At 55.7% G+C, this 57,252-nt stretch carries 54 protein-coding genes, 1 tRNA gene and 1 riboswitch (2 of these 56 cut by a window edge); of the genes, 27 read left to right on the forward strand and 28 right to left on the reverse strand.

Translation table 11 applies throughout. From position 1 onward, the window contains the following. The 3 genes from ACR0L3_RS08810 to ACR0L3_RS08820 all read right to left on the reverse strand — a co-directional run. Positions 1–226, reverse strand: partial view of a MarR family winged helix-turn-helix transcriptional regulator gene (locus ACR0L3_RS08810; RefSeq protein ID WP_480745329.1) — the 5' portion only. Its footprint begins 272 nt before the window's first position; only the first 226 of its 498 coding nucleotides appear in the window; its start codon is at positions 224–226; its stop codon lies beyond the left edge, outside the window. Between the two features lie 78 nt (positions 227–304). Further along, a complete protein-coding gene (locus tag ACR0L3_RS08815) occupies positions 305–562 on the reverse strand; it encodes a succinate dehydrogenase assembly factor 2 (RefSeq protein ID WP_480745330.1) in 258 nt (85 codons plus the stop codon). Continuing rightward, positions 559–951 carry a helix-turn-helix domain-containing protein gene (locus ACR0L3_RS08820; RefSeq protein ID WP_480745331.1) on the reverse strand — a complete coding sequence of 131 codons (393 nt, stop codon included), beginning with the start codon at positions 949–951 and terminating at the stop codon, positions 559–561. Before ACR0L3_RS08820 ends, ACR0L3_RS08815 begins: the two co-directional genes overlap by 4 nt. 91 nt (positions 952–1,042) lie before the next feature. Between ACR0L3_RS08820 and ACR0L3_RS08825 the strand changes: the two genes are divergently transcribed. Both ACR0L3_RS08825 and ACR0L3_RS08830 read left to right on the forward strand, forming a co-directional pair. Continuing rightward, entirely contained in the window at positions 1,043–2,245 is a 1,203-nt protein-coding gene (locus tag ACR0L3_RS08825) for a pyridoxal phosphate-dependent aminotransferase (protein ID WP_480745332.1), read from the forward strand. A gap of 13 nt (positions 2,246–2,258) precedes the next feature. Beyond that, positions 2,259–2,660, forward strand: a complete 402-nt coding sequence (locus ACR0L3_RS08830) for a hypothetical protein (RefSeq protein WP_480745333.1) — start codon at positions 2,259–2,261, stop codon at positions 2,658–2,660. A 7-nt stretch (positions 2,661–2,667) separates the two neighbouring features. On the opposite strand, the gene ACR0L3_RS08835 is transcribed toward ACR0L3_RS08830, so the two are convergent. The 3 genes from ACR0L3_RS08835 to ACR0L3_RS08845 form a co-directional block, all read right to left on the reverse strand. Continuing rightward, positions 2,668–4,032, reverse strand: a complete 1,365-nt coding sequence (locus tag ACR0L3_RS08835; RefSeq protein ID WP_480745452.1) for an MATE family efflux transporter — start codon at positions 4,030–4,032, stop codon at positions 2,668–2,670. Between the two features lie 94 nt (positions 4,033–4,126). Beyond that, entirely contained in the window at positions 4,127–5,050 is a 924-nt protein-coding gene (ppk2, locus tag ACR0L3_RS08840) for a polyphosphate kinase 2 (protein WP_480745334.1), read from the reverse strand. Between the two features lie 291 nt (positions 5,051–5,341). Beyond that, entirely contained in the window at positions 5,342–5,950 is a 609-nt protein-coding gene (locus tag ACR0L3_RS08845; RefSeq protein ID WP_480745335.1) for a carboxymuconolactone decarboxylase family protein, read from the reverse strand. A gap of 124 nt (positions 5,951–6,074) precedes the next feature. On the opposite strand from ACR0L3_RS08845, the gene ACR0L3_RS08850 reads away from it, so the two are divergent. From ACR0L3_RS08850 to ACR0L3_RS08865, 4 genes are all read left to right on the forward strand, one after another. Continuing rightward, a complete protein-coding gene (locus ACR0L3_RS08850; protein ID WP_480745336.1) occupies positions 6,075–6,908 on the forward strand; it encodes a class I SAM-dependent methyltransferase in 834 nt (277 codons plus the stop codon). A 136-nt stretch (positions 6,909–7,044) separates the two neighbouring features. Further along, positions 7,045–9,003: a DNA topoisomerase IV subunit B gene (gene parE, locus ACR0L3_RS08855; RefSeq protein WP_480745337.1), complete on the forward strand. Its 1,959-nt coding sequence runs from the start codon at positions 7,045–7,047 to the stop codon at positions 9,001–9,003. After that, on the forward strand, positions 9,000–9,875 hold the full coding sequence (locus tag ACR0L3_RS08860; RefSeq protein WP_480745338.1) for a hypothetical protein: 876 nt from the start codon (positions 9,000–9,002) through the stop codon (positions 9,873–9,875). Before parE ends, ACR0L3_RS08860 begins: the two co-directional genes overlap by 4 nt. Positions 9,876–10,178: 303 nt before the next feature. Then, positions 10,179–10,460 (forward strand): DUF1496 domain-containing protein, encoded by a 282-nt coding sequence (locus tag ACR0L3_RS08865; RefSeq protein WP_480745339.1) that lies wholly within the window; start codon positions 10,179–10,181, stop codon positions 10,458–10,460. An 18-nt stretch (positions 10,461–10,478) separates the two neighbouring features. Here ACR0L3_RS08865 and ACR0L3_RS08870 read toward each other — a convergent pair whose 3' ends face one another. From ACR0L3_RS08870 to ACR0L3_RS08915, 10 genes are all read right to left on the reverse strand, one after another. Next, positions 10,479–11,249: an alpha/beta hydrolase gene (locus tag ACR0L3_RS08870; RefSeq protein WP_480745340.1), complete on the reverse strand. Its 771-nt coding sequence runs from the start codon at positions 11,247–11,249 to the stop codon at positions 10,479–10,481. Between the two features lie 65 nt (positions 11,250–11,314). Continuing rightward, positions 11,315–12,154, reverse strand: coding sequence for an EamA family transporter (locus tag ACR0L3_RS08875; RefSeq protein WP_480745341.1), 840 nt, complete (start codon positions 12,152–12,154; stop codon positions 11,315–11,317). 75 nt (positions 12,155–12,229) lie between these two features. Then, positions 12,230–13,375, reverse strand: coding sequence for an iron-containing alcohol dehydrogenase (locus tag ACR0L3_RS08880; RefSeq protein ID WP_480745342.1), 1,146 nt, complete (start codon positions 13,373–13,375; stop codon positions 12,230–12,232). After that, on the reverse strand, positions 13,372–14,754 hold the full coding sequence (locus ACR0L3_RS08885; RefSeq protein WP_480745343.1) for an aldehyde dehydrogenase family protein: 1,383 nt from the start codon (positions 14,752–14,754) through the stop codon (positions 13,372–13,374). The genes ACR0L3_RS08880 and ACR0L3_RS08885 overlap by 4 nt, the downstream gene beginning before the upstream one ends. A 93-nt stretch (positions 14,755–14,847) precedes the next feature. Continuing rightward, the gene (locus ACR0L3_RS08890) at positions 14,848–16,209 is read right to left on the reverse strand and encodes a glutamine synthetase family protein (protein ID WP_480745344.1); all 1,362 of its coding nucleotides are present in this window, start codon (positions 16,207–16,209) and stop codon (positions 14,848–14,850) included. Positions 16,210–16,265: 56 nt separating this feature from the next. Further along, positions 16,266–17,951: a Na/Pi cotransporter family protein gene (locus tag ACR0L3_RS08895; RefSeq protein WP_480745345.1), complete on the reverse strand. Its 1,686-nt coding sequence runs from the start codon at positions 17,949–17,951 to the stop codon at positions 16,266–16,268. 146 nt (positions 17,952–18,097) lie between these two features. After that, positions 18,098–19,132 (reverse strand): TRAP transporter substrate-binding protein, encoded by a 1,035-nt coding sequence (locus tag ACR0L3_RS08900; RefSeq protein ID WP_480745346.1) that lies wholly within the window; start codon positions 19,130–19,132, stop codon positions 18,098–18,100. Between the two features lie 52 nt (positions 19,133–19,184). After that, positions 19,185–20,504: a TRAP transporter large permease gene (locus ACR0L3_RS08905; protein WP_480745347.1), complete on the reverse strand. Its 1,320-nt coding sequence runs from the start codon at positions 20,502–20,504 to the stop codon at positions 19,185–19,187. Beyond that, positions 20,501–21,085 carry a TRAP transporter small permease subunit gene (locus tag ACR0L3_RS08910; RefSeq protein ID WP_480745348.1) on the reverse strand — a complete coding sequence of 195 codons (585 nt, stop codon included), beginning with the start codon at positions 21,083–21,085 and terminating at the stop codon, positions 20,501–20,503. The genes ACR0L3_RS08905 and ACR0L3_RS08910 overlap by 4 nt, the downstream gene beginning before the upstream one ends. Next, complete coding sequence (locus tag ACR0L3_RS08915; protein WP_480745349.1) at positions 21,082–21,885, reverse strand: N-formylglutamate amidohydrolase; 804 nt, start codon at positions 21,883–21,885, stop codon at positions 21,082–21,084. Before ACR0L3_RS08915 ends, ACR0L3_RS08910 begins: the two co-directional genes overlap by 4 nt. Positions 21,886–22,014: 129 nt before the next feature. Here ACR0L3_RS08915 and ACR0L3_RS08920 point away from each other — a divergent pair, with 129 nt between their 5' ends. Next, complete coding sequence (locus tag ACR0L3_RS08920; protein WP_480745350.1) at positions 22,015–22,863, forward strand: MurR/RpiR family transcriptional regulator; 849 nt, start codon at positions 22,015–22,017, stop codon at positions 22,861–22,863. A gap of 830 nt (positions 22,864–23,693) precedes the next feature. Here the strand turns inward: ACR0L3_RS08920 and ACR0L3_RS08925 are convergent. Continuing rightward, positions 23,694–24,368, reverse strand: coding sequence for a TIGR04283 family arsenosugar biosynthesis glycosyltransferase (locus ACR0L3_RS08925; RefSeq protein WP_480745351.1), 675 nt, complete (start codon positions 24,366–24,368; stop codon positions 23,694–23,696). A 73-nt stretch (positions 24,369–24,441) separates the two neighbouring features. Here ACR0L3_RS08925 and ygfZ point away from each other — a divergent pair, with 73 nt between their 5' ends. Both ygfZ and ACR0L3_RS08935 read left to right on the forward strand, forming a co-directional pair. Further along, the gene (gene ygfZ, locus ACR0L3_RS08930) at positions 24,442–25,179 is read left to right on the forward strand and encodes a CAF17-like 4Fe-4S cluster assembly/insertion protein YgfZ (RefSeq protein WP_480745352.1); all 738 of its coding nucleotides are present in this window, start codon (positions 24,442–24,444) and stop codon (positions 25,177–25,179) included. 105 nt (positions 25,180–25,284) lie between these two features. Continuing rightward, complete coding sequence (locus tag ACR0L3_RS08935) at positions 25,285–26,229, forward strand: ABC transporter transmembrane domain-containing protein (RefSeq protein ID WP_480745353.1); 945 nt, start codon at positions 25,285–25,287, stop codon at positions 26,227–26,229. Positions 26,230–26,287: 58 nt separating this feature from the next. Here the strand turns inward: ACR0L3_RS08935 and efp are convergent, their stop codons facing one another. Further along, a complete protein-coding gene (gene efp, locus ACR0L3_RS08940) occupies positions 26,288–26,851 on the reverse strand; it encodes an elongation factor P (RefSeq protein ID WP_480745354.1) in 564 nt (187 codons plus the stop codon). 218 nt (positions 26,852–27,069) lie between these two features. On the opposite strand from efp, the gene ACR0L3_RS08945 reads away from it, so the two are divergent. Continuing rightward, a complete protein-coding gene (locus tag ACR0L3_RS08945; RefSeq protein WP_008757056.1) occupies positions 27,070–27,390 on the forward strand; it encodes a DUF6280 family protein in 321 nt (106 codons plus the stop codon). A gap of 66 nt (positions 27,391–27,456) precedes the next feature. Here the strand turns inward: ACR0L3_RS08945 and ACR0L3_RS08950 are convergent, their stop codons facing one another. Then, positions 27,457–28,026 (reverse strand): cobalamin biosynthesis protein CobQ, encoded by a 570-nt coding sequence (locus tag ACR0L3_RS08950; protein ID WP_480745355.1) that lies wholly within the window; start codon positions 28,024–28,026, stop codon positions 27,457–27,459. A gap of 61 nt (positions 28,027–28,087) precedes the next feature. Here ACR0L3_RS08950 and ACR0L3_RS08955 point away from each other — a divergent pair, with 61 nt between their 5' ends. After that, positions 28,088–29,551, forward strand: a complete 1,464-nt coding sequence (locus tag ACR0L3_RS08955; RefSeq protein ID WP_480745356.1) for a cobyric acid synthase — start codon at positions 28,088–28,090, stop codon at positions 29,549–29,551. On the opposite strand, the gene ACR0L3_RS08960 is transcribed toward ACR0L3_RS08955, so the two are convergent. From ACR0L3_RS08960 to ACR0L3_RS08970, 3 genes are all read right to left on the reverse strand, one after another. Further along, entirely contained in the window at positions 29,548–30,330 is a 783-nt protein-coding gene (locus ACR0L3_RS08960; RefSeq protein WP_480745357.1) for a hypothetical protein, read from the reverse strand. The genes ACR0L3_RS08955 and ACR0L3_RS08960 overlap by 4 nt on opposite strands. A 74-nt stretch (positions 30,331–30,404) precedes the next feature. Further along, positions 30,405–31,823 carry a TolC family outer membrane protein gene (locus ACR0L3_RS08965; protein ID WP_480745358.1) on the reverse strand — a complete coding sequence of 473 codons (1,419 nt, stop codon included), beginning with the start codon at positions 31,821–31,823 and terminating at the stop codon, positions 30,405–30,407. Positions 31,824–31,919: 96 nt separating this feature from the next. Then, positions 31,920–32,573, reverse strand: a complete 654-nt coding sequence (locus ACR0L3_RS08970) for a protein-L-isoaspartate O-methyltransferase family protein (RefSeq protein ID WP_480745359.1) — start codon at positions 32,571–32,573, stop codon at positions 31,920–31,922. Between the two features lie 229 nt (positions 32,574–32,802). Between ACR0L3_RS08970 and ACR0L3_RS08975 the strand changes: the two genes are divergently transcribed. From ACR0L3_RS08975 to ACR0L3_RS09020, 10 genes are all read left to right on the forward strand, one after another. Further along, positions 32,803–32,876: transfer RNA gene (locus ACR0L3_RS08975), tRNA-Cys, on the forward strand. Positions 32,877–33,214: 338 nt separating this feature from the next. After that, a complete protein-coding gene (locus ACR0L3_RS08980; RefSeq protein ID WP_480745360.1) occupies positions 33,215–35,131 on the forward strand; it encodes a DUF7380 domain-containing protein in 1,917 nt (638 codons plus the stop codon). A 147-nt stretch (positions 35,132–35,278) separates the two neighbouring features. After that, a complete protein-coding gene (locus ACR0L3_RS08985; RefSeq protein ID WP_480745361.1) occupies positions 35,279–36,778 on the forward strand; it encodes a type I restriction-modification system subunit M in 1,500 nt (499 codons plus the stop codon). Next, positions 36,779–37,267: a hypothetical protein gene (locus ACR0L3_RS08990; protein WP_480745362.1), complete on the forward strand. Its 489-nt coding sequence runs from the start codon at positions 36,779–36,781 to the stop codon at positions 37,265–37,267. After that, the gene (locus ACR0L3_RS08995) at positions 37,264–38,772 is read left to right on the forward strand and encodes a type I restriction-modification system subunit M (protein ID WP_480745363.1); all 1,509 of its coding nucleotides are present in this window, start codon (positions 37,264–37,266) and stop codon (positions 38,770–38,772) included. Before ACR0L3_RS08990 ends, ACR0L3_RS08995 begins: the two co-directional genes overlap by 4 nt. Continuing rightward, positions 38,765–39,943, forward strand: coding sequence for a restriction endonuclease subunit S (locus ACR0L3_RS09000; RefSeq protein WP_480745364.1), 1,179 nt, complete (start codon positions 38,765–38,767; stop codon positions 39,941–39,943). The genes ACR0L3_RS08995 and ACR0L3_RS09000 overlap by 8 nt, the downstream gene beginning before the upstream one ends. After that, a complete protein-coding gene (locus ACR0L3_RS09005; RefSeq protein WP_480745365.1) occupies positions 39,933–42,893 on the forward strand; it encodes a type I restriction endonuclease subunit R in 2,961 nt (986 codons plus the stop codon). The genes ACR0L3_RS09000 and ACR0L3_RS09005 overlap by 11 nt, the downstream gene beginning before the upstream one ends. A gap of 457 nt (positions 42,894–43,350) precedes the next feature. Further along, complete coding sequence (locus ACR0L3_RS09010) at positions 43,351–43,701, forward strand: hypothetical protein (RefSeq protein WP_480745366.1); 351 nt, start codon at positions 43,351–43,353, stop codon at positions 43,699–43,701. Position 43,702: 1 nt separating this feature from the next. Then, positions 43,703–44,227, forward strand: coding sequence for a type II TA system antitoxin MqsA family protein (locus ACR0L3_RS09015; protein WP_480745367.1), 525 nt, complete (start codon positions 43,703–43,705; stop codon positions 44,225–44,227). Then, positions 44,227–46,083, forward strand: coding sequence for a KGGVGR-motif variant AAA ATPase (locus tag ACR0L3_RS09020; RefSeq protein WP_480745368.1), 1,857 nt, complete (start codon positions 44,227–44,229; stop codon positions 46,081–46,083). The genes ACR0L3_RS09015 and ACR0L3_RS09020 overlap by 1 nt, the downstream gene beginning before the upstream one ends. A gap of 299 nt (positions 46,084–46,382) precedes the next feature. Here the strand turns inward: ACR0L3_RS09020 and ACR0L3_RS09025 are convergent, their stop codons facing one another. From ACR0L3_RS09025 to ACR0L3_RS09045, 5 genes are all read right to left on the reverse strand, one after another. After that, entirely contained in the window at positions 46,383–46,850 is a 468-nt protein-coding gene (locus ACR0L3_RS09025; protein WP_480745369.1) for a hypothetical protein, read from the reverse strand. Further along, a complete protein-coding gene (locus tag ACR0L3_RS09030) occupies positions 46,843–47,313 on the reverse strand; it encodes a DUF5681 domain-containing protein (protein ID WP_480745370.1) in 471 nt (156 codons plus the stop codon). Before ACR0L3_RS09030 ends, ACR0L3_RS09025 begins: the two co-directional genes overlap by 8 nt. A gap of 313 nt (positions 47,314–47,626) precedes the next feature. Beyond that, entirely contained in the window at positions 47,627–47,911 is a 285-nt protein-coding gene (locus ACR0L3_RS09035; protein WP_480745371.1) for an HTH domain-containing protein, read from the reverse strand. Between the two features lie 201 nt (positions 47,912–48,112). Beyond that, the gene (locus tag ACR0L3_RS09040; protein ID WP_480745372.1) at positions 48,113–48,544 is read right to left on the reverse strand and encodes a hypothetical protein; all 432 of its coding nucleotides are present in this window, start codon (positions 48,542–48,544) and stop codon (positions 48,113–48,115) included. Further along, entirely contained in the window at positions 48,544–48,747 is a 204-nt protein-coding gene (locus ACR0L3_RS09045; protein ID WP_480745373.1) for a helix-turn-helix domain-containing protein, read from the reverse strand. The genes ACR0L3_RS09040 and ACR0L3_RS09045 overlap by 1 nt, the downstream gene beginning before the upstream one ends. A 144-nt stretch (positions 48,748–48,891) precedes the next feature. On the opposite strand from ACR0L3_RS09045, the gene ACR0L3_RS09050 reads away from it, so the two are divergent. Together ACR0L3_RS09050 and ACR0L3_RS09055 are read left to right on the forward strand one after the other, a co-directional pair. Continuing rightward, the gene (locus ACR0L3_RS09050) at positions 48,892–49,464 is read left to right on the forward strand and encodes a hypothetical protein (protein ID WP_480745374.1); all 573 of its coding nucleotides are present in this window, start codon (positions 48,892–48,894) and stop codon (positions 49,462–49,464) included. Next, positions 49,461–50,600 (forward strand): tyrosine-type recombinase/integrase, encoded by a 1,140-nt coding sequence (locus tag ACR0L3_RS09055; protein ID WP_480745375.1) that lies wholly within the window; start codon positions 49,461–49,463, stop codon positions 50,598–50,600. Before ACR0L3_RS09050 ends, ACR0L3_RS09055 begins: the two co-directional genes overlap by 4 nt. A gap of 230 nt (positions 50,601–50,830) precedes the next feature. Here the strand turns inward: ACR0L3_RS09055 and ACR0L3_RS09060 are convergent, their stop codons facing one another. Beyond that, a complete protein-coding gene (locus tag ACR0L3_RS09060) occupies positions 50,831–51,787 on the reverse strand; it encodes an NAD(P)-dependent oxidoreductase (protein ID WP_480745376.1) in 957 nt (318 codons plus the stop codon). 102 nt (positions 51,788–51,889) lie between these two features. Between ACR0L3_RS09060 and ACR0L3_RS09065 the strand changes: the two genes are divergently transcribed. The 4 genes from ACR0L3_RS09065 to cobN form a co-directional block, all read left to right on the forward strand. Then, entirely contained in the window at positions 51,890–52,774 is an 885-nt protein-coding gene (locus tag ACR0L3_RS09065) for a LysR substrate-binding domain-containing protein (protein WP_480745377.1), read from the forward strand. 71 nt (positions 52,775–52,845) lie between these two features. After that, a riboswitch (cobalamin riboswitch) is annotated at positions 52,846–53,054 on the forward strand. 92 nt (positions 53,055–53,146) lie between these two features. Then, entirely contained in the window at positions 53,147–53,521 is a 375-nt protein-coding gene (locus ACR0L3_RS09070) for a DUF1636 family protein (RefSeq protein WP_480745378.1), read from the forward strand. Between the two features lie 4 nt (positions 53,522–53,525). Next, entirely contained in the window at positions 53,526–54,581 is a 1,056-nt protein-coding gene (cobW, locus tag ACR0L3_RS09075) for a cobalamin biosynthesis protein CobW (RefSeq protein ID WP_480745379.1), read from the forward strand. A 3-nt stretch (positions 54,582–54,584) separates the two neighbouring features. Beyond that, positions 54,585–57,252: the 5' portion of a cobaltochelatase subunit CobN gene (cobN, locus tag ACR0L3_RS09080; RefSeq protein WP_480745380.1), read on the forward strand. It continues 626 nt past the right edge of the window; 2,668 of the gene's 3,294 nt are visible here — the first part of the coding sequence; its start codon is at positions 54,585–54,587; the stop codon falls past the right edge of the window.

A 57,252-nucleotide genomic window follows, 5' to 3' on the forward strand; every position in this document is an offset into this window, starting at 1 on the left:
AATAACCACGGCTTTTCAACTCGCCCGCCGTTACTTCATGATCGCCAATATTGAACAGCAACAATGCCTGAACCGCGTTGATTTCAAGCACGCCCACACGCTCAAACTCGTCCTTAATCACGTCCAGCAATAGACGGTGCAACCGCTCAACCAGGGCAAGCGCCTCAAGATAGCTGGTCATAAACCCCTTGGTGTCCGGCGCGGAGACCTGCATTTCCATACTCATCCGATCCTCCGATTCAGTCGCGCTGCTTCAAGCAGCATGAATCGAAATTCCGAATAATCGGTTAAGCGGGCTTTATCTTTAATTTTGAAATGTTTGCGCGATATTTTCGATTAGTTTCGCAAAAACTTCGGGCGGTTGAACCTGCCCGGTGACCCACTGATATAGGTCCTGATCGTTTTCGTGCAGCAGCGCGTCGAACAGATCAAGACCGGTCGCATCCATGCTCGACAGATTGCGCTCGGCGTAGGCGGAAAGGATCAAATCCATTTCTTTTATCCCACGGCGCATCGAACGCATCTGCATGCGTTTGATCCTGACCTCGCGTGTTTCGGTCAATTTCCCTGCTCCAACATCAATCGCAGTTTTTTCTCAAGTCGCGCGGCCCGTTCAGCGCTGGCGCGCATCTCACCGCGGATGGCACGCAGTTCTGCCACCGCATCCGCCAATTCAATATTGACCTCGCCTTCGTCGACGGGGGCCTCCATACCTTCGCCCTCACCTGTCAGCAACCACATGATTGAGACATTGATCATTCCAGCCATCATCGACAAACGGTTGGCACGCGGTTCCGAGAGATCATTTTCCCAAGCTACGACGGTTGCCTTTTTGATGCCGAGCCGCCGTGCCAGTTGGGCCTGTGTCATCCCCGCCGCTTCACGCGCGCCAGCCAATCGATCCCCGAATGTCGCTGCCTCTGGCCCAAACCAGTCTTTTTCGTCATCCATCGGGGTCTCCAATTCGTCTATTCATACTGCTTGATCGTCTTTCGGGCGCACCCTATGACAGACGAGTTGAACATACAAACCGAGGTCGACCATGAGTTTCCTGTCTGCGACACTGTCACGCGTAAAACCATCGCCTACGATCGCGATGACGGCCAAGGCAGCCGAACTCAAAGCCGCCGGGCGCGACGTGATCGGCCTAAGCGCGGGCGAGCCAGATTTTGATACGCCTCAAAACATCAAAGACGCAGCGGTTGCGGCCATCGCAGCGGGCAAGACCAAATACACCGCGCCCGACGGTATACCTGAGCTGAAACAGGCGGCGTGCGCCAAGATGAAGCGCGACCATGGGTTGGACTATACTCCCGCACAGATTTCGGTCGGAACCGGTGGAAAACAGACATTGTACAACGCCCTGATGGCGACAATGAATGACGGTGATGAGGTTATCATCCCGGCGCCGTATTGGGTCAGCTATCCGGACATGGTGCTATTGGCCGGGGGTACTCCGGTCGTGGTTGAGACGACACTAGAGAACAGCTTCAAGTTGACCGCCGACCAGCTTGAGGCCGCGATTACGCCCAAAACAAAGTGGTTCATCTTCAACTCGCCGTCGAATCCGACCGGTGCCGGGTACAGCCGCGCCGAACTAAAGGCGTTGACCGATGTATTGATGCGCCATCCGCATGTTTGGATCATGTCCGATGATATGTATGAACACCTCGCCTATGATGGGTTCGAGTTTTGCACCCCGGCCGAGGTCGAACCGGACCTGTATGACCGAACATTGACCTGCAACGGCGTCTCAAAAGCCTATGCCATGACTGGCTGGCGCATTGGGTATGCCGCCGGTCCGGTTGAGCTCATCGCGGCGATGCGCAAGATACAATCTCAGTCCACGTCGAACCCCTGCTCGGTCAGCCAATGGGCGGCAGTTGAGGCTTTGAACGGGACCCAGGCGTTTTTGGCCCCGAATGCCGAAACGTTTAAGCGCCGCCGCGATCTGGTCGTTAGAATGTTGAACGAGATCGAAGGTATCTCGTGCCCAACCCCAGAAGGCGCGTTTTACGTCTATCCCTCTATTGCCGGTCTGATCGGCAAAACCACCCCAGCAGGCACGTTGATCGACTCGGATGAGGCGTTCGCCACAGCCCTATTGGAAGAGGCGGACGTGGCTGTCGTTTTCGGTGCAGCCTTTGGCCTGTCACCGAACTTCCGCGTCAGCTACGCGACTTCAGACGAAGCTCTGACTGAAGCTTGCACTCGTATCCAGCGCTTCTGCGCGTCCTTGACCTGACCCGGAGGCCCCGATGACCGCCGAGCTGCCCAAGTATTACTTCCGTATTCGCGAAAACGGCGCGGCGGTTTTTCGGATCGACACCGAGAACCGCCAGCGGCGGATCGAGATGGATCAGATCGCCGTCATCAATATCCGCAATGGCGAGGTGAAGCCGCAAGGCCAGCGCACGCTGACCGAAGCCGATCAGGCCGAAATCGCCCGTTGGATGGCAGAACGTAAAGCCTTGCTGGCCCAGCGCGATATCGACGATATACACCGTGCGGTCGACTACATGAACCTGACAACCCAATGGGCGCAATCCAAGGCGTCCGACGAACAGCTTGAGGATGTCACCGACCGATTGCTGCTGGCGATGCACGATCTGCGCACCGTGCTGGTTCGCAAAAAGGCAGATCGTCTGACCAAGGACTGACTGCCACTTATTCCGCTGGCACTCCGATCAATCTTACCGAGCGCAGCCAGAACCGCGCCATCAGCAGGACAGCAGCGCAGGCAAGGCCCAGAACAAGGCCAAGCCAGATGCCTATTCCGTCCATGCCTTGCACGAAGCCAAAATAATACGACGCCGGTATCCCGATGACCCAATAGCTGAGACCGGCTATCACCATCGGAATCTTGGCGTCTTGCAAGCCGCGCAAAAGGCCCAGCGCGATCACCTGCGCCCCATCTACCAGCTGGAATAGCGCAGCCATGGCAAGCAAACCGGTACCGATAGCGATAATCTGCGGACGCTGCGGATCGTCTGACTCCATGAATAGGGAAATCAGCGGTTCGGCGCATGTCAGGAACAGGATGACCGTCAGCAACGACATCACTAATGACATAACAGTCACGGCAATCGCGCCTTTTTCCAAATGCGGGCGGTCCTTCCGGCCCAGTGCATTCCCTGCGCGGATCGTTGCCGCATTGGACAAACCCAGATGCACCATAAACGTGGCCGAAGCCAAGTTCAGCGCAATCCCGTGCGCCGCCAGCGGCACCTGCCCCAGCCAACCCATCATAATGGCCGACATTGCAAACAGGCTGACCTCGGCCAGTGTCGTAAGTCCGATCGGCACGCCCAAACGCAATACGCTGAAAAAGAACTCCCAATCCGGGCGCCAGAAGCGTTGGAACAAGCTATGTTCGGGCAGCACGCGCACCGCGTAGATCACCACGAAGACCAGAGACACGATTTGTGTCACGACTGACGCTATGGCAGCGCCCATCACACCCAATTCGGGCGCGCCCCAATTGCCGAAGATCAGCGCATAATTCGTAACCGCATTAACCACTGCGGCGGTGACTGTGATCCAAAGTACGATTTGAGTTCGTTCAAGCGCTGCCAGATAGGACTTCAACACCATCACGATCAGGGCCGGAAACAGCCCCCACCCTGCGACACGCAAGTATTCCGACGCAGTTTCGGCAACTTGCGGGTCTTGTTTCAACCCAATCAAAATAGGTTGCGACCACCAAAGCAGCGGCATCATCAACGCGGCATAGATCAACGACAACCACAACCCCATGCGGGTCGAACGGCGGATGCTGGTCTCATCCTCTTCTGCCGCGGCGGTAGCCACCATGGGCATCACGGCCCATCCAAACCCTGCCCCAAACAGGAACAGCACGAAGTAGTAGCTACTAGCCAAAGTTACAGCGGCCAGCGCCTCAACTCCGTACCAGCCCAGCATTATTGTATCGGTCAGGCCGATAGCAAACTGTGCCAAGTGCCCACCAATCAATGGCAGACCCAGAATAGCGATGGCCTGAAAGTGGCCGCGATATGTCATCACCTTGTTCATTGCACCAGCCATATGCCCGGCCAAAGGCCGGGACAAGAGGCGATCAATGATTTTTCAAGATGAGACCGATCACCCGGTGAAATGGCACCCTCGGCTACCGCCCATCTGGGTGCAGCGAGTTACCAATTATGTGCTCGGATCGGTGGATAACATGATGCGCCTGACCAACGATCAAAGGATCAGGTTCGCCGATGATTTCGTGGTTCTTATCTGGGTAATCCAGTGTTGAAAGGAAATGGCGCATTGTGTTCAGGCGCGCGCGCTTTTTGTCATTAGACTTTACAATAGTCCAAGGCGCATCGGCAGTGTCAGTGTAGAAGAACATTGCCTCTTTGGCCTCGGTATAATCATCCCATTTATCAAGACTTGCTTTATCGATGGGCGACAGTTTCCACTGTTTCAGCGGGTCGGTTTCGCGGCTTTTGAACCGACGCTGTTGTTCGGACTGTGTGACCGAGAACCAATACTTATAAAGCTGAATGCCCGAACGCACCAACATTCGTTCCAGCTCGGGCGTCTGCCGCATGAACTCCAGATATTCGTTGGGGGAACAAAAGCCCATGACCCGTTCAACGCCAGCTCGGTTGTACCAAGAGCGATCGTAGAAAACCATTTCGCCGACCGTTGGAAGCTCTTGAATATAGCGTTGATAATACCACTGCCCCTTCTCTTCCCAAGTAGGCTTGTTCAGTGCCACAACGCGCGCTTGGCGGGGATTCAGATGCTCCATGAACCGTTTGATCGTGCCGCCTTTACCCGCCGCATCGCGTCCTTCGAATAGCAGCACAAACCGCTGACCCGTCTCTTGCGCCCAAAGCTGTACTTTCAACAACTCAGCCTGCAACTGGGCTTTTTGCGCCTCATACGTATTGCGTGCCATTTTGCGACCGTAGGGGTATTTGCCGCTTTCAAAGGCCTGCCGAATACGCTCAGAGCTGGGCTGCGACGGCTCCGGACTTGGTGTTGGGACAATTTTGACAGAGGGTTGTTTTTGATCGATTTGCGCCAAGGCTTCCATTCACAGTTTCCTTTTTCACTATCCGCATGAACGCCTAGCAGAAGACACGTTTCCGCGCTTTGACGCGGGTCAAATTGACGGCTGTCGAAACGCGAAAAATGTTTGGGACCTGAGGTCAGACCATAAAGACGGAATTCATTGATCTGAATGGCCAATCCTTTTTCCGGCAAAGCTGGGGCGACTAAGCATCGCATGTCTTCAACTTTTTTCTTTTTTAAACGCGCAATACGCGCCGCGCCATCAACGCCCGGAGATCATCGCCAAGGTCATTCTGGACTTGATCGCGGTCGCTTAGCGGTGCCCCCAATCTGCAGGATCGTCCGAGTTATTTGGCGAAAGGCCCAGAATATCGCCTTCGGTCGAACACCCCAGTCCAAGAACCGTTCGGTTCGCATAGGCGAAGTACGCGCAGACCTGATTAATCTCAAGAATCTCCCCGTCCTCCCAGCCTGAATCTCGCAGGGCTTGGATATCTGCTTGAACCATTTCAGCAGGCGCTTCGGTCAGCTTCCTTGCGTATTGCATCGCCGCGATCTGCGCCTCATCCAACGGAGCCGCGCTAAGTGTTCCGGACTCAATAGCACTGCGGATCGTATTGCCCCGATCCGTATCGTCCAACAAGCGTTGCAGCCCACAGAAATGGTGCTCAACACAATAACCACATTGATTCAGCGAACTCACCCAGACACCCAATACCTCAAGAAACCACTTTGGGATTTTGTTGGCCGAATGATGCAGGACGTTCTTGTATAGCGCCATATGGCCTTCCATCGAATGCGGACGCAGGGAATGCGCCATCATTATGTTGTCCACATTGCCGCCCGGTCCTGTGACGCGCTCGTACAGCTTTTTCAGCTTTCCAGTGGCTTCGTTGAAGGGAACAGTCTTAATCCAGCTCATTTGGGTACCGTCCTATTTCCTTATCAGCCCCAGTTTCGCGTGCTTTTTGGTTTGGGGGAAACTGGATCAATACACCATGTCAGGCTAAGTTGGCCAAACGCAAGAGGGGGAGATGCTTATGGAAATGGCGGAAAAAACTGTCGCCGACTGGTATGCCAGCCACCCGATCTCGGCACCGCATATTTTAACAAAGTTGAAAAACATTCGGGGCTCGATTGAGGATATGAAGCCGCAGGAACTCTACCCCTACGATCAGGATCATTACGACGGCCTGAACGCGAATGCCCGGCTGGCGGACATGACTCAAATGAAGTCCGGCAACCACGTTCTGGACGTCTGCGCCGGGCTGTGTGGACCTGCGCGCTGGTTCGCAACTGAACGCGGCGTCGACGTAAGCGGCATCGATATCAGCCCAAACCGTGTCGATGGCGCTAAGGAGCTGAACACGCTGGTCGGCATGCAAGATCAAATCCACCCGGTTCTAGGCAGCGCAATGGATATGCCGTTTGACGATAACAGTTTCGATGCTGCGGTTAGTCAGGAGTCTTTCTTGCACATCCCTGACAAAGCCAAGGCCCTGTCCGAGGTGTTTCGCGTTCTGCGCCCTGGCGGCCGTTTTGCCTTTACCGACTGGGTGATGCACGCACCTTTGCCCATGGACGAGATAGAGCAATACAGGCAACGCTTCGCCTGCCAATCCCTTCTCAGCATACCTGAATACCAACACCAGCTTGAGCAGTCAGGGTTCCAAGTCGTCTTGGTTGATGATGTAACTGAATCTTGGGGCGAAATTCTGGCGCGGCGGCTGAGTATGTATCAGACCTTAGATGCCGAGGCTGAACGCGCGGGCAACCCGTCTAAAGGCGATGACTTCCTTAAGATGTACGCAAAATTTGTAAGTGACGTAAAACAACATCGGGTTGGCGGTGTGCGCTTAGCGGCTGAAAAACCTAAATAACCCGACAAAACACCGTCTGGGTCTCATTCTTCGCGAATTGGAAAACAACCAAAGGCCCACAACACCTCGGGCCCCTCTTCCCCCGGACCACATCACCTGCCATAATGGGCCAAACCCAAGAATAAGAGCAGCCCATATGCCCGACGATCTGTTGACGCCCAGCGCAACCGCCACTTACGACGCCTCTTCGATTGAGGTGCTTGAAGGTCTGGAACCCGTTCGCAAACGCCCCGGCATGTATATTGGCGGGACTGATGAACGTGCGCTGCACCATATGGTCGCTGAAATCCTCGATAACTCGATGGACGAGGCTGTCGCAGGTTATGCCAACCGGATCGAGGTTGAACTGCACGCGGATTACGCCTTGACCGTGCGCGACAACGGGCGCGGCATTCCGATCGACCCGCACCCGAAATTCCCGGACAAATCTGCGTTGGAGGTGATCCTGTGTACCCTGCACGCGGGTGGTAAGTTCTCGGGCAAGGCTTACCAGACATCGGGTGGTCTGCACGGCGTGGGTGCCTCTGTCGTCAACGCACTGTCGGATTCGATGGTCGTACAGGTGGCGCGCGACAAACAACTGTTCGAACAACGGTTCTCACGCGGCATTCCTCTGGGTCCCGTGGAAAAGGTCGGTGCGGCCCCCAACCGTCGCGGCACTACCGTCACCTTCCATGCGGATGCCGAGATTTTCGGCCACCACAAATTCAAACCTGCACGGCTGTTCAAATCGATCCGCTCCAAGGCTTACCTGTTCTCGGGCGTCGAGATTCGCTGGAAATCCGCCATCGACGACGGTGAGACTCCGACCGAGGCAACCTTTCACTTCCCCGGCGGGCTTTCGGATTACCTAAAGGAAACGATGAACGGTTCCTCCACCTATGCCGAGCAGCCCTTTGCCGGCACCGTGGACTTTAACGAGAAATTCGGCACCCCCGGCAAGGTGGAATGGGCGATCAATTGGACGCCCTCGCGCGACGGTTTCATCCAGTCCTACTGTAACACCGTCCCCACCCCCGAAGGTGGCACCCATGTGGCGGGCTTCTGGGCCGCGGTCCTCAAGGGGATCAAGGCCTATGGGGAACTGATCAACAACAAAAAGGCCGGTCAGATCACCCGTGACGACCTGATCACCGGCGGCTGCGCGCTTGTATCGTGCTTCATCTCGGAACCGGAATTCGTGGGCCAGACCAAAGACCGCCTTGCGACGGTCGAGGCGCAACGGCTGGTCGAAAACTCTGTCCGCGACCATTTCGACAACTGGCTGGCGGCGGATACGAAATCTGCTGGCGCCATCCTGGACTTCCTCATTCTGCGGGCCGAGGAACGTCTGCGCCGCCGTCAGGAAAAGGAAACCGCACGTAAGTCGGCGACCAAGAAACTGCGCCTGCCCGGTAAGCTGGTGGATTGTTCCGCCACCAACCGCGACGGTACCGAGTTATTCATCGTCGAGGGTGACTCGGCGGGCGGTTCCGCCAAGATGGGCCGTGACCGCAAGACCCAAGCCCTGCTGCCCCTGCGCGGTAAGATTCTGAACGTGCTGGGTGCGGCCAGTTCGAAACTGGGCACCAATGCCGAAATCAACGACCTGACCCAAGCTTTGGGTGTCGGTCTTGGCACCAAATTCAACGTTGATGACCTGCGCTATGACAAGATCATCATCATGACCGACGCGGATGTGGACGGGGCGCATATCGCCTCGCTGCTGATGACGTTCTTCTTTACCCAGATGCGCCCGATGATTGACGCAGGCCACCTCTACCTCGCCTGCCCGCCCCTCTACCGCCTGACCCAAGGCGCCAAGCGCGTCTATTGTCTGGACGAGGCCGAGCGCGACGAGTGGCTTGAGAAAGGTCTGGGCGGCAAGGGCAAGATCGACGTCTCGCGCTTCAAAGGTCTGGGCGAAATGGACGCCAAGGACCTGAAAGAGACCACAATGGACCCCAAATCCCGGAAATTGATCCGGGTCACCATCGACGAGGACGAACCCGGCGAGACCGGCGACTTGGTCGAGCGCCTGATGGGCAAAAAACCCGAACTGCGGTTCCAATACATTCAGGAGAACGCGCGGTTTGTGGAGGAGTTGGATGTTTGAAGGTAGGAGCGTGTTGGCTTTGTGGACAGGAGGCGAACCTTCATAGCAGCCACGTTATCCCCAAGTTTGTTTTTCGCTGGTTAATCAAGACCGGTGGAACTCCATTTTTGCGAGCCGGAGCTAACCCAAATAAAAGGGTTCAGGATGGCGATAAGCACTACCTGTATTGCTCAGCATGCGAAGTAACACTTTCAACATGGGAGCAAAAAGCGAAAGAACGCCTGTTTGACGTCGCTACTGAAAATAGAGAAATAGCGAAAATCTATGGCTCTTGGCTTTCACGCTTTGCCTGCTCTCTTGCGCTTCGAACCGTACAGTCTCAGCTATATCGAGGTATCGAAAACAAGTACGATCCATATTCTCTGAGTCTCCTAGCTAAAGCAGAGAGAAGCTGGAAACAATTTCTCATCGGCTCGTCCAAGCATCCTGGAGAATTTAGTCAGTACTTTCTTCACCTTGGCTATTTTGATGGTTTTGATGACCCAACTCTGCCTTCAAACTGGAACACTTGGGTAAAACGATCCGTTGAAAGGGATACAATTTACACACCAAGTGGTAGTTTCCTTGCCTCCTACGTTAAACTAGGACCCATCATCTTCTTTGGAAAAGTACGCGATGATAAGCAGATTTTGGGGAAAAGCTTTATTCGTTGCTCAGATGGTGAGTTTCCGCGCCCAGATTCTTTGTTAAACGCCGCGACATGGAACCTGTTCAAAGATAGAGCAACATCGGCTCAAAAGATCATGAACGCTATGTCGAAAAAACAAAAACAAGTTGTTGACGCACAAATCTTGAAAGACCCAGAAAAATTCTTGAATTCAGGCTTGGCGGAGACAATGCTTCAAGACTTTGAGCAATTCGGAGGAAATTGACAATCACCGAATTGGTGCCTGCACCATCAAACTTGTTGCAGCGAAGTGAGCTAACGCCCAACAACCTGATAGTCAAGACTCGCGCCCGCCCTGAGGGGCGGGTCGAGCGCGTGTTCGATGCCTTGCATCAAGCAGTGCCTGGACAGCGCGGAATGACCCTACAAGTTTCCTACAAACACGCCCCTTGCCTAACCCGTTGATCTCGTTCACACTTACCCTCAAACCGTCATTTAAGAACGACATTTGAGGTTCCGAGCGTCCACGACCCAATTTTAAAAACGGATATCCGAACGGGAGGACGACATGAAAACACTAACCCTTGGGCTGGCTTTTGCCCTGCTGGCCAGCCAAGCCAGCGCGCAACAAACGCTTAGCCTTGCATCCCCTATTCCGGACGGGGCTGAAACCAAGTTTTGCTACTATAACGGCATGGCCTATTCCGAAGACGCATTTGTCCTGCTGGTCGGTGACAACACCGTCACAGATACAGTCCGCACGATTCAGGAACGCCTGCTGCGGTGCCATCGCGAAGGCGACGGCTCGCTCAAATGGAAACCGCAGAGCACCTTCTCGACCAATAACTGATCCGGGCGGTGGGCGACACTAGCCCACCTTCCTTTCCAACCAGTTCGCGATCTGTCCGGCGGGTTTTTCCCAGCCGGGCTCCATGAACAGGAAATGCGCGTGGTCTTTCACGGGCATAAAGGTCGCGCGATCTCCGTACAGGTCAGCCAGCGCGCGGCAGGTGTTAGGGTTCACAGCCCGATCCTCGGTGCCCGATACGACCAGAACCGGGCAGTCGACCTTGTCGATATCCACTTTCATCGCGTGGTGATCGTCAAACATCCAAAAGAACATCTCAAACATCGCCCGGCCGCTTTCAGCACCCAAGCGGTCAAACACTTCATGCTGCTGCGCCTCGGGCATCTTGTTCAGCGCAAAGGGGGCCATCAGGTCGAACTCAACCCGCATGGGCTGCTTCCAGAACGCCCCACCCTCCATCAACGCGCGCGGAATGGCGCGTTCGTCGTCGGTTTCGGGCAAGGTGCCCCATGGTGCGTTCGGGTTGATCAGAACAATGGCGCTGGCCAAACCACGCGACGCCACCTGCTGCGCCACAACACCCGCGATGGCGTGGCCGAGCAGCACGGGCTTGCCATCCAGCCCCTGCACGAAATCGGCAATGTCATCGGCATAGTCCATCACGCTAGTATCGGTCAGCCGTGGATCGGGGTCAGCTTTTGGGTCACCACCATGATAGCGCAGCGCGGGGGTATGTACCGTCCAGCCCCGATCACGAAAGAAGCCGGCGTAATCTTCCATACACCACGGACCCGCAAACGCCCCGTGGATCAAAACAATCTCTTTGGTCATGAAAACGCTCCCTATCTCTTGCCACTATGAAAGATCGGGGGCGTTTTCAGCAAGGCTGTCTTGGCTTAGACAGCCAATCCAATCAGCGCCACGCCAAAGGCCATCAGGATCGCAGCACCCAGCCGCCGCATCCAGTTGCCCTCATGCAGAAACACAAAGCCGATCAGAGCCGCAAAGATCACCGACGTTTCCCGCAAGGCCGATACCGCGCCCAACGGGGCAAAGTTCTTGGCGTATAGCACCAAACCATAAGCTGTCATCGATACCAGACCGCCAAGAATGCCGATCATCCACACCTTCGCGGGCAGCGCCGCCAACGTGTTTCGCTTTCGCACCCCAACGAATCCGGCAATGAACAGATGCAGAAAAGCACCCCACGCCCAATAGCTGAGCGTATTGCCGGACAACCGCACGCCAATCCCATCAACCACCGAATAGACCGAGATGCAAAAGCCCGTACCAACCGCAAACCCTAACGCAGCCCGCCCCACACCTGAACGGAGTGCGCTCCAACTGCTGAGCTGAATGCCCAGCGCGATCAGTGCAATCCCTGCCCAGGCTTGCAAGGGCAGCACCTCGCCTACCAAAAGCATCGCCCAGAGCGACACCAGCGCGGGAACAATACCGCGTGCAATCGGGTAAACGACGCTGAGATCGCCGTGCTGATACGCTTTGCCCAGCATGAAGTAATAGCCAAAATGCACTACGGTCGACAGCAGGATGTAAATAAAGCTCTCAGCACTGGGCAACGGCAAGACCATCACCATAACTGACGCGGGAATGACATGCCCAAGCGCTACCAATCCAAGGGTGGTCGTCCGGTCAGCGGCGGTTTTGACAATAGCGTTCCAAACCGCGTGCAGCAAAGCCGCCGTCAGAATAATGACGATGACGAACACAGTCACTGCTGACCCTCCTGCCCGATAAAGAACCGGCCCGCCGAACGGGCCGGTATCGCTGTTGACACAGCTTATCGCTGATCACAACGCGGTTTTGAACAGCGTAGTCAGGTTGTCTTCGGTGAGTTCGATCGGGTTGCCGCCACAAGATGGATCGATAATCGCACCCTGAACCAGTTCAGGAATCGCAGCCTCGGTCACACCCAGATCCGACAACTTGCGCGGGATACCTAGCGCATCATTGAATTCTTGCACGAAGGAACGGAAGCCATCAAAGCCGCCATCAATGCTTAGATAGTCGGCTACCATCTGAAAACGATCAGCAATGGCCGGCGCATTGAACTCTAACACAGCTGGCATGCAGACGGCGTTGGTGGTTCCATGATGGGTGTTGAACACAGCGCCGATTGGGTGGCTCATGGCGTGAATGGCACCCAGACCTTTTTGAAATGAGGTCGCGCCCATCGACGCCGCGCTCATCATATGCGCGCGGGCTTCGATGTCTGTTCCGTCAGCATATGCACGAGGTAGGTATTCTTTGACCAACCGCATGCCTTCCAAGGCGATGCCCTGGCTCATTGGGTGATAGTGAGGGCTCGAGAACGCCTCGACACAATGGGCAAAAGCGTCCAGACCGGTACCGGCCGTGATGAACTTGGGCATCCCCACGGTGAGTTCCGGGTCACAGATCACAACAGTCGGCAGGACCTTGGGATGGAAGATGATCTTCTTTGCATGCGTCTCAGAGTTGGTGATGACACTGGCGCGCCCCACTTCCGAGCCCGTCCCGGCAGTCGTAGGAACCGCAATGATCGGGGCGATGGCGTCAGCATCTGCGCGGGTCCACCAGTCACCGATGTCTTCAAAATCCCAAACCGGGCGCGCTTGACCGCACATGAAGGCAACCATCTTGCCCAGATCAAGCCCCGAGCCGCCGCCAAACGCGATCACCCCGTCATGGCCGCCCGCGTTATAGGCGGCAACACCGGCTTCAAGGTTTTTCTCATTCGGGTTTGGGTCCACATCGCTGAACAAGCCGCGGCCAAGACCAGCCGCCTCCATGATGTCCAGCGTCGCCGTTGTGATTGGCAGATCGGCCAGCCCCTTATCCGTGACCAGCAGGGGCTTTTTCATCCCAGCCGCCGCGCAGGCTTCGGGCAGTTCCTTGATGCGGCCAGCGCCGAACTTGATTGCGGTCGGGTAGGACCAGTTTCCAACAAGGCTCATGATGTTACCTTCTTCAGATGGTAGGATTTTGGGCGGGTCAGATTGTGGAAGCCAATGACCGAAAGGCCACCGCCGCGCCCAGTATTCTTGCAGCCGGTCCAACACAGACCGGGGTCCAGATAATCGGCCCGGTTCATGAACACGGTGCCGGTTTCGATCTGGTCCCCAACACGCGCGGCCCGGTCTACGTCACGGGTCCAAAGGCTGGCGGTCAGGCCAAATTCGCTGTCGTTCATCAATGCGATGGCTTCTTTATCCGAAGACACCTTCATGATGCCCACCACCGGGCCAAAGCTTTCGTCCCGCATCACCCGCATGTCATGGGTGACATCCGTTAGGATCTGCGGAGTTAGATACGCACCGCCGTCATCTTCGGCGAAAGTCTCGATATGGGCCACAGCACCATCGGCCAAAGCTTCGGCGATCTGGGCGCGCACTTCGTCAGCAAAGCGAACATTGGCCATCGGGCCGATCGTCGTCTCGGCATCCAGCGGATTGCCCAGCTTATAGCCCTTCACAATCTCGACCGCCTTCGCGACGAAATCGTCGTAGAGGTTTTCGTGGACATAAATCCGCTCGATCCCACAACAGCACTGACCCGAGTTGAACATGGCGCCGTCGATCAGCGTGTCGACCGCAGCGCCCAGATCAGCATCTTCCATGACATAGCCCGGGTCCTTGCCACCCAGTTCGGTACCGACACCGGTAAAGGTGCCCGCCGCCGCGCGTTCCATCGCCTGACCAACGCCAACCGAGCCGGTGAAGTTGACAAAATCAAACGCATTGCCTGCGATCAGATCGTTTGTCACGTCGTGGCTCAGGAAAACGTTCTGGAACACATCCTCGGGCACACCCGCTGCATGGAAAGCCTGCGCCATACGTTCGCCAACCAACAGGGTTTGCGTTGCATGTTTCAAGACGACTGTATTGCCAGCGATCAACGCCGGCGCCACTGTGTTAATCGCAGTCATATAGGGGTAGTTCCAGGGCGCTACGACGAACACCACCCCGTGCGGAATGCGTTTGATGTAACGCTTAAAGGTCTCGTCTTCACCAACAGCAATATCGGCCAGAGACGTCTCTGCGATTTCCGCCATATAGCTGGCACGCTCGGTAAAGCCACCAAACTCTCCGCCATAGCGCACCGGGCGACCCATCATATGCGCCAGTTCCGGCACGATCTCGTCATTCATAGCGCCGATGGCCGCAACACCTGCCATCACAAGATCAATGCGCTCCTGCAACGGGCGGGCCGCCCATGCTACTTGCGCTGCTCGCGCACGGCTTGCAACGTCAAACGCCGCGTCCCGAGACAGAACTTCTCGCTCCGCATAAACCGATCCGTCGATCGGCGAGACACATTTCAACATCTGTCCCATAGTCACTCCATTTCCGAAAGAAACAGGATCCCTGCTTCATCTGGCCAAAATTATCCCGGGGTGCGCGAGGGGTTGGCCCCTCGCTCCTGCCCTCTATGCCCGCTCGAACCCACGAGCGACTTCCCAGTCGGTCACCACACGCTCGAACTCTTCGATCTCCACCTCAGCGGCACGCGCGTAATGGTCGATCACGTCATCCCCCATGGCTGCCCGCAACATGGCCGAGCCATGCAGCGCATCCCGCGCCGCGCGCAAGTTGCCTGGGATCATGCCCGTATCGCCTTGATAAACGTCGCCCGTTGCGGCGGGCTGTAGCTCCAGCCCTTCCTCAATACCGGCAATGCCAGCAGCCAACATCCCGGCCATCGCCAGGTACGGGTTCATGTCGGAACCCGGAATGCGGCACTCGACCCGTACCGCCTTGGTGCCATCGCCGCACAGGCGATACCCTGCGGTCCGGTTATCTACCGACCAGATAATCCGCGTCGGCGCAAAGGTGCCCTTCATGAACCGCTTGTAGCTGTTGATGTAAGGCGCCATGAAATAGGTATAATCGGCCGCATACTTCAACAAACCAGCCATGTAGCTTTTCATCAGCGCTGACATTCCCAGCTCATCCGACTTGTCAAAAAACGCAGGTTTCCCGTCGGCCCAAAGCGACTGATGCACGTGCGAGGAACTGCCCACCTTGTCGTGGTGCCACTTTGGCAGAAACGTGGCCGCGTGCCCGTGTTGCCAAGCGATCTCCTTGACCGCGTTCTTCGCGATCGAGTGATACTCGGCCGTCTCCATCGCGGGCGCATACTTGATGTTTAGCTCTTCCTGCCCAGTCTCGGCCTCACCCTTCGAATTCTCAATCGGTATACCCGCATTCCAAAGATGGTTGCGGATCGGACGCATCACATGCTCTTCCTTGGTGGTCTGGAGAATATGATAGTCTTCGTTATAGCCTGAAATGGGCTCCAGATCGCGGAAGCCTTCTTTGCGGATCTGATCAAAGCTCTTTTCGAACAGAAAGAACTCCAGCTCTGTGGCTGTCATCGCCTCATAACCCATAGCCTTCAGTCGGTTGACCTGCTTCTTCAGGATCGACCGCGGCGCATGCGACACCTCTTCATGGGTGTGATGGTCCAGCACGTCGCACATCACCATCACAGTACCCTCAAGCCACGGCACGTGGCGCAGAGTGTTCAGGTCCGGCTTCATAACATAATCGCCATAACCTCGCTCCCAACTGGTCGAGGCATAACCATCAGGAGTCGCCATCTCGAGGTCCGTAGCCAGCAGGTAGTTGCAGCAATGTGTCTCTTCCCACGCGCCAGCTACGAAATGGCCAGCGTGGAACCTCTTGCCCATCAGCCTCCCCTGCATATCAACCATACAGACCAGCACGGTATCGACCTCGCCGGTACCGACCTTGGCTTTCAGGTCGTCCAAACGTGCTTCATTGCCCATCCTGTTTTCCTTTGTCTCTCCAAGAGCCCTTGGTCTCTCGCTTGCGTTCCTAGCCGTTAATCGTCGGCTGTGCCCTTTTCCAATTCCATAACCAACCGCGTCTCAAGAACCTGTCCGCTTTTGTAGAGGATCGGATAGGCGATGGCCGCGATGTGACCATGCAGGTCCCGCATGGCCCGCAACGTCTCAAGATGCAGATCGCTGGAACGGAAACTTTCCGTTTGCCCACGTTCCAGGCGTTTAAGGTGCGCCTTTCGGCTTTGGCGGGACAATCGTTTAACCTCGGCCTTGTCCAATACCAGTCGCCGGGCACAATCTACGTCATCGACAAGCAGCACGTGGCGCGCCAACGAAAAGCTTTCCAAAATAGTCGCGTGTAGATCTATCAGCTCTTTCCAGCCCTGCGTTGAAAATTCGGTTCGTTCTGTGTGTTTGATCTGCGCCGTACGGGTCATGCGGTTCGAGACTACATCGCCTGCTGCCTCTAAACGGATGGCGTATTCCACCAGTTCCCGCGCGGCTTTTACATGCGCTTTGCTCATATTCTGGCGCGGCATCCGAGCGACAAAGCGGCGGATTTCAGTGAGTTGCGCGTTCACCCTTTCATCCTGCTGCCACAGAGCCGAGATAGCGTCGCTATCGTCCTGCTCGTATATATCCAGCACCGGGCGGAACATACGTTCGACCTGAGTGACCATCTGCAACAGTTCATGCCGGACTGAAGACATCGCCACCTTCGCCCCAGACGCACTAGGATCGCCAAGCGGGCTCAGCGCGTCCGAGAACTGGTCCATCACGCTTGTCTGGGCCTTGGGTTCGGGCAACAGAACGCTCATTGGTCGTTCCAAAGCGTTCACAAAACCGGTCGCCAGAACAAAGACGACCAGGTTGAACCCAATATGTGCCAAAATCAGCGACTGCCCTGCTCCGGCCACCATCAGCGCCTCGTGCACACCGGTAACATTGACCGCAATCAGCATCACTAACGCAGCGCTGCCCCTCAGCAGAAGATTGGCCAGCGGTATACGTCGTGCCGTGACAGTCAAATCGCGTGTCAGCCAAATCGGAATGAACGCTGACCCCAAGTTGGCACCTAACACCAGCGACAGGCCAGCAGCAAAAGGGATCGCGCCGATCTGCACCAACGTCACGCACATCAGGATTGTCGCGACCGAGCTGTGCATGACAAAGGCCAGCACCGCACCGATAATAAAGGCACTGAAATAGTCGCTTTCTAGATACCCAGCAATGGCCGGTAAAAACGCGCTTTCTCGGATCGGATCTACGGCTTCGCGCAGAAATTGAAGTGAAATCAGAATGAAAGCGATACCAAGTACAATCCGGCCGACCAGCCGCACGTTGGCCCGCTCTGACTTTAGGTAGAGCCATCCGCCAAGCGCCAACAGCACCGGCTGCAACCAGCCCAAGTCATAGGACAGTACCTGAATGACCAAAGCCGCGCCAAGGTCAGCACCCAGAACTCCGGCCAACGCGAGGCCAAAGCCCACCATCCCCGCCGCCGCAAAGCCAGTGAGTAGAACCGTCACAGCTGCTGAGCTTTGCAAAATCGTTGCCAGTACCATACCGGCACAACCCGCCACGAAAGTGTTAGAGTGGCGTGTCAGGATCGATTGAAACAGTGCGCCAAAGCGCCGTTCAATGCCGGTTCGAACAAGTCTTACGGCAAAAAGCAGCAACATGGTTGCCGCGAATATCTCAATCAAAAAGCCTGCGATTGCCATCTGATCACACCTCGCAAATCCGGATCGCGCAATCGCGCGTCCAGAGCTTCAATTTCTGTTTCAGAGGTGAGGCTAGCATTCGCAGTGTGTTTCCGTTGGTCCAATACCGGCACGCGACAAAGGCCGCGCGCCGGAATCGCGTGCAGTTAGCCGTAGCGATAAGGCCGTCCGGCCTTCAGCATCTCAGCGTTGTAGCGTTTGAAGATGTCGACAACTTTTGCCTTTGTTTCCGACTCCGCTGCGATCTCATCCCAGAATTTGACGGCAGCTTCTTCAACCGTTGCCCATTCCTCGTCTGGGATTGTGGTCAACTGCAACTTAGTGCCGTTCACACGCAGGTTGGCTTCACCACCCCAATACCACCACTGACGATAGTAATGAGATTGATCACAACAGACTTTGAACAGGGTCTGCAGGTCCTCAGGCAGTTCGTTCCAGCGATCCATATTCGCAAAGAAGTGGCCAGCCCACGCACCGGAGATGTTGTTGGTCAGGAAATAGTTGGTCACATCTGCCCAGCCGACTGTGTAGTCCTCGGTGATACCGGACCACGCGATGCCGTCCAACTCGCCGGTTTGTACCGCGACCTCGATGTCTTCCCACGGCAGAGTGACGGGCACCACGCCGAACTGGCTTAGGAAGCGGCCCGCCGTTGGGAAGGTGAAGATGCGCTTGCCCTTCATATCCTCTAGCGAATTGATCGGGTCCTTGGTCGCAAAATGGCACGGATCCCATGCCCCGGCGCTAATGTGTTTGACACCAACCTTGGAATATTCTTCGTCCCAGATTTCGTTAAGGCCCCACTGATTGAACAGCACAGGCACGTCCAACGAATAGCGCGACGCAAATGGGAAATAGCCGCCAAACACGGTGACTTCGGTCGGAGACGCCATCGAGTCATCGTCCGACTGCACAGCGTCAATGGTACCCTTCTGCATAGCGCGGAACAGCTCACCCGTCGGAACAAGCTGATCAGCGTAGAACAGCTCGATCTGCATCCGATCGCCGGCAATTTGGTTGAACATTTTGATGGCCGGATCGATCACATGCTCAGCCAGTGCAGGACCAGCATAGGTCTGCATGCGCCACGTGATCGTGCTCTGCGCCAATGCGGGCGCGGCGAGTGGTGCGGCGGCAAAGCCAACCCCGGCGGTTTGTAAGAACTTACGTCTTGTCGTCATGTTAATTTCCTCTCCGTTGAAGTTACCCGTGCCCATTGGTCGGGCATTCTTGTTAATTCCCATATACATAGCCGGGCAGCCAAAGTGCTATTTCCGGAAATGCCATTATTATGATCAAGGCCAGAACCATCACGCCAACAAAGGGAACGATCGAACGGTAAATGTCCTTCAAACCAATCTCAGGCGGTGCCATCGCCCGCATTAGGAACAAGTTATAACCGAATGGCGGGGTCATATAAGCGATCTGCGTCGTGATCGTGTACAACACCCCATACCAGATCAGATCGAACCCCAAGGCACCGACCAACGGCACGTAAAGTGGCGCTACGATGACCAGCATCGCTGTGTCGTCCAGAAAAGTACCCATGACGATAAAGCTGAGTTGCATCAGGATCAGGATCATCCAGGGCGACAGGCCCAACTGCTGGGTGAACAGGTTCTCGATCGCTTTCACAGCGCCCAAGCCATCGAACACCGCGCCGAAGCCCAGCGCCGCAAGAATAATCCACATGAACATGCACGAAATCGCCAGCGTCTGTTTGGTGCAATCCTCAAAGATTTTCCATGTCATCCGCCGTTTAACGACCGAGACAACCAAAGCAGTCAAAGCCCCAATCGCTGAGCTTTCCACCAACGAGGTCCAACCATTCACAAATGGCACCATCATCGCGGCGAAGATAATCAACGGCAGCACCCCTGCCCCAAGCAGCCGGATTTTCTCGGACCACGGAACCTCGTGCGCGTCTTCCATTGCCGGGCCGAGATGCGGCTGAATACGACAGCGAATCCAGATATAAAGGATGAAAAGTCCGGCCATCAGCAGCCCAGGAACGATGCCAGCCAGCCACAACTGCCCGACAGGTTGCCGCGCGATCATTGCGTAAAGCACCAGCACCACCGAAGGCGGCACGAGGATACCCAGACTGGACCCCGCTTGAATGACCCCGGTGACCATGGTCTTGTCATAACCACGCCGCAGAAGTTCAGGCAACGCAATCGTCGCGCCAATCGCCATTCCTGCCACGCTGAGGCCATTCATGGCTGACACCAGCACCATCAGGCCAATCGTCCCTATCGCCAGCCCGCCATTCACCGGCCCCATCCACACATGGAACATCCTGTAGAGGTCATCGGCCAGCCGACTTTCAGACAGCACATAACCCATGAAGATGAACATCGGCAGCGTCAGCAGCGGGTACCATTTCATTAACTTCATTGCGGCCGAGAACGTAATGTCTTGCCCGCCAGTGCCCCATAGCGCCAAGGCGGCAATGGTTGCCACTGCGCCGATCGCACCAAAGACGCGCTGCCCGGTGAACAGCATCAGCATCATCAATGCAAACATGAAGATGGCGATAAATTCCTGGCTCATGCCCGTGCCACCCCGATCTCCTGCCCCTTGATCCGGGCTATGTCTTTGAAAAATTCCGATATCGCCTGCAGCAGCATCAGGAAGAAGCCAAACACCATGATGGCTTTGACCGGCCAAATATAAGGGCGCCAAGCCGTGGATGAGCGCTCTAGTCGCCCGATCTCTTCACTGCCGGTGATCAGGCCAATGAAATAGGACAACGGCTCATCGCCCCAATAGCCAAGGCTGTAGGCGGTCGAGCCAAGGCCTCCGTAAAACAAGACACCCAAATAGAGGATCAGCAACATGACGGTGAACGCGTCGAACCAGGCTTTCTTGTGCGGGCTCCAATTGTGGTAGAACAGATCCATCCGAACATTTGACCCCAATTGGATCGAATACGGCCCACCCACAATGTAATAGGTCACCATTGCGAACTGCGCCATTTCCAACGTCCATAACGACGGTAGGAAGAACGTCTTTGAGATCGAAGACCAAAGCAGGATCCCCATCATCACAAACAGACCCCACATCATTACCCGGCCGATCCGGTAATTTACCGCATCGACAATCCTTACATATGCCGCCATGGCTCGGATCACGTTGCACCTCTGTCTGGAAAGTCGATCAGAGACCGGTTGATCCAGGGCACCAGATGTTCGGCCATCGCACGTTGCTGTTCGGGCGTTAGGATCAAGTCATTGCGCACTTCAATCATTACGTTCGGCAACTGGTTCGCATATCCCTGCGCGTCCAGAGTATGGGTCACCCCATCGGCAGATGAATAGGGCTCGTTCAGACGCGTCACAAACGGCAAATCCTCGGGTGCCGCTTCCAACATCGCCTTGGCAAACCGATCATCGCGCCCATGCAGAATACCCAATTCAACTTCCCTCTGATCGCCATGAAAAATCGGAGTGAAACTGTGCATTGTCACCATAAGCTTCAGCGACGGACGATGCCGGGCAATTTGTCCCGACAGAGCGTTTGCGAACGGGATATAGATATTATCTACCCGTGCTTGCCGCTCTTCCTGTGTCATCAAAGCGTTTGCGGGAATTTCATACTCCTCGCTTTTTACGGGCATGGCCCCTTTAGCTTCGGGCGGACGGTTGCAGTCATAAACCAGCCGCGACACTCCGCCATGGACCAGTGGCGCGGACATAAGAGATGCCATCTGTTGCGCCACGCCCAGCGCGCCGGGATCCCAGGCGATGTGGCTTTTCCGCGCCTCGGCTGTCAGCCCCATATCGCCGAGAAAATCAGGGATACGTTTCGAGGCGTGCTCACACACCATCAACACCGAAGGCGCGCCATCCGCATTTTCCGTATGAACAACAGTTCCGAAGTCCAATGTGCCGCCCTGCGATTCCGTGAAAATTGTCTGCGAAAAAAATCCCACACGAAGCATTCACCTGTCAATAATTTTCCTGTATAAATTTCACCAGACCGGATCGCGCTGAAAAATTTTTAACACCAGCGCCTAGATTCTATGCAGGAGGACCCATCGGTGCGGGTAACGGACAGGCTGATGGCCCATCGGGACGAAATGACCCCATCTGAAAGGCAGCTGATCAGTGTGTTGCTGGACGACTACCCAATGGCGGGCCTAGGAACTATTACCGAACTCGCCAGCGCCGCTTCGGTTTCGACGACCACTGTGGCGCGGATGTTGCAAAAGACGGGCTTCGAAGGCTACCCGCAGTTCCAAGCGGCCCTACGCGGTGAAGTGAAAGAAATGATCTCGGGGCCCATCGCCAAGCGCGATGTCTGGCAGAACGATTTGCCCGAAGAACACATCCTGAACCGCTATTCCCAGCAGGCGCTGGCAAATCAAAAACGCACGATTGATGAAGTCGATCCCGCAGAGTTCGACAGTTTCTGTGGCCTGCTCAGTAACCCTGACCGGCGTATCTTCATCACCGGGGGACGCATCACCGGCACGTTGGCGCAATACCTTTACTTGCATCTGCAGATGATCCGCCCAGATGTCCGGCTTCTCCCATTTGCGGCCTCATGGACACATGATCTGCTGGATGTGCGCAAAGGAGACGTGCTGATCGCGCTGGATGTACGGCGCTACGAGAACTCAACCATGTTGATTGGCCAATTGTGTCAGGAGCGCGAGGCCGAGGTCGTGCTGCTTACCGACCAATGGCGTTCGCCCATTCACCGGCTAGCAAAACATACGTTTGCTGCACGCATCGCTGTACCATCCGCGTGGGACTCAATGGCCGCAATTTTGATGCTCATGGAATGCGTGATCGCCGAGGTTCAAGAACGCCTGTGGGATTCGGTTAAAGAGCGCACAGACGAGCTGGAACAGGCTTTCGACCGTACCAAGCTGTTCCGGAAATTTGGACAAAGCTCAGGCTCTTAAAAGCAACACGGTACAACTGACCGTGAGGAGTGTTGCCAGCACGACGGCGCACAGTCACTTTGGGGTCATGAGTTTTGTGACCGAGAACCAACTGCCGCTACTGATCCTGTTCTTTGTGGCAGGATCAATTGGAACTGCTTTTCTGTTCCGTAAACCTGCAGGACACAGGGCTTGGAAACTTGCCGATCTGGTCTGGGTCGTTCTCGGCGGCATCGGCGCGCTGGTCGCAGTTCTGGCCGGGCTATACACGTCAGACAGTTCGCGTTTGGATCGTCAAATTGACGTAGCCTATGCCGCGACACTGGCTTTTGACCGGGACGCGGCACGGTTCAGGCTGCGTTTCTGTGACCCCGCATATGATCCGGACACAAAAGTGCTGTGCGACAAGGTGGAATTTCTGTCTGCATCAACCGCCAGCAATGCCGATTTGCCGCTGTTCATTGCCGTAACGAACGAGGTCGCCCCATTGCAAGGGTTGCACTTCCTGTTCGGACGACAGGCAAAAGAAGAACAAGACGAGTTACGCGCAATGGCCGCCAAAGCTGATGCATTCAGCATTGATCAGTTTCTGGTGTTCACCACTCTGGACGACGAAACTCAGGCTGCAATCGACAACATGCGTCGCAAGGTTCCAGCAATCGCCGGAGATTACCTGATCCTGGCCCAAAGCTATGATGATCTGGTCGAACAGGTCGGTAAGCTGAAAAACGAATGGGAATACCTGCAAGAGAACGCGCATATTCTGGTGCTGCAAATCGTTGCGCTATGTCTGGTGAGTTTTGCCGCACCGTTCCGTTTGGGTAAATCCGTTGTCGAGCTGCGCACGACCCTTAACGCCGATAAGCCTGCGCAAGCCTCTCCGGATCAGCCCCTAGAAAATACCGAGTTAGAATCCACAGGTTCCGTGCACCCCGACGCAGCCACCCCGCCTGCGCATAGCGGTCCGCACTCGTAACAGCGCGGGTGCCCAACAAGGTAATACTGGGTAAGCGACGCACCAGAGCCACGTCCTCCATCAATGATTGGTCCGGATAGCCCCCGGCTTTTTGATACACGCGGCGCGGCATCAAAAGCCCCTGATCACCATAGGGCAATCCAAATATCCGGCTACGAAGGTTGGCCCAAGCTGCGACCCAAGCTGGTCCGAAACCTTTTGAATTGAAGGCCAAATGAAAGGCGGCCGGTCGCCCTGTGGCAAGATGCTTTGCAACCTCTTTGCTCCACCCATCCTGCAAAACGGAATCTGCATGCAAGACCAACAGCCAATCTCCCTTTGCGGCTGCACATCCACGTCGCAGCTGACCACCGCGTGACGGCGCACCACAGACGATCTCAGCCCCGGCCTCATCCGCGATTTCAAGTGTCGGATCAGTAGACCCACCATCGGTGACGATAAGCTCGCGGATCATCCCCGTGTGGAGACCTTCCATAAGAGATGGCAGACACTTTGACAAAGCTTCGCCCGCGTTCAGTGTCGGTATGACGATGCTGATCGGTGCTGACAATGCGGATACCCTCTGGTCTTGGCGGCGCGAACTCCTATATCACGGAGCCAAGGGAAAAGACGAGGACCGCCCCATGCCCAATCGCCGTATTCTGCGCCTGAGTGGCTCGGACACTGACAGCTTTCTTCAAGGGCTGGTGACAAATGATATTGCCGGTCTGGATGATGGGTTGGTTTACGCGGCCTTGCTTACCCCTCAGGGAAAGTACCTGGCAGATTTCTTTCTAAAACGTGACGGCGACGCAATCTTGCTGGATGTCGCCGAGGAGATCGCTGACGGCTTCGTCAAACGGTTGAGCATGTATAAACTGCGCGCCGATGTTGCGATTGAAGACAGCGGCCTGAACCTGCAACGTGGTACTGGTCCGGCACCTGATGGCGCCCTGCCCGACCCGCGCCACCCGTATATGGGTTGGCGGGCTTATTCCACTGAGGCCGAAGCGGATGACGGCACCGACTGGGACGCCATCCGTGTGCAGCACTGCATTCCGGAAACCGGTGTCGAGTTGACACCCGACAGCTATCTCCTTGAATCCGGTTTCGAGGCCCTGAACGGCGTTGATTTCAAAAAGGGTTGCTACGTCGGGCAGGAAGTCACTGCCCGCATGAAACACAAAACCGAGCTGCGAAAAGGGCTGCGCACAGTCCTAGTCGATGGCTCCGCCCCAGTTGGAACAGAAATCACATCTGGCGGAAAACCAGCGGGTACTTTGTTCACTCAGTCGAATGGCCGAGGGATCGCATATCTGCGTTTTGACCGCGCGCGCGGAGACATGCAGGCTGCGGAAGCCAATGTGACACTGGAACCATAATATGTTGCCAATCCAGCACGGCTGCTCTTTGATTAACCACCGCACTGTTTGAACCGAACTTGCTGCGCTGCCACAGTGCGACGAGTTCAATTAACGGATGCGCCAATGCTTCAGTTATACCGCGCGATCTGGCGGGCCAGCGCCGGACGGCAGATTATCCTTATTGTTTTATCCATCGCTATCGCAGCCCTCGCCGCGGTGCCTTTGGAGTTCCAACGCGATATCATCAACCATTTGACCTCGGACGACGTAACGACCGAGCGACTGGTTTACCTTGGTACAGGCATGATGTCTGTCATTCTTCTGAGCCTCGCCCTGAAATGGCTGTTAGGCTTTCGCGCCAGTACGTTAGGAGAGGACATGATCCGCCTGATCCGCCAACGCCTGTTGGTGCGGGCGTCTGATGTAGGCGACACAGGCGAGTCGGTAAAGAAAGGGACTATGACAACCGCTGTTTCGGCCGAGGCAGAGGAATTAGGAAAATTCGCGGGCGGAGCCTTTTCAGATCCGGTCGTACAGATCGGAACGCTGATCAGCGTGATCGGCTATATCTCGTCAACTCAGCCGGGGTTGGGCATGATCGCCCTTTCGATGATTTTGCCGCAAATTATCATCGTGCTGGTATCCCAGCGCAAAGTGAACGTTTTCGTAGCTGAGCGTGTGCGCATACTGCGGAATGCGACCGATAAGCTCACGATCGAGGATATCGATGCAGTCGCGCGTGATGTCGAAGCCCAGTTTGACGACATCTACAACACGCGCCGCCGGATGTTTCTGTGGAAACTGTCTACGAAGTTCCTGTTGAGCGCAATCAACGGCGCGGGAACGGTTGGAGTGCTGATGCTTGGCGGTTACTTGGTTCTCAACGGGAAAACGGATGTCGGGACAGTCGTGGCCGCCACCAGCGGATTGGGGCGCATTCAAGGCCCCACTGCCTTTTTGATCGCGTTTTACCGGCAAGTCAGCGCCAACCGCATCAAATACGAACTGATGCTTGAATTGTTCGGCCCTAACCCGGAACGCTATCGGCACGTGAAACGTCGGCACTAAAAAAAGACCGCGCGGCCTTCACCGCCGCGGTCCCAAAACGTTGTCGGCGAACCTAGGCTTATGCGCGCTCGGAATACTCCATGGTTTCTGTGTTCACCACTATCATCTCATCCTGACCGATGAAGGGTGGCACCATGACCTTGACGCCATTATCAAGAAGGGCGGGTTTGAACGAGTTCGCTGCTGTTTGGCCTTTGACCACCGGCTCTGTCTCGACAATCTTGCATGTCACCTTCTGCGGCAGAGTCGCGTTCAACGCTTCGCTTTCGTAAAACTCGACCACGATGGTCATGCCGTCCTGCAAAAACGGCCGGCGTTCGCCCAGCAGATCTGAAGGCAGTTCAATCTGTTCGTAGGTCTCAGAATCCATGAACACCAGCATTCCGTCGGATTCGTATAAGAATTGCTGATCCTTCTGTTCCAAACGTACACGCTCAACCTTGTCCGCCGAACGGAAGCGTTCATTTAGCTTAGAGCCGTTGCGCAGGTTGCGCAGCTCGACCTGCGCAAAAGCGCCGCCTTTACCGGGCTTTACGTGGTCAACTTTAACAGCGGCCCACAGCCCGTCGTTATGCTCAAGCACATTGCCGGGGCGAATTTCGTTCCCATTTATCTTGGGCATGACATAAATCCTTCACAAACGGTTGATGCGTCAGTTCCCGTCCCTATATCTGGCGTGACCACACCTGACAAGACAACCAAACTTAGTGCTGCACTTGCAGCAAGCCATGCAAATGACGCAACGCAACTATGCATTTTAGCTGTATCCGAATCGCAACTAATAGGTCATAAGGACCGTCACGCCGAAAATGCAAGAGCAAGAACAACAAGGAAAACGAGATGAGAGATTTCGTTGACGGCACTGCCTTTAACAATGAGCAAGGCAATCGTGCACGCAAACTTTTCGCAGCCGTTGTGTTGGCTGCACTGGATGACGCTATCGCCGATGACAAAAAATACGGCAATGGCCCGGAACAAATCGCCCGTTGGGCACGCTCGCGCGATGGCCGCGAAGTGCTTTCCTGCGCGGGTATCGACCCTAATGAGCGGGTCGTTGGCGGATTGATGGAATTCGTCGGTCGCGGTGTGCGGACTTCGGTCGCATTGTCGCGCGAAGAAAGCGAACGTCGCAACGCCGCTCAGCAAGCTGAAGCCGCCTAAAGCAAGGCGACCTCTGAATGAAAAAGCGCGCTCCCGTTCACCGGGGCGCGCTTTTCTTTTGAGGCGTTAAAAGAACAGCAGCCATTGGCGGACGACCCAAAGCTCAGCCGCCAGCAACAGGGCAAAGAACAGTTTGGCAGGCACAGTCAGGCCCCTGTTCCACAGCACCACGAAAGCCCCTGCGCAAACTGCGACCGAGACAGGTGCCACCCACAGGGCATGGTGCGAACTGTCCCAATAGCTGACCGGGCTGTGAAAGACCCAATCGCTTAATGGCCAGAACTGCGGCCGCCCGTCACCCGCATGCAGTATGAAATCCATCGCCAGATGCAGCACACCTGCTGACGCCATCACTGTCAGAAACCGCCATCCGCGCCATAGCCCAATCAGCAGCGCAAGCCCCCAAAGGAAAAACGAATTGTCGATGGCAAACACTGTTTGCCAGGCGTTCGAGTAATAGAGCTCGTCGAACACTACCTGTGGCGGAATCCCTAGAAGGTAAAGCGACGCCCCGGCCAAGACGTAGAGCGAGACATCGGGCAACAGAGACCCCAGCAACGCAGCCCACAGGATCGGCCCCTGTGCAGGCCGCGCAAAAACGGCGGCACCGATTAAAAGATGCGCGGGTGTGTTCATCGGGGGCTTTTCCTTTGGCCGCAAATCAGGTCATCTGCGCGACAACGTATAGGAGACGGCCATGGTTCGCGCCATCATGATTCAAGGCACCGGCAGTAATGTTGGAAAATCGGTTTTAGTGGCTGGTTTGGCGCGCGCTTATACGCGGCGTGGGCTAAAGGTTGCGCCGTTCAAGCCGCAGAACATGTCAAACAACGCCGCCGTCACCGAAAACGGCGGTGAGATCGGCCGCGCTCAGGCCTTGCAAGCGCGCGGGGCAATGCGCCCTACTCATACAGATATGAATCCGATTCTGCTGAAGCCGGAAACTGACACCGGCGCCCAGATTATTGTCCAAGGGCAGCGCGCAGGCACTATGAAGGCGGGCGACTATCGCAAGGACAAGTCCAAGCTACTTGGCGCCGCTCTCGATAGCTTTGATCGGCTTTGCGGTGACGCAGATCTGGTATTGATCGAAGGCGCCGGAAGCCCGGCTGAAACCAACTTACGAAAAGGCGATATCGCCAATATGGGCTTTGCCTGCGCCGCAGGGGTGCCCGTTGTTTTGGTCGGTGACATCCATCGAGGCGGCGTGATCGCCCAAATCGTGGGCACGCAGGCGGTGCTGGACGCTGGTGATCTCGAGATGATCAAGGGCTTTGCCGTCAACAGATTTAAGGGCGATGTTGCCCTATTCGACGAAGGGCGCGATGATATTTCCGCGCACACCGGCTGGCCCTGCTTGGGCGTAGTGCCTTGGTTTCAGGACGCGTGGAAACTGCCTGCCGAGGATATGATGGATATCCGGTCTCACCGGGGCGGGGCGTGTAAGGTGGTCGTACCGCAACTTGAACGGATGGCCAATTTCGACGACCTCGACCCGCTGTCCGCCGAACCCGGTGTCACGGTCGAGATCATCCCCGCCGGGCGCGCCCTGCCCGGTGATGCCGATCTGGTCCTACTGCCTGGCAGCAAGTCCACTATCGGTGATTTGAAGTACTTCCGGGCGCAGGGTTGGGATATCGACTTATACGCCCATGTCCGGCGCGGTGGTCACGTACTGGGCCTGTGCGGTGGCTATCAAATGCTGGGTAAAACCATCAGCGACCCCGAAGGCGTCGATGGCACCCCAGGCACGGTCGAAGGGCTTGGGCTGCTGGATGTGACCACCGTCATGGCCGGCGACAAAAAGGTTACTCTCCGATCGGCTCGTACCGTTCCAGGCGACGATCCGGTAACAGGGTACGAAATTCATATGGGTCGGACAGAAGGCCGCGATTGCAGCCGTGCTTGGCTTGAGATTGAAGACCGCCCGGAAGGGGCCGCTGACCAAACAGGGCGAATCCTCGGAAGCTATCTTCATGGAATCTTTTCATCAGACGAGTTCCGCGCCCGCTATCTGGAAAAACTGGGTGCGGTATCGGAACTGTCATACGAGGACGGTGTCGAGGATACTCTTAACGCTCTGGCCGATCATTTAGAACAGCACCTGGATCTGGATCAGATCCTGGAACTGGCCCAAGTTCCAAAGCCAATGAAAGTTTAATCCACTTTCTGGTCAGCCAGCGCCCTGTGAATCTCGCGTCTCACCATTTTGCGGACGTTGCGGGTTATGCGCTGGCCCAGCACACCTTGCAACTCTTCCCGCACAACCTGTGCGATCAAGCTGCGCAACATGTCCTCGTCTAAAGTCAACGACGCCGTCTTCACTTGGCTCTCTTCAGCTTTAGGTTCCTCGGCAGAGGATTGCCGAGGGCTTCTGACAAATGTCGCGACAGGGGCAGATTCGAGTTCTTCCTGCACCGGTGCTTTTCTTTCAATTGCCGAATCTGTCGCTGCCGAAGATTTGGATTCGATTAGCGCAAATTCTTCCTCTGCGCCCCAGACCAGCGTCGCGTTTGGGGTTCCTGCGTATTCGTCGTCGCTGTCGCCGTCAGGCTCCCACTGGTCTTCTGTCTTGGCGATTGCAGTTTCCAACGCCTCAATTTTTGCGCTCAGGCTTTCGACCGGATCCTTTTTCGGTGCAGTGTTGGACTGCTGTTCACTGGCGGGGTCTGCGTGCTTAACAATGTCACAAGCCCTTAAAATCATCGGCTTCACCGAGTCCTCTACCCGGTACAACACCTCACCTTCGGGGGAATCTGATGTGGTCTCGACATGCCCGACATCACCAACCCGCAATGCATCGGTCAAAACCAATCTGCTAGGTTTTCGCGCCGTGGTTGTCGAATGCACGCCCTTGGACTTTCGGTCTTCTTCGTTAACCAAGCGCTTGATCGAGGACAGGACGTCCTCGATTCCGGTTCGTACGACTTTATCCGTCATTTTTCTCTACCGCTCTATCCTCAAGAGCAAGTGTAGCCAAACAAGCCGAACCTCACAACAGGTAGTGTTGAACCTTAATCTCGGCGCAACGCTTTGAGGACGCGATCCAGATCCTTGCTTTGCTTGCTGACCTGAGCCGGAGCCTTTTTGACCAAATTGTAGTATAGGGTCGGATCATAAATCTGAACGGCCAATCCCAAACGTTCTGCGGTCAACAAACCCTGCGATTGAAGCAGTTGATACGCGGACCGTGAGCGTTCGACGCGTGACCTTACCTCAGCCAGTTGAGCGTCAAGCAAGTCTTGCTGAGCGTTCAAAACATCCAACGTTGTCCGTGCGCCAAGGGTTGCTTCCTCTCGGATACCGTCAAACGCAACCTGCGAAGCACGAACACGTTCTGTCGAGGCTCTCAGGCTGGCTGAAGCGGCCTGAAACGAGGAGTAGGCGTCTACCACACCCTGAGTGATATCTTTTTGGACATTTAGCAAGTTTGCGCGTGACGCATCCCGTGTGGCCATGGCGCGACGCACACTGGCAGCCAGGCGGCCGCCGGCGTAAATCGGCTGATTGAAGCGCAACGCTATGGTTGCGTCTTCAAGGCTGTCATCATCATCGTATCTTTCACGGATACCTGCATCCGCATTCAGACTAACATTTGGACCCAGATTCGCACGCTGCTGCTGAACCTGCAGATCGAGTGCGCGCACTTCGTGCTGTGCCGACTGAATGGCTGGGTGGTTTCGCTGAGCCAACGCAACAGCCTCAGCTTCGGATCCAGGCAAGTTGGGCAAGCCGGGCAAACCCGCAGTGTTTCCGGGTGCCTTTCCCACGGCGTTCACATATTCCGCCTGAGCTTGGGCCAAAAACCCACGTTCAACCGCCAAATCCGCTTGCGAACTGGCAAGCTGAGCTTCGGAAAGTGCCACATCCGTACGGGTAACTTCACCAACGTCAAATCGATCTTGGGATGCCCGGAGTTCTTCTGCGGAGACTTCGACGTTGTTCCTTCTAATCTGAACTGCTTCTTCTTGCTCCAAAACAAGAAGATATGCGTTGGCAGCACGGAACAGTACCGATTGCTCAACATCCAGCAGAGCTTGCCGCGTCGACAAAACGATTTCCTGCGCCGACTGCTTGCCCAAAACCGAGAAGCCGCCGTCGTAAATCAGTTGGCTCAGCGTTAGGCCAGTGAAAAAATTACTAGGCTCATCTCTAACGACGCCTGCCGCTGTCGACCGACGTGTGTAGTCTTGGCTGACTTCCACTGCCCAGTTGATAATCGGGCGAAGCGCTGACACCGCAATCGCGACATCTTCATCAGCCGCACGTAGCAGTGCCCGGTTCTGTTCTAACAAACCACTTGTATTATAAGCGCCAATAAACGCGTCGGTCAGGTTGTCCGCCCATGCGGTACGACCTGGCAAAGCACTCAGCGCTATACCCGCCGTTAGTGCCATCGCCTTAACAAACTTCGCACTCGTCTTTACACGCATTACGAAATCCTTCTCAAATCAATATTACGCTGCCCTGACCGCAGTTTGCGCGTATGTTTTCAACTAATCAAGGCAGCATTGGAATATGCACAAGAACTATAGCGAAAATGCACACTCTTTGCGAAACGCCTGCAAAATCGGTGCGTTGGCGTTGAACGCGTGGCGCCATGTTACTTTGCCGCCGGATTTGTGTCCAATCCGAACTGTGCCGAGTTCCCCCTCGACGAACAGACAGGCGATGCGCCCGTGATCCTTTAATTGCGCAGTCAATACTTCAGGTACGTGCTCAACCCCACCCTGAACCATGATAACGTCATACGGGCCATGCTCTGTCGCGCCTTGCTGAAGCGGCCCAACATGCACAATCGCATTGTCGGCGTCCGCCTCCATCAGAATTGTCTGCGCCTCGGAAGCCAAATCTTCATCTTCCTCAACTGCGACCACAAGTTGCGCCATACGTGCAGTGACAGCAGTGGAGTAACCCAGCGCTGGGGCAATATCCAAAACGACCTCGTCATTCGAGACATTCAAAACATCCAGCATCTTTGCCAGCGTCCGCGGCTCGAGCAGGTAGCGGCCATTTCCTAGATCAACCACGCCCTCGGCATAGGCCGCCTCGCGCTGACTGTCCGGCACGAAGTTCTCTCTCTGAACGGTTAGCATAGCGTCAATGATAGGAAATTTCGTGACATCCGAAGGTCGAACTTGTGTGTCAACCATAGTGCGGCGTCGGGTTGCGAAATCTGTCATTGGATCGCTCACTGTAAGTCCCAAGTATGCTTGGCTTGTGCCATATCCAGACCAAACCAGCAACGGCTCTCAAGCGGAAAGTTCTACTGTATCGTAAGAACTTGGAATGTCATTGCACCGCACACTAAATACGGAGGATGGTTTTTTACGCCCTACCCACTGGACGCCCCAAAAGAAAGGTGTTAAAACGCCTGCCACACCACGGCAAGTATTTGATATTACTTGAAAAGGCGAGTTGGCGGAGTGGTGACGCAGCGGATTGCAAATCCGTGTACACCGGTTCGATTCCGGTACTCGCCTCCACTTGTTTTCAGTTGGTTAACTGATAATAGCGAGCAGTAATTTGTCCAACCATGGGGCCGCCATGGGGCCGCAAGCGGGATTTCTTATCCAAAACCAGAAGATATGTAACGCGATTGACCTGTTTGGTTTCTTGAGAGTGAGCGCAAATCGAGTTCGCCCGAGGACCACTTCAGCGCACCGAAAGCACACCAACAACGGCATGCTGTCGCCCGTTGAATCCAAAATAGGACAGCAGAAACTGACCACGGCAGGTGTCTAGGAAACTAGGGGCACTTCATCCGGCTACTACGACACTAAGCTCCATGTTGCCGAGAAAAGCAGAGGCGTAAGGCAAAGGCATGTCCGAAGAAGAAGCTAAAAAAGAGGAGCGACAACCCACACCAGGCATCGACTACGTTGTCACGCGAGAGCAGCTTGACCTTTTGGACGTAAACCAGTCACTCGCAGAGGTCGGCAGTGTGGAGTGTTTTGAAGTCAACCGTTGCGTAACTGACCTTGATGGTGAGCGCCCAGAAGAACAGTTGCCTGCGATCCGACTGCTGTCTGGTTTGACCAGCTATCATTTCGTCCCTGGACATCCGACCGAGCCGTTCAAGCCAATGTGGACAATGGGTGATCGTCGCTCGCCTGTGCCAACAGACCTCCTTCAAGAGCAGATAGACGTAATCGCGGATTTCGCACCAACTGTTACCCACTTGGGACTGCGTGCACGACTATGCGACGTTTCGTGGTTCATGCAGCGAAGGCGTCGCGAGATGGCAGAACTCGCAATTGCCGCTTACTGCGATCTGGTCGAGGCGGTGCGTGCAGATAGAGCGACATTCTCTTTTGAGAACGGTTCGGCTTGGGGCATCGGATCAAAGAATGCCTTGGTACGAGCGGCTCGCATTTCGCAAGCTACACGCTGGGAGTTACCTGTTTCGCAACGCCTCCGTGACCTAGTAGCTGAGTTGGTAGCTACTGCATATGATGACCGATGTGATGATGATTTCTGGCGCATCGCCGAAGTAGACCTAGACCATGAGATCACGCCGCCCACGGAAGTGGCCGCTATGGCAGAAGCCCTCGTTGACGATGAGCGATTGAAAAACAGCCCCGATGCCCGACTCAGTTTGTGGCAACTCGCTGCGCGTGGATACCGACGTGCCCGAGACGAGGAGAATGCCAACCGATGCATGGTAGCCTCAGCGGAATGTCACGTTCAGAAGGCTGACCTTGCAGGCTCACCGATGCTCGAAGCGGCATTTCTTCAAGATGCGATACAAGCTCTTCGCAATTACCCCAACACACGAGAACGTCGTGAGGAACTAAGTACACGACTGCGCGATGTCCAACCCGGCATCCGAGACGAGATGGGGCAGTTTTCGACTGAGATCGACTTAACCAAAATCGTCGAACACTCGGTCGCAGTCGTTCGTGGTCATTCCTGGCCTGTGGCATTGTTGTCGCTAGTGCTTTGCGACCAGCCTCCAACCCCGGAGGAAATCAGGCAAACTGCGAACGAACATGCGCAGGAGTTTCCATTGCAAGGTATTATGCCAATGCAAGTGCACGACTTTCAGGGTCGAGTCGTATTCCGCGCTCCGGGCATGGGCGGCGATGACGCGGCACAAAAAGATCAACTGCGGTACCTGATGGCTTTCCATCGCGGACATTCTCGACAAGTGACTGTGGCCGGCGCGATCAATCCGATCAGACGAACGATAGCATCTGAGCACTTGGTATCCAGCGACACAGTCTTGGAACTGCTGCGTGACAGCCCTTTCATTCCGGCGGGGCACGAATACATTTTTGCTCGCGCAATCTGCCACTTTCTCGCTGGCGAGGACGTCGAAGCGGTTTCCCTTCTTACGCCACAACTCGAAAACTCACTACGCCACCTCCTTGCACTCAATGGGTACGACACTACGACCGCCGACGCGGATGGGATTCAAACAGAAGCTTCGTTGTCTATTCTGCTGAACGCTGGCCGGCCTTGGCGTAGGCTACTGGAAGAAATTATTCCACCGCGCTACGTTAATGAAATTGACTTGCTGTTCTGTTTTTCGGGTGGGCCGTCCGTCCGAAATCAAGTAGCTCACGGCAAAGTCCCAACAGGCGGTTTTTGGAATCACGATTTTGTCTATGCCACCTGGCTCATTATCCATCTGGCAATACTTCCAATGGCGGGGCGATGGGGCAACGTTGAGGAGATCTTCGCCCGTGTTACCGGCCTCTACAGAGATTCGGATGTTCAGCATGAGGCTGAGCAGTAGCTACCGCTTTTTTGGGGCCGCTGGTCGGTACAACAAATGCCTAAGGGCGTTTTGTCGATTCTCCGACCGTTGCGCGGGTACTGGGTTTGCGGAAGAAAATCGTCTACTCGTTTGAAGAATCAGTGTTTCCGACCAAGAGTATCCAATATGACAGGTAACGCCTCGCAGTTGAAATCCGCCCTATGGGAGGCCGCCAATACGCTGCGCGGCTCGGCCGTTGATAGAACGGACTGGAAGGGCTACATCCTGCCACTTCTGTTCTTCAAACGCATCTCCGATGTTTGGGATGAAGAAACCGCCGAGGCTCAGGAGATCTATGGCGAAACCGATCCCTCGCTGTTCCCCGAGATTCACCGCTTCGTCGTTCCCGAAGGTTGTCACTGGAATGAAGTTCGAGAGACTGCAACGAATGTCGGGGCCGCGCTTCATCGCGCGATGCAGGAGATCGAGCGGGCCAACCCCGACACGCTATTCCGCGTCTTCGGCACCGCCGACTGGGGCAACAAGGAGAAATTCTCGGATGAATTGCTCAAGGATCTGATCGAGGGGTTTTCTGACATTGGGCTCGGCAACAAGACGGTCAGCACTGATGTTCTCGGCGACGCCTACGAATACTTGATTGGAAAATTCGCCGACGTGACCCGTCGCAACAAGGCCGGCGAGTTCTATACCCCGCGCAGCGTCGTGCGTATGATGGTCGAGGTACTCGATCCCCTGGAAGGCGAGAGCATTTATGACCCCGCCTGTGGAACGGGCGGCATGCTGCTCGGCGCGATCGAGCACGTCATGCGCAACGGCGGTGATCCGCGGACATTCTATGGCAAAATCTATGGTCAGGAGAAGAACCTCACCACCTCCGCCATCGCGCGCATGAACTTGGTGCTGCACGGGATCGAGGACTTCCAGATCGCCCGCGAAGACACGCTTCGCAGCCCCGCTTTCACGGATTCGAGTACCTGCGGCATCGCAACATTCGATTGCGTCATCGCGAACCCGCCATTCTCGCTGAAGGAATGGGGGCGCGAGCTATGGGAGACCGACCCGTGGGGCCGGGCACAGTACGGCATCCCTCCCGAGAGCTACGGCGACTATGCCTTTGTCCAGCACATGATCTCGTCGATGGCGCCGACCGGAAACAGTCGCATGGCCGTCGTCCTGCCTCAGGGCGCCCTGTTCCGAAAGTCGGCCGAGGGGACCATCCGTCAGGCGCTGCTCGAGAACGACATGATCGAGGCCATCATCGGCCTAGCCCCGAACCTGTTCTATGGCACACAACTCGCCGGCTGTGTGGTCGTGCTCCGGCGGAAGAAGCCGGTAGAGCGCAAGAACAAGGTCCTGATCATCGACGCGTCGAGCCTGTTCCGCAAAGGCCGCGCACAGAACTTCCTCGACCAGGAACACAGCGACCAGATTGTCGCCTGGTATCGCGCCTTCGAGGATGTCGAGGATCGCGCAAAGGTCGCCACGATCGACGAGATCAAGAAGGAAGGCTGGACGCTCAACATCTCCCGGTACGTGCTGCCGCCCATCGGCGAGGACATCCCTCCGTTGCCTGAGGCCGTCGATGCCTTCAAAACCGCTCTTGCAGATGCGCGTGCGGCCGAAGATCACCTGCGCAAGGTGCTGACAGAGGGAGGTTGGCTGTAAATGTTTCATGTTGGCTTCGGATCAGCAAATCGAGAGGCACAGATCCGCAAGATCGCTGCCACGGATCGAACCACGGCCCTCATTTTAGCCGCGGTTCACTTCGAATGGATGCTGAAACGCGCAATACTGAAGTTGGGCCAGAGTCCCACCAAGGATTTGCGAGAACAGCTCGAAGGCGTGTTTAGAATGCAAAAGACGAACGGCCGCGACGGCTACAAGGAAGTCTGGGAACGTGAGGTTGCAAGCCGTTTCAAGAACTCGGCACTCGGCACTGTCCTCGGAAAGCTCAATCAAATTCAACGCAAAGCGCTTGATATGCGCGGCAAGGTAATCCACGGCAATGGCACGGTCAGCAACGCGAGTGCTGACGAAGCGATTGAACTGTTCCTTGGCGCCGGCATCAAGCTCCGGGACTTTGCGAGTAAGCATGGTGTGGATCTCGATGCGCGTCTAAAGTCTCGGCATAAGCGTAAGGTCAGTCAGACATGACCGCACAACTCTCCCAACGCGAACTCGAAGGCTATCTCTGGGGCGCGGCGACGCTTCTCCGTGGCCTCGTCGATGCCAGCGACTACAAGCAGTACATATTTCCGCTCATGTTCTTCAAACGCCTATCCGACGTCTGGGACGAGGACTACCAAGAGGCGCTGGACGAGACCGGCGACGAGGGCTACGCGACAGCCACCGCCAACGACCGCTTCGTCATCCCCGAAAGCGCACACTGGAATGACGTACGCAGTGCGCCGAAGGATGTCGGGCGGGCACTGCTCTCAGCCTTCCTAGCCATCGAGGCCGCGAACTCCGAGCGGCTGCAAGGCGTCTTCGGCAACGCCCCCTGGACCGACAAGGGCCAGATGCCCGACGCCACGCTCAAGAACCTGACCGAGCACTTCTCGAAGCATGATCTGACGCTTGCCGCCGTGCCCGAGGACGAACTTGGCAACGGCTACGAATACCTAATCAAGAAGTTCGCCGATGACAGCGGCCACACCGCGCAGGAGTTCTACACCAACCGCACGCTGGTCCACCTCATGGCGAAGATTCTGGAGCCAAAATCGGGCGAGAGCATCTATGACCCGACTTGCGGCACCGGTGGCATGCTGATCTCGTGCCTGGCCGAGGTGAAGCGGCGCGGCGGCGATACGCGCACCATGGGCCTTTATGGGCAGGAGCTAATCACCATCACCGCCGCCATCGCTCGGATGAACCTCGTCATCCACGGCGTGTCGGACTTCCAGATCTCCAGCGGAAACACGCTGGCCACCCCCGCCTTTGCGGAAGGCGACGCGCTGCGCACCTTCGACGTGGTCCTCGCCAATCCGCCGTACTCCATCAAGAAATGGAACCGCGGCGCGTGGGAGAAGGATGTCTGGGGGCGCAACTTCCTCGGCACCCCGCCACAGGGACGTGCGGACTACGCCTTCTTCCAGCACATCCTGCAAAGCATGGACCCCGAGACCGGGCGCTGCGCGATCCTGTTCCCGCATGGCGTGCTCTTCCGCAACGAAGAGGCCGAGATGCGGCGCAAGCTGATCGAGGCCGATCTGGTGGAATGCGTGCTCGGGCTCGGGCCGGGGCTGTTCTACAACTCGCCGATGGAGGCCTGCGTCATCATCTGCCGGAGCCGCAAACCGGCCGAGAGGCAGGGACGCATTCTGTTCATCGACGCGGTGGCCGAGATCGCTCGCGAGCGGGCGCAAAGCTTTCTGCGCGATGCGCATCAGGAACGCATCCTGGCGGCCTACCAGGCGTTTGAGGACGAACCCGGTTTCGCCGCCGTGGTCAGCACGGGCGACGTGCAGGCGGCGGAGGGAAACCTGTCCATCGCTCGCTATGTGAAGAAGCAGAAGCCCGCCGTGGCCAAGAAGGACGTCGTTTCGCTGGCTCTGGCCTGGGGCAACTTCGATGCCGAGGGACGGGAGTTCTGGATTGGCATGGATGGGCTGGTCGACATGCTCGACGGGCTTGCACCGGCGGAGGATACCGATGCTTGAACAGGTGATCTCTAAAAAGGCCGATTGGACGCGTGTGGCGTTTGGCGACGTGGTGCGGCTGTCCAAGCAGCGCGCGAAAGACCCGGAAGCCGAGGGCTATGAGCGCGTTGTCGGGCTGGAGCATATTGACCCCGGTTACCCGAGTGTTCGCCGCTGGGCTGACATCGCCGATGGAACGTCCTTCACTACTGTCTTTCAACCTGGGCAGGTTCTTTTCGGCAAACGTCGCGCTTACCTGCGGAAGGTTGCCGTGGCAGATTTCTCTGGCGTCTGTTCCAGCGACATCTACGTACTTGAGGTATCTGGCGACGCGCTTTTGCCAGAACTTCTACCCTTCATCTGCCAGACAGAGGCTTTCTTTGACCATGCGGTCCGAACGTCGGACGGGTCACTTTCCCCGCGCACAAACTGGAAGAGCCTTGCAAGCTTTGAGTTTCTGCTGCCACCTCTTCAAGAACAGGCGCGATTGGTTGAAATACTGCGAGCTGTTGAAAACAGCTACTCGAGTCTTGTGCGCCTCTCCATTGAAACTGAGAAAACAGTACTCGCCTACGGAGCAGAATTCCTGGGAAAAACCATTCATTCCGATGGCCTAGAGATCGGAGACTTCTCGTTCGAGGATATCAACAAGATCGAAGTAAGGAAGGATGAAGAATACCGCGTCGCAGGTGTCTTCAACAAAGGCGCTGGTCTTTATGAAAGTGAGATCATGCCTGGCTCAAAGACACGCTACAAACAGCTTCACATTCTTCAACATAATCAGATCGTGATGCGAAAGCTAACGGCTTGGGAAGGCTCGATTGCGATCGTTCCGAATGATTTCGAAGGCTCGGTTGTAAGTCCAGAGTTCCCGACCCTGTCACTGGATACAACCCGGGTTAATCCTGAATATTTGACTTGGCTTTTCCGGCAACCTCCGTTCTGGAGGGAGATGAAAGCGCATTGTCGCGGCACAGCTGTTCGGCGCTCGCGATTGCATCAACGCGACCTAATGAAAATCCGGATTATTTTGCCGGACATGAGCACACAGAGACGAGTAGTTTCAGAACTGGGCCGGTTAAATGAGGCGGCAAAAGAATCCAATCGGCGTGCGTCAGAGGTTAGGTCGATTCTAAACACAGTTCTTTCCAGTTCCCTGTCTGGAGAGGTTGCTTCCGACAATGACCTTTAACGAAGCCAACACCGTCGAAGCCTTCATCCGGGATCGCCTCGCAGGCAATATCGTTCCGGCCACCGTCGCGCCCGGCCTCACCCGGCAGGGTGGAGCGATCTCCGGCCTCGGCTGGCATTTCGTCGGCCCCGCCGACCTGCCACGCCAGGCGCAGGAAGCGCTGGTCGAGCCCTATCTGCGCGACGCCCTGATCCGCCTGAACCCCGACATCGCCGCCAATCCGTCCCGCGTGGACGACGTGCTCTACCGCCTGCGCGCCATCGTCATGAGCGCGCGCTCGGACGGGCTGGTGAAGGCCAACGAGGAATTCGCCGCCTGGATGCACGGCGAACGCTCAATGCCCTTCGGCGCGGACGGCCAGCATGTCACCATCCGCCTGATCGACTTCGACGACATCCAGCAGAACAGCTTCGTCGTCACCCAGCAGTTCACCTTCCGAGCCGGAAAGACCGAGAAGCGCGCCGATCTGGTACTGCTAGTCAACGGTCTGCCGCTTGTCCTGATCGAGGCCAAGACACCGGTCCGCTCCAGCCAGAGCTGGCTCGATGGCGCGCTCCAGGTCCACGACGACTACGAACAGAACGTTCCGGAGCTGTTCGTGTCGAACGTCTTTTCGGTCGCCACCGAGGGGAAGGAATTCCGCTACGGCTCTGTCCGAATGCCCGTCGATCTCTGGGGCCCGTGGCGGACGGATGATGACGTTCTGCAATCGATGGGTGAGGTCGAGAAGGCCGTCACCGACATGCTGCGTCCGGCAATGGTGCTGGACCTGCTCGCCAACTTTACAGCTTTCGCCACGCAGAAGGGCAAGCAGCGCATCAAGATCATTGCCCGCTACCAGCAGGTCGAAGGCGTCAACAGGATCGTCGAGCGAGTCGTCGCCGGACAGGTGCGCAAGGGCCTGATCTGGCACTTCCAGGGCTCCGGCAAGTCGCTGTTGATGCTGTTCGCCTCAAAGAAGCTGCGCCTGCATCCGGCGCTGAAGAACCCAACGGTGCTGGTGGTTGTTGACCGCATTGACCTAGACAGCCAAATAGCCGGTACGTTTTACGCCGCTGACATGGCCAACTTGGTTCGCACCGACAGCCGCAAGGAACTGTCCGACCTGCTGGCCAAGGATGTTCGCAAGGTCGTTATAACCACGATCCATAAGTTTGCCGAAGCGGACGGTGTTCTGAACGACCGCGACAACATCATCGTCATGGTAGATGAGGCGCACCGTACACAGGAAGGAGACCTTGGTCGCAAGATGCGCGAGGCGCTGCCAAACGCGTTTCTGTTCGGTCTAACCGGGACACCGATCAACCGTGCCAACCGCAACACATTCTACGCCTTCGGGGCTGAGATCGACCAGAACGGCTATATGAGCCGCTACGGGCTAGACGACTCTATCCGTGACGGAGCCACCAAGGAGCTGCACTTCGAGCCGCGACTGGTAGACCTGCATATCGGCCAACAGGCAATCGAGGAAGCCTATGCCGAGTTGACCCAAGGTCTTACCGACGAAGACAAGGACAAGCTCGGCCGCGCCGCCGCGAAGATGTCTATCCTAGTGAAGGCGCCTGAGCGCATTAGTGCGATCTGCGCCGACATCGCACAGCACTTTCAGGCAAAGGTCCACCCGAACAGCTTTGGCGCTCAGGTGGTAACCTTCGACCGCGAGAGCTGCCTTCTTTACAAGACGGAACTCGACAAGCACCTGCCGCCGGAAACCTCTGACATCGTCATCTCAGTTAACAGCGGCGAGCCGGAATACGCGGCCTACAAGCGGGACCGGGATGCTGAAGAAAAGCTACTCGACCGCTTCCGCGACCCAAAGGACCCACTCAAGATCATCGTCGTCACGTCAAAGTTGCTGACCGGGTTCGATGCTCCGATCCTACAGACGATGTACCTGGACAAACCGCTGCGCGACCACACGCTGCTGCAGGCGATCTGCCGCACAAACCGCCCCTATAGCGAGCAGAAGACCCACGGCCTGATCGTCGACTACCTTGGGATCTTCGACGACGTCGCGCAGGCGCTGAAGTTCGATGAGAAAGGTGTCCAGAAGGCTGTTTCGAACATCGCCGAGCTGGCTGCGATGCTGCCATCGGCAATTCAGAAGTGCCTGGAGTACTTCGCCGGTGTCGACCGCACACTCACCGGCTACGAGGGCCTGATCGCTGCACAGGATTGCCTACCGAACGACGAACGCCGTGACGCCTTCGCATCGGATTTCAGCGTGCTGAACCGCATCTGGGAGGCGTTGTCGCCGGACCCGATCCTGACGCCCCACGAGAAGGATTATCGCTGGCTAGCGCAGGTCTACGAGTCGCTGAAGCCATCAACGGGGACCGGGCGGCTGCTCTGGCACCGGCTGGGCGCCAAGACGATCGAGCTGATCCACGAAAACGTCCACGTCGATGCAGTGCGTGACGATCTCGACACGCTAGTGATGGATGCAGACTTGCTCGAGGCCGTCCTTGGCAACCCTGACCCCGAGAGGAAAGCCAAAGAAATTTCAGTCAAGTTGACAGGCAGGCTACGCAAGCATGCTGGGAACCCGACATACAAAGCGCTAGCCGAACGCCTAGAAGACCTTAAAAACCGCCACCAGCAAGGGTTATTGCTCAGCATCGACTTCCTGAAAGAGCTGCTCGCGCTCGCCAAGGACGTCGTGATGATGGAGCGCGAGACCCCGGTCAAAGAAGAGATGGACCGCGGCAAGGCAGCGCTCACCGAACTCTTCGAGGAGGCGAAGACCGGAGAAACGCCGATCATGGTAAAGCGAGTCGTGGACGACATCGACGAGATCGTCCGGGCCGTGCGCTTTGATGGTTGGCAGGCCACCCATGCAGGCGAGCGTGAGGTGAAGAAGGCGCTCAGGCAGACCCTCTTCAAGTACAAGCTCCACCAGGACGCAGAGATGTTTGAGCGTGCTTACGGCTACATCCGAGAGCATTATTGAGCAGTATCAATCTATGAAATCAAACTGGGTTGCGCGACAGCAGCAACTGTATGGCTGTTGAGTGTCGCGATGCTCGCCTTACCACAGCAACGCAGGAACCGAAGGTCCGCAGCCTCCTACTAAGGTTATGGTGCCAGAGTGTCGAGCTCTTTCGGCCTAGATGATATCCGGAAAAGGCCCTGAGATATCAGAAGAAGATGTGATGGAATCATATGACGACCTGCTTTCCGGCATAGGGATGAATACAATACAGGCAAATGAGCAACGACCGATAACCCAATGTTTTCTAGCACGAAAAAGAACACCAATTCGCCCATAAATAAAGTGATTGCGCTCTCTTTTCTTGTTAGAGATGTTTTCTGAATAGTTAAAACTCAGAGCAAAGAATGCAGTTGACATCCAAGAAGGTCGGTATCATATGATACCAGAGAACATCTCAGCGAACGAGCATTTTGGAATGGCAGTGCCTGACGAAATACGCAAGCAACTCGCCAGACTATGCCGCTCGACCCGGACACGGACGGAAACTTGGACGAGAAAGAGGCCAAACCGATGGTCGCCGGAAACCATTTGCGTACCGGGCACAATTGACGCGTTTACCAACGCGGGAGCTTGGGAGTTCATTGCTCAATGCCTAGATGACGGCGTCGATGTCGAAGTTATGACGCTGGACAAGCCGCCTGGAAAAACGGGGTATGTGATGCTTGTTCCGGGAAACCACAAAGAAAGCATCTACATCAAGCTGGAGATCGCAGAAAACAAGGTGTTTGGGCGTAGCTTTCACGTAAGTGAGAAAAGGAACTACTGATATGGATAATGCACTTAATGGACCTGCAACACCCACTCAGGTTTGTGAGATTTGCGGCGCAGAAGGCGCTGCGATTTCCATGGTAGATCATGAATTTGACTATAGAGTCGGGGATAGACTGGTAACCTTGAATGTACGCGTACCAGTGGTCGAATGCGATTCTTGTGATGACGGATACTTTGCAGAAGGTGCCGAAACAATAAAGCACGAGGCTGTCTGTAATTATCTGGGAAGGCTCACACCCAAGGAGATATTAGGACTGCGCGAACAACTGGGTATGTCGCAAGCTCAATTTGCGAGGCACACAGGAATTGGCGTCGCGTCAATCAAACGCTGGGAAACTGGCATAGTGATTCAGGGGCAAGCCTTTGACAACCAACTTCGGGCCTTAATGGAAGACTTGGTTGTCAGAAATGCTCAGTCTTGGACCTCGGTCTTCCGCACAGAGATTTCTGAAGCAACACGCCAGAGAGCACGCAGCTTTTCCCTGAGACCAAGCCACAGTAGACAACTCGAGGCCGCATAATGTACATCGTAACATTCTACTCCTACAAAGGGGGAGTCGGTAGAACATTGGCTCTGGTCAACATTGCCGCGATGCTTGCTGAATCTGGTAGAAAAGTGCTCGCGGTTGACTTTGATCTAGAAGCCCCCAGCCTGCCTAGTTTTGATATCTTTCAGAATGCCCAGAACTCGCAAGGGTTGGTGGACTACGTTTCGTCGTATCGCAACACTGGTATCGCTCCGAACTGTGAAGAGTTCATCGTTGAATGTGATGTCAAAAATAACCCGATTTGGGTGATGCCAGCAGGACGCCATTCTGATGACAGCTATACAGAAGACTTAAATTCCATTGACTGGAGCACCCTGTACGAAAAGCAAGACGGCTATCTCTTCTTTGAAGACATGAAGCAGCAGTGGGCACAATACAAAGGACATGGATTTGACTACGTCCTCATTGATAGCAGGACCGGACACACTGATGTTGGAGGAATTTGCACGCGCCATCTACCTGATGCCGTGAGCATTATGTTTTTGCCAAATGATTCCAATATCACAGGCCTAACTCCAATTGTGAAAAGCATTCGCGATGAAAACCATCATAGGCACTCAAAAATTGACCTGCACATTACTCCCACGAACGTTCCAGACTTGGACGACGAGAAAGGAATACTGGCGGAACTACTTCATGATGCCTCGGAAAAACTGAACAAAAGCCAAGAATTCTCAACCACAATTCACCACTATCAAAGTCTTGATATTCTCTCAAAGAGCCCTTTTTCGATTGCTCGACCAAATTCCAAACTATCGCGGGAGCTGGATGAACTGCGACTTAAAATAGTTGGCAGAAATTTAGCAGATCGAGAAGGAGCTCTATACACTCTTAGCTTAGTTCCTTCCGAACTAGATACTGCAAGGCAACAAGGAAATGTAGAGAAACGCGAACGACTGCACGAACAAACACGCAATATTTTGTTCCTTCACCCTAATGACGGGGAAGTAGGATTTTTGGCAGCTCAAGCATTCGACGCTCTTGGCGATCAGTCCGAAGAGATCGAAGCGCTCAGCATTGCTATTGATTGTGGCCACGAGGTTGATAGGGCGCTCCTGATCCGAGGAGTAAAATCCCTATCATCCTCCGATAGCACTAGGGACTCATTAGCTGACTTGGTAGCGGTATTGCGGTCAAGGACGGCAACTGTCTTCGAACTCATTCCTGCAATTCAAGTTTTGAAAGAGCTTTCTGACGAATGGTTGGCAGCTGTAGCGGTCGCCCTAGATCGTCCAAACGAGCAATTCGCCATATTGCTGTCAGTCGTTTCGAATCTAATGTCGTGGCGCGAAGCGACACCACTTTGTGCCCAGCGACTTTTGGCGCTGTCCGACTTCAGCGGAATGCCGACCGATCAGAGAACACAAGCTCGCAACTACGCTGTTTTGTGCTTAGTCGCCTCTGGGCAATTCCACCAAGCACTTGAGTATATTGATAAGTTCTCCACCTCTGACCCATCCGAATACGTGGTTGAGAACCTGTTTAATCGCGCTATGGCAACGTGGGCTATTGACGGAGAACCGCCCATTGAACTCTTGCAAAACATTATCGAGCGAGCAGAATCTCACAACTCAAACCTGTCTGTTAATGCAAGGCAATGTCTAGGCTTGGCTCAAATGGCACTGGGCGCACATGACGAAGCCATAGAGCAAATTTCAATTGCAGAACAACTGCTTAAACCTGGAGAAACGGCTTTTAGCTGCTGGACTTACTTAAATACGCCAAGTGAGGAGCTCACCCAGCAGCTACAAGAAATGAGGACGCTTGCGAACGAAGGAAGCAAGGTCACCCCCCCCTTCATGCAGGTCGAAGAAAACCACCTAGAATAAATCAACTTTCTAGCTCCGCCACTTCCGGTGATTGTTACTAGACAATTAACCCAATCGTAACTAGGTTCCGTTAGAACGACGAAACACTTCTTGGAGTACTGAGATGATCTTTCATCCTGGTTCAGACGAGTAATATTGTCGAACTTTTTTGAAGCTTAAGTAAGAGGCGCTGCAAATTGTAGCGCCTCTTTGTTTATCGAATAGAGAAAGTTGGAGCTCCCGCAGCGCACGCCCTGCCTTACTTGGTGGAAGGGGAACTCTAAGGCGGCGGTAGCTTGCGGGTTTCGCTTAAGCTAGGACTACTCGGCCAGAATGCGATGGCGGATTTCCATTACCTTTGGTCGAAACGCGCGCCAAAAGATCTCGTGCCACCGCTTGCCATCGGGGCTCTGGCACCATGAACTGAGAAGCTCTTCATGCGTATGTCCGCGCGCGTTGGGTCGGCGCTGCTCGTCAGGCGTATCAGAGAGATAGGCCTCGATGACGTCGTCGTCGCGCCTGATTTCTTCCTCGGAATCAAACACCGCCGGGTCAGGTGCTTCTGCCGTCTCCGGGTCCGGCAACGGCTCGGGTTCTTTGCCGTCAGCGATTAGGTAATTGTTCTTGATTTCCTTAATGCGCGTAAGCAGTTCAAATGATCTTCGCGGGTCCGTTAGTTTTGCCCATGCCCGACGTTCTTGTCGGTCGACCGCAGCAAGATAGTGTTCTCGCGGGATTGCTAGCCGCTTCCTCAGTCTTGCCAAGCGCGTGTTTGGATTTTCACGCATCGATCAACTCAAATCGTTTTTGCAATTCATCAAGTTCCTGATGTAATCCTTCTGTCTCTATGGCTTTCCTAGCCGCCTCGACAGTGCGCAGAAGGGTTTCTGCCTCGTCTGTCGTGATCTTGCCGGATGCTACAGCGGAAAGGACCGTATTCACCGCCTTCAGAATGTCTTCCGGTTGCTCAATCTTCGGCATTGTCACTTGAAGGGGACGGCACTTCCGCGGTGGGAGAATGCGGTCGAGACAAAGTCGTATAGCGGTCATGTCACCCGCCATTGCCAACTCGATGGCTTTCTTTGTGATCGCGCTAGCCTCACCATCCATCAACGCTTCCGCCGCCAGCGTGGCCTTGTTGCGCGCACCTTTGGGCCGGCCTTTGGGATTGCCGCTTTTGCCCTTCGAAAACTCTCCGCTATTTGGGGGCTTCGCCTGTTTCTGATCTGTATTTTCAGTCGCTTTGTTCATATCAGTGTCGAGTAAGATAAGGGTCAGTCAAGCTTACCCAAAATTGAACTTGAGTTCAAATTTTAGAACCCTGGGTTAACAATATCTGTCTATATGCCTTTCCTCTCTTGTCGGGCGGCCAACTTTTCTCCCTGAAAAATTCAGGCGGAAAACCCGCCGCCTCACCCGAGGCGGACGGGGTATTTCTGTTTCCTTTATTTTTTCAGAGATAGCCTTTCCCCTATTACGGGGCGAGTTGTCCAATTTCCGGGACCAAAATGGGTGCAGACTACGGGCAAGTCGTCTTTTTACTGGGTGCAAAGTGACCCCAGGGCTAGGAACATTTCATGACCTCGATACTCGCCAGAATGTTTTTTTCATCCGGTGTAGGTACAGCCTCCATATCCTCATGAAAGACCCGAATAGCCTTCTTGTGTCGACCACCGCGCCGGTAATGCGCAGATTGGAGGATGCCTGCCTTCTCCAGCCGCTGTATATGCCTTTCGATCGTTTTTCGGTCCACACCGAACTCGTCTGCCATTCTAGCGATATTGATTACAGACCAGCGGTAACCATCGATATACAGTCGGGAATTGCGCCACCATCTGTCGAGGTTCATTAACACCATACCTCCGCCAAGGCTCCCGGCTGCTTGGCAGTAGGTATATGAGTGGTGAGAAATCCCTTCCGGATCCTTGGACTTGCTCTGCAGGAGGTATTTGGATACCATTTCTGAACCTCGGTATCTTGCTCGATGCTGGGACCAATCAAAAGATGAACCCCCGAGAATGACCTCTCGGGGGTTCCGCGTATCAGCCTGTTAGTCAGACTTTAGCTTCTTGACCTTCTCGACATGCGCGTTGATGAAATGCCAGGCTTCGAGACTATCGATCAGGCGGTAGTATGCTTGACCCGGACCGATGTATTCGACCCTGCAACCTTCAACTAGCCCGTGTTTCCGGAGCCATAGAAGGTTGCTCTCGACAGCGCCGGTGGACATGCCCAGCGCAAGCGCCATCGCCTTGATACCTGGGGTCTTCCAGTCGTGGTTCCCAATCTCCGCCATAACCGCCTCTGGTACGTCGGCGGAGGGGTATTGGAAAAGATACTCCACTATCATGGCTCGGCGGCCAAAAGGGTTAGGGAGAGATGACAACTTCTTTGTCGATGGATCAAATGCTGCATGATCGATATGGATCACCGGAAGCGCCACGCTGGGCTTTTTCCCGTTTTCAGGTTCCTTGTTTCCCATCAACGTTGGCCGCTTTCTTCGGCACTGCCCGCCATTTCGCAAGTCTCAAGGTCTTTGACGCATGCGGTCTCGATCCTGAGCAACCGCGGACCTACCCGACGCCCGCGCAAGGTTCCATCGTGAAGCCAGCGCCGTACAGTAGCAACCGAGACCCTCAACCGAGTGGCCGCTTCTTGAACCGTAAGTGTCTTTGTTTCTTTCATTTCAGGCTCCTTCCGGCAATGATTTGAGACATCTTTTAACTAAACAAAACCATTACATGAGCACTTTTTGTATTGCAAGTATTGTGCTCATACCTATGATCGCTATGAGTGATCTGAAGCAATGTAGGTGTGAAGATGGGCCCCATGGGCGATCGCAAACTGGTTTTGCAACGTATAGCACGGTCAGTTGGTGAGGATGCGCGAGAACGCGCGGCCTTCTGGCACTTCGCGCAACTATGTCTCGGCGATGACGAACCGGCGAACGATACGGTTGCTAAACTGGCACTCGCAGAGCTAGTTGGTGATGACGTTGATCGTCAAAAGGACCTGCAAGTTCGGAAGTTGACAAAAGCTAGCAGAATTATTTGGTCTGTCTTCTTCAAAACATCTCTCAAATCACCGAACCCATCGGAGTGGTGGCCTGAGCGCACTGATCTACCAACTATTTCCGAAATTCCGGACCTCATTCCTAGTAAAGTACGTATGGAACTCGACTCAACGGGCGCATGGAGCTTGGTTGCAAAAGATCGGATTGGGCACATTATCACCGATGGGGTTGACCAAGCGATCGCCGGGTTGCCGATACGGCGCTGTGCTTTCTGCAGTGAGATCTTCGCTCCAGCACGTCGAGACTCAAAATATTGCCGATCCGCCTGTCGCTCATCTCACGCAACTGCCCGCCATCGTGCTGCAAAAAACAAGGGGACCGAGAGGTGAGCGGACACGTCGAACGCTATATCACGCCCAAAGGCAAAAAACGCTTCCGAGCGTCCATCAAGTCGACAACTCGAACTGGGGAACGCCAACGTGCATCAAAATCCTTCGACAACTTATCTGACGCTAAGACTTGGCTAGCAGAGCAGATCCATTTTGGCTCGCATGGCGGCACTCTCGGCAAAGGCACTCTCGGTAAATTCCTTAGAGAGTGGCTCTCGGCTAGGGAACAATCCGGTAATATCCGACCCAACACAATCTCAGGCTACCGAAGTAAAATTGCGACGGCGATCCGTTCAATCGGACACGTTAGGCTCTCTGCATTGGCTGCGGAAGACATAGAGGCTTGGTTGGCCGATTTGCGTCAAAGAAGGCTTTCCGGATCAACAATTTCCCAGAGCCGCGCAGTAATGCACAAGGCAATCGGTGATGCTGTACGGCGTAGGTACCTTCCGTTCAACGTGGTTGACGCCGTCGAAACACCAAGTGCTCCTGCACGTCCGCGCCCCAAAGTGGACTCCATCGAAGATGCGAAGCGGTTCCTTGAGGCAATGGACGCAACGAATGATGGCCCCCTCTTCCGCCTTATGGCGCAAACGGGCATGCGCCGCAGCGAAGTGGGAGGACTGACATGGGGTGCTGTGGATCTTACTCTCGGTCGCCTTGATGTCCGTCAAACGCTCATTCGGCAATCGGCGAGCGGAAGGTCCTTTTGGATCTTCTGTGAACCGAAATCGCGTTCCTCACGGCGAACCATTCCACTACCGCCGCAGGCGGTCGCACTTCTCCGGACTTGTCAACATCAGGTGAATGAAAGCCGGCTCGCCGCCGGCTCAGCTTGGACAGACAACGACCTGGTTTTCTGCACACCCTACGGAGAACCGCTTAATCTCGATGCTTTGTCCGCGCGCGCTCGCAGAATGCGCCAGAAGCTTGGCTTGCCTAAAGGTGTTCAAGGAGTGCACGGGCTGAGGCACCTTTTTGGGACAACGCAACATCATGTTGCGGGGACGGACATTAAGACTCTGCAAACGCTGATGGGCCATTCCCGTTCAACTACAACTCTCGATCTCTACGTAGCGGAAGACCAAGAAGCAGCAGCAGAGGCCGCTCGCAAGGCCGGTGAACTCTTTGGCTAAACTATGTCGACCGATGGGGCCGCCGCGGGGCCAAAAAAAAGATTAGTGAGTTCACTTGTGAGCTTTCTGAGCGGCGAAAAAGGGGGCAAACCACTGAAAATAATCGATAATTACGCCTCCGATTGACATGATCTTGCGCAATGATTGCTATCATTTGGATTGCAAATCCGTGTACACCGGTTCGATTCCGGTACTCGCCTCCAAATCCCTTTAAGACCCAATGATTTATGTTATTCACTACTGCGCCCCTGCGGAATGACTTCATATCCAGGCTCCTCAGGCTCGTCATCCATCATCTCTGGCGGGAAACCTGGCGCGGTGATGTCCATCCCGGTCGCCTCTTCCAAGCGTTTGATAATGTTGGGTGACAACTCACGATCACCGTACCGGGCGATGCCATCGTCAAAGATTTTGATCATCACAGGATTGATTTCCAGCGGGACTCCGGCGCGGTCAGCCACCTCCTGAAAAAGACCAATGTCTTTTTTCACCAGGTCCATCGTAAAGGAAATATCACGCGACCCGTTTAAGATAACCTGACTTTCAGTCTCGTGCACAAATGAGGTGCCCGAGGATATCTTAATCGCTTCATATGTGGTGTTTAGATCCATACCGGCGGCCTTGGCCGTTACCAACGCCTCGGCGCACGTGATCAGGTTTGCCGTCGCCAGATAGTTCGTGAGCACCTTCAAGACCGAAGCCGACCCCAGTTCCCCAGTGTGCAGAACGCGGCGCCCCATCGTGGTAAGGAACGGCAGGATTCGCTCGAACGTTTCGCGGTCACATCCGGCAAAGATTGAGATATTGCCGGTCGCCGCCCTGTGGCACCCGCCAGATACAGGACAATCAACGGCAGCCCCTCCGCGTTCAATCACCAGCGCACCGAGGCGTTTGGCCTCAGCCTCGTCCGTCGTGGACATCTCCATCCAGATTTTGCCCGGCGCAACTTCGGGCAGCATTTGTTGCATAACCGCGTCTGAAGCAGCAGGTGATGGAAGACATGTGATCACCGCGTCACAATCTCTCATCATCTGAGCTGGGTTTTCCGCCGCTGTGGCACCTTTGGCGACGAACTCAGCAACCAGGTCGGGGTTTAAGTCATGAACTGTCAGATCTATTCCGTTGCGCAGAAGTGAGCCTGACAATTTGCCGCCGACGTTTCCCAATCCGATAAAACCGACTTTCATCTTTTCCTCCTGACGGTCGCATTCATGTTGAGTATCCGCGTTGTCTAGTGTGAAATAAAATGAATAATATGGTTCGTTATGGTCAAAATAATTTGGTGATTAATGGACCGTCTTCCCAACCCCGCATGGCTCCGCAGCTTTGAATCTGCTGCACGGCATCTGAACTTTACAACGGCGGCGCGGGAAATTGGCCTGACGCAAACAGCAGTTTCTTTGCATATACGCTCGCTTGAAGCCGAACTGGGACAAAAACTGTTCACCCGGAACGCCCGACGTTTGGAGTTGACCGAGTTGGGGCAGTCCTATTCGTTAACGGTTCGGCGTGCGCTAAGTGACATTGCGCTTTCGACAAACAGCCTGTTTGGCCCCGCGTCACGTCAAACCCTGACAATCCGCGCGGCGATTTCTACTGCAACTTACTGGTTGGCCGCAGAACTGCCGGACTTTACCCAAAAACACCCGGATATACCGGTGCGTTTGGTCTCACACATCTGGAATGACAACGTAGCGCCCAGCGACGTAGACGTGGAAATCCGGCTTGGCTACGGCGACTGGCCAGAAGTGCGCTCTGAGAAGCTGACCGAGGAAAAGCTGGTTCCAGTGCACCGAGTTGGACGCAGTACTTCGACTCTGAGCAACCTGCAGAAAGGGCCTTTGATTCATATACTTGGATACGAAGATAATTGGGCGCAGTATTTTGAGGCCAACAACTTCACGCCACCAGATCAACCGCCCCAGCATTCGGTGGATACGACGGTCGCCGCGCTACAGCTTGTCATGGCCGGAGCAGGCTACGCGACGATACTGGAACGTTTTGCGCGAAATGCAATCAGGCAAGGTGCACCGATTGATATAGCAGGCCCAGCGATTCCATTTGCCCAGTCGCATTATTTGATCAGCGCACAAGGGACTGCCCAGCCGACAGCAGCGGCGGGACTGTTTTGCGCATGGCTGCGGGATCGGCTGACCATGGATGCCGCAGTTTGACACAAGCGGGTCGCTTTCTGACCTGAGCGAATTCAACCCGCGCCTCGCGCTTGACAACCCCCCTGCCCGTGCCGCATGTCCATTTCGTTGGTGTCCACTTAAGGTGGATGAAAAGGGAATGCGTCAACGGGTTTTCCGCCAAACGCAGCCGCCCCCGCGACCGTGACCGGAGAGGGTGCCCAATGCCACTGGCCGATTAGGCCGGGAAGGCGGGACATCTGCCAGGGCTAACGCCCCGACATCCGCAAGCCGGGAGACCTGCCAGCGCCCGAAGTTGAAACCGGACGGGGTGTTCCGGTGTCGGGTCCATGTGCAGACGTGGCCCGCATGAAACCCCGTCCCCCGAAAAGAGGATTTGGGGGGATGAGAGACATGACCGAGACCGCACCCGTCGAGTTGCTGGTCTGCACCACTTGCCGCCGTGGCTTGCCAATCGAAAATGACGAACAACGGCCCGGCACGTTGTTACACAAAGCGCTGGAAGATGCAGGGTTGCCGGATGGTATCCAGCTTAAACCTGTCGAGTGCCTGTCAAACTGCGATCAGGGCTGTTCCATCGTACTGCGCGGCGGCCCCGAACGCTGGACTTTCGTTTATGAGAACCTGAACGAGGTTGATCATGTCGAGGTCATCGTCGACGGCGCGACCAAATATTTGGCCACCGAAGATGGGCTGGTGAAGTGGCGCGAACGCCCTGAACATTTCCGCAAAAACTGCGCCTCGCGCATCCCCCCGATTGGAGCCTGAGATCATGTCGAACCTTGAAAAACTCCCCGTCACTGTGATCACCGGCTTTTTGGGCTCGGGCAAGACAACGCTGGTCAAGCACCTGATGCAGAACCCGCAGGGCAAGCGTTTGGCCGTTGTCGTCAACGAATTTGGCGACGTAGGTGTGGATGGCGATATCCTGAAATCCTGTGCCATCCCGGATTGTCCGGCGGAAAACATCATGGAGCTGGCAAATGGCTGCATCTGCTGCACCGTCGCCGATGATTTCATCCCGACAATCGAGGCGCTGATGGCGCTTGAGCCGCGTCCGGATCATATCCTGATCGAAACTTCGGGCCTCGCCCTGCCCAAGCCCCTGCTGAAAGCATTCGACTGGCCGGATATCCGGTCCAAGATCACCGTGGATGGTGTGATCGCTCTGGCCGATGCCGAGGCTGTGGCCGCCGGTCGCTTCGCTCCGAATGTCGAAGCCGTGGATGCCCAGCGACTAGCCGATGACTCGATCGACCACGAGACGCCCTTGTCCGAAGTGTTCGAGGATCAGATCTCCTGCGCCGACATCATCCTGCTGACCAAGCCCGATCTGGCTGGTCCGGAAGGGGTTGCAAAGGCCAAAGAGATCATTGCAGCCGAGGCCCCGCGCCCCCTGCCCGTCGTCGAAGTCGCCGAAGGTGCCGTGGACGTACGCGTTGTTCTGGGTCTGGAAGCAGCAGCCGAAGATGACATGGACGCCCGCCCGTCGCATCACGACGGGCACCATGATCACGAGCATGACGATTTCGAAAGCATCATCGTCGAGCTGCCGGAACAGACCGATCCGGCCCTACTGGTCGCCAATATCGAACGTCTGGCCAACGAATTGAACATCCTGCGCGTCAAAGGTTATGCCGCCGTTCAGGGCAAGCCGATGCGTCTGTTGGTGCAGGCCGTAGGCGCGCGCGTGCGTCACCAGTACGACCGTCCGTGGGAACCCGGCGAAGAACGCCGTTCGCGTCTGGTTGTTATCGCCGAGCATGACGATATCAAAGAGGCCGCGATCCGCGATATCCTCGTCGGTGTCGCCGAGGCCGCCGAGTAAACCATGCACGTCGTCTTCCGCGAAAGCCACGGGTTAGAGGAAACCGAGACGCCGACCGATCTGGGCCAGAGCCCGGCGGATTTGGTGGTGCTGTCCTTTTCGGACAGCGACCTCGGCGCTTTCGCGGCAGGCTGGCATCGCGGCGGTGGGCCCGAAGGGCGCATGCCCTCAATGCGGCTGGCAAACCTGACGGCACTCAAGCACCCACTGTCCGTCGATACTTATGTCGAGCAAACGCTGGAAGGCGCCAAGGGCATTCTAATCCGTCTCATCGGTGGGGTGCCATATTGGACTTACGGGCTTCAACAGGTTCTGGCATTGGCCCAAGCCAAAGGCATCGCGCTGGCTGTTTTGCCTGCGGATGGGCGCGAAGACACCCGACTTGACGAGTATTCTACTCTGCCCATTTCTTCCCTACGCCGCCTTGCGCATCTGTGTGACACCGGCGGAGAAGTCGCAGCGCAAGCGGCACTGGCGCAGATGGCGCTCGCCGCAGGGTTATATGCCGGTCCGGTGATGGGGGCCAAAACGATCCCTGAATGTGGCGCGTGGTGCCCGGATCGTGGTGTGATCCCGGTCGACAAGGCTTTTACTGGGGACACAAACCGCGTCCTTGTGACTTTCTACCGTGCATACCTGACCTCAGCAGACACAGCTCCGGTTGCCGCGCTTATACAACGTTTTCGCGCACGTGGATTCGACGCAGTGGGTTTGTTTGCCCCGTCTCTTAAGGCACCAGCAGCCGCCGAATGGCTGCGCGAACATGTCGTGGCGCTGGCCCCATCAGCAATAATCAACGCCACTTCGTTTTCAGGCAAAGGCGCATCGGGTACGTCACCTTTGGACGCTGCCAATGTGCCGGTTTTTCAAGTCGCCCTTGCCACTTCGCGCCGCAAGGCGTGGGCCGACGCGGAACGTGGCCTCTCGCCTGCCGACCTGGCGATGCATGTGGTTTTGCCCGAAGTGGATGGGCGCATATCAGCGGGCATTGCTTCATTCAAGGAACCCGGCAAACGCGACCCGCATCTGGAATATTCCCGCTTCGCCCACCGGGCAGAACCCGAACGGATTGAGGCGATCATTGACCGCGTGACCGGCTGGCTGAACCTGCACGACAAACCCAAAGCGGATCAAATCCCAGCGCTCGTGCTGTCGACCTATCCGGGCAAAGATTGGCAGATGGCCCATGCCGTTGGTCTGGATGCTCTGGCCTCGACCGAGGCGATGCTCTCTGATCTGCAAGGCGAAGGTTACGACACCGCACCCGCAGAGCCGATTGCAGATACTCTTTTGGACGCCCGGGTTTCGTGGTCACTCCAAGACTATCTAACCGCGCTAAAAGGACTGCCCGAACAGTTGCGTTTGGACTTGCAAACAGTTTGGGGCCGGCCAGAGGATGACCCAGCTTTCGCAGATGGAGCCTTCCACTTTAATGCCCTCATGCGTGGAAAGGCTTTGATTGCCTTGCAACCCGAACGCGGCACACCAGAGTTACGCGATGACGACTACCACGACTTATCCCGCACTCCGCGCCACAGCTACATCGCGTTTTATCTCTGGCTGCGTGAAGGCTTAGGCGCAGATGCGCTGATCCATATCGGAGCGCACGGTACTCTGGAGTGGTTACCCGGAAAATCCGTTGCCCTGTCCGCCGATTGCTGGCCCGAAGCACTTATCCGAGACCTTCCAGTAATCTATCCCTTCATCGTAAACGACCCAGGTGAAGCGGCTCAGGCCAAGCGCCGGATCGGGGCTGTGACGCTGGGGCATATTCCACCCCCTTTGAAAGAAAGCGGTACGCCGGATCGCATGGTGCGGTTGGAAACGCTGTTGGATGAGTTCTCAAACGCCGACGGGCTGGACCCCAAGCGAAGGGATCGCTTGCAAATCGATATTCGGGATGAGGCGCAGGCCATAGGACTCGAAGGCGACCTTGGTCTTGATCAGGCCACCTGCACTGCCGAGGCAATCACCCGCATTGATCGCTTCGTTTGTGACATCAAGGAAAGTCAATTCGGAGACGGGCTGCACATTTTTGGTCGTGTGCCGGAAGTCACGAGCAATTTCGATCCTGCGCCGTCTGCAAACGCCGAAAGGTCGGCGCTGTTGGACGCGCTGGCGGGCAAACGGATTGAGGCTGGACCTTCGGGCTCTCCCTACCGCGGTCGGTCGGATGTTTTGCCGACGGGGCGGAACCTATATACCACCGACCCGCGCTCGGTTCCGACCCGCGCCGCTTATACGCAAGGTGTCAAGCTGGCCGAAGAACTGGTGCGGCGTCATCTGCAAGAAGAAGGCGATTATCCCAAAGGGCTGATCGTGGACTTGTGGGGGTCCGCCACCATGCGCACTGCCGGTGAAGAATTCGCCATGGCACTGCACCTGTTGGGGGTCAAACCTGTTTGGGACAATGGATCAGAGCGGGTTTCGGGCATCGAGGTTTTGCCAATTACTGACCTCAGCCGCCCGCGACTAGATGTTACCCTGCGCGTGTCAGGCCTGTTCCGAGATGTTTTCCCGACGCTTTCGGCGCTGTTTGGTCAGGCCATCCGTGCCTTATCAGACCGTGATGAGGCAGCGGACTGGAATCCCTACGCAGGACAAGACCCCGCCGCGCGGGTCTTTGGTCCCGCTCCCGGCAGCTATGGCCTGAACATGACACATCTGTCCG

The organism is Ruegeria sp. CK1 (genome assembly GCF_056536545.1).

Bases quoted from the DNA above. Each gene is read 5' to 3' on its own strand.
- ACR0L3_RS08820 (WP_480745331.1), bottom strand. From the start codon at position 951: ATGGATGACGAAAAAGACTGGTTTGGGCCAGAGGCAGCGACATTCGGG.
- ACR0L3_RS08825 (WP_480745332.1), top strand. From the start codon at position 1,043: ATGAGTTTCCTGTCTGCGACACTGTCACGCGTAAAACCATCGCCTACG.
- ACR0L3_RS08830 (WP_480745333.1), top strand. From the start codon at position 2,259: ATGACCGCCGAGCTGCCCAAGTATTACTTCCGTATTCGCGAAAACGGC.
- ACR0L3_RS08835 (WP_480745452.1), bottom strand. From the start codon at position 4,032: ATGAACAAGGTGATGACATATCGCGGCCACTTTCAGGCCATCGCTATT.
- ppk2 (WP_480745334.1), bottom strand. From the start codon at position 5,050: ATGGAAGCCTTGGCGCAAATCGATCAAAAACAACCCTCTGTCAAAATT.
- ACR0L3_RS08845 (WP_480745335.1), bottom strand. From the start codon at position 5,950: ATGAGCTGGATTAAGACTGTTCCCTTCAACGAAGCCACTGGAAAGCTG.
- ACR0L3_RS08850 (WP_480745336.1), top strand. From the start codon at position 6,075: ATGGCGGAAAAAACTGTCGCCGACTGGTATGCCAGCCACCCGATCTCG.
- parE (WP_480745337.1), top strand. From the start codon at position 7,045: ATGCCCGACGATCTGTTGACGCCCAGCGCAACCGCCACTTACGACGCC.
- ACR0L3_RS08865 (WP_480745339.1), top strand. From the start codon at position 10,179: ATGAAAACACTAACCCTTGGGCTGGCTTTTGCCCTGCTGGCCAGCCAA.
- ACR0L3_RS08870 (WP_480745340.1), bottom strand. From the start codon at position 11,249: ATGACCAAAGAGATTGTTTTGATCCACGGGGCGTTTGCGGGTCCGTGG.
- ACR0L3_RS08880 (WP_480745342.1), bottom strand. From the start codon at position 13,375: ATGAGCCTTGTTGGAAACTGGTCCTACCCGACCGCAATCAAGTTCGGC.
- ACR0L3_RS08885 (WP_480745343.1), bottom strand. From the start codon at position 14,754: ATGGGACAGATGTTGAAATGTGTCTCGCCGATCGACGGATCGGTTTAT.
- ACR0L3_RS08890 (WP_480745344.1), bottom strand. From the start codon at position 16,209: ATGGGCAATGAAGCACGTTTGGACGACCTGAAAGCCAAGGTCGGTACC.
- ACR0L3_RS08895 (WP_480745345.1), bottom strand. From the start codon at position 17,951: ATGGCAATCGCAGGCTTTTTGATTGAGATATTCGCGGCAACCATGTTG.
- ACR0L3_RS08900 (WP_480745346.1), bottom strand. From the start codon at position 19,132: ATGACGACAAGACGTAAGTTCTTACAAACCGCCGGGGTTGGCTTTGCC.
- ACR0L3_RS08905 (WP_480745347.1), bottom strand. From the start codon at position 20,504: ATGAGCCAGGAATTTATCGCCATCTTCATGTTTGCATTGATGATGCTG.
- ACR0L3_RS08920 (WP_480745350.1), top strand. From the start codon at position 22,015: ATGGCCCATCGGGACGAAATGACCCCATCTGAAAGGCAGCTGATCAGT.
- ygfZ (WP_480745352.1), top strand. From the start codon at position 24,442: ATGCCCAATCGCCGTATTCTGCGCCTGAGTGGCTCGGACACTGACAGC.
- ACR0L3_RS08935 (WP_480745353.1), top strand. From the start codon at position 25,285: ATGCTTCAGTTATACCGCGCGATCTGGCGGGCCAGCGCCGGACGGCAG.
- efp (WP_480745354.1), bottom strand. From the start codon at position 26,851: ATGCCCAAGATAAATGGGAACGAAATTCGCCCCGGCAATGTGCTTGAG.
- ACR0L3_RS08945 (WP_008757056.1), top strand. From the start codon at position 27,070: ATGAGAGATTTCGTTGACGGCACTGCCTTTAACAATGAGCAAGGCAAT.
- ACR0L3_RS08950 (WP_480745355.1), bottom strand. From the start codon at position 28,026: ATGAACACACCCGCGCATCTTTTAATCGGTGCCGCCGTTTTTGCGCGG.
- ACR0L3_RS08955 (WP_480745356.1), top strand. From the start codon at position 28,088: ATGGTTCGCGCCATCATGATTCAAGGCACCGGCAGTAATGTTGGAAAA.
- ACR0L3_RS08960 (WP_480745357.1), bottom strand. From the start codon at position 30,330: ATGACGGATAAAGTCGTACGAACCGGAATCGAGGACGTCCTGTCCTCG.
- ACR0L3_RS08965 (WP_480745358.1), bottom strand. From the start codon at position 31,823: ATGCGTGTAAAGACGAGTGCGAAGTTTGTTAAGGCGATGGCACTAACG.
- ACR0L3_RS08970 (WP_480745359.1), bottom strand. From the start codon at position 32,573: ATGACAGATTTCGCAACCCGACGCCGCACTATGGTTGACACACAAGTT.
- ACR0L3_RS08980 (WP_480745360.1), top strand. From the start codon at position 33,215: ATGTCCGAAGAAGAAGCTAAAAAAGAGGAGCGACAACCCACACCAGGC.
- ACR0L3_RS08985 (WP_480745361.1), top strand. From the start codon at position 35,279: ATGACAGGTAACGCCTCGCAGTTGAAATCCGCCCTATGGGAGGCCGCC.
- ACR0L3_RS08990 (WP_480745362.1), top strand. From the start codon at position 36,779: ATGTTTCATGTTGGCTTCGGATCAGCAAATCGAGAGGCACAGATCCGC.
- ACR0L3_RS08995 (WP_480745363.1), top strand. From the start codon at position 37,264: ATGACCGCACAACTCTCCCAACGCGAACTCGAAGGCTATCTCTGGGGC.
- ACR0L3_RS09000 (WP_480745364.1), top strand. From the start codon at position 38,765: ATGCTTGAACAGGTGATCTCTAAAAAGGCCGATTGGACGCGTGTGGCG.
- ACR0L3_RS09005 (WP_480745365.1), top strand. From the start codon at position 39,933: ATGACCTTTAACGAAGCCAACACCGTCGAAGCCTTCATCCGGGATCGC.
- ACR0L3_RS09010 (WP_480745366.1), top strand. From the start codon at position 43,351: ATGGCAGTGCCTGACGAAATACGCAAGCAACTCGCCAGACTATGCCGC.
- ACR0L3_RS09015 (WP_480745367.1), top strand. From the start codon at position 43,703: ATGGATAATGCACTTAATGGACCTGCAACACCCACTCAGGTTTGTGAG.
- ACR0L3_RS09020 (WP_480745368.1), top strand. From the start codon at position 44,227: ATGTACATCGTAACATTCTACTCCTACAAAGGGGGAGTCGGTAGAACA.
- ACR0L3_RS09025 (WP_480745369.1), bottom strand. From the start codon at position 46,850: ATGCGTGAAAATCCAAACACGCGCTTGGCAAGACTGAGGAAGCGGCTA.
- ACR0L3_RS09030 (WP_480745370.1), bottom strand. From the start codon at position 47,313: ATGAACAAAGCGACTGAAAATACAGATCAGAAACAGGCGAAGCCCCCA.
- ACR0L3_RS09035 (WP_480745371.1), bottom strand. From the start codon at position 47,911: ATGAACCTCGACAGATGGTGGCGCAATTCCCGACTGTATATCGATGGT.
- ACR0L3_RS09040 (WP_480745372.1), bottom strand. From the start codon at position 48,544: ATGGGAAACAAGGAACCTGAAAACGGGAAAAAGCCCAGCGTGGCGCTT.
- ACR0L3_RS09045 (WP_480745373.1), bottom strand. From the start codon at position 48,747: ATGAAAGAAACAAAGACACTTACGGTTCAAGAAGCGGCCACTCGGTTG.
- ACR0L3_RS09050 (WP_480745374.1), top strand. From the start codon at position 48,892: ATGGGCGATCGCAAACTGGTTTTGCAACGTATAGCACGGTCAGTTGGT.
- ACR0L3_RS09060 (WP_480745376.1), bottom strand. From the start codon at position 51,787: ATGAAAGTCGGTTTTATCGGATTGGGAAACGTCGGCGGCAAATTGTCA.
- ACR0L3_RS09065 (WP_480745377.1), top strand. From the start codon at position 51,890: ATGGACCGTCTTCCCAACCCCGCATGGCTCCGCAGCTTTGAATCTGCT.
- ACR0L3_RS09070 (WP_480745378.1), top strand. From the start codon at position 53,147: ATGACCGAGACCGCACCCGTCGAGTTGCTGGTCTGCACCACTTGCCGC.
- cobW (WP_480745379.1), top strand. From the start codon at position 53,526: ATGTCGAACCTTGAAAAACTCCCCGTCACTGTGATCACCGGCTTTTTG.